Genomic DNA, 56,557 nt, shown 5'->3' on the forward strand with positions numbered 1-56,557 from the left:
ACCAGGTGCCGGGCCGGGCCGGTGTCAGCTGGGCTGGGCCGTCGGCATGACGAAGACCTGCGGGAGGTTGACGCGCAACGGCAGGGAGGCGATGAAGCCGACCGTCCGCGCGATGTCGTCCGGTATCAGCCAGTCGATGGTCTCCTTCGCCCCCTCGAGCCAGGCGAGCGCGCCGGGGTCCGTGACGTGGTCCTGCAGCTCCGTGCCGACGATCCCGGGTTCGATCGCCGAGACCCGCACGTTCTTCGGGCCGAGCTCCATACGGAGGTGCTTCGACAGATGCGAGACGAAGGCCTTGGTGCCGGCGTAGACGGCGAACGTCGGGTAGAGGTTCCGCGCGGCGCTCGACGACGTGTTGATCAGATCGGCCACGCCGCGCTCGGCGCCGGCCCGCACCAGCTGCGGGGTGAATGCGCCGATGACGTTCATCAGCCCGGAGATGTTCAGGTCGATCTGCTGCTGCCACTGGTCGGCGCGCAGCTCCTCGATCGGCGCGGGCAGCATGACGCCGGCGTTGTTGAAGAGCAGGTCGGCGCCGCCCAGCTCGGTCTCCACGCGGTCGGCGGCGGCCCGCACCGCGGCGGCGTCGGTCACGTCGACGGCGATCGCCACGGCGGTGCCGCCGTTCTTGCCGATACGCGCGACCAGGTCGTCCAGCCGCTCCGCGCGCCGCGCCAGCACGGCGACCTTGGCGCCGAGCGACGCGAGGTGTTCGGCCGACGCCTCGCCGATGCCGCTGGACGCGCCGGTGACGACGGCGACCCGGCCGTCCAGGGGCCTGGTGGAGGCCGTGCCAGAGGTCTTGGTGGTCATGAGGTGACACCTTCCGAAAAACGAGTGGGTACGGGCGGGGCCTCGGACGTCCGCCGTCGCGGCCCCTGTCATCAAGCAGACCACCGCGTCACCCGCCCGGACGGCCCGGAGGTGACCTTGGCGAGGCAGGTACTGACAGGGCCACCCACGCGGGCGCACGCCGAGTGCGAGCAGGCCAGACTGGGGGTATGGACCGCAGCAGCGAGATCGCCGACTTCCTGCGCACCCGTCGCGGGCGGGTCAGCCCCGAGTCGGCGGGGCTGCCCGCGGACGGGCGCCCCCGCCGGGTCCCCGGGCTGCGCCGGGAGGAGGTCGCCCGCCTGGCGGGCGTGAGCACCGAGTACTACACCCGGCTGGAGCAGGGCAGGGCCGCACACCCCTCACCCGAGGTGGTGGACGCCCTGGCCCGCGCCCTGCGCCTGGACGCCGCCGAGCGCGAGCACCTCACCAACCTCCTCGCCCGCCCGGGCGCGCGGCGGGCGCCGGTCGCGCCGCAGCGGGTTCGCCAGGGTCTGCACCTGATGCTCCAGACCCTGGACCACGTGCCCGCGTTCGTCATCGGCCGGCGCACCGACGTGCTCGCCTCCAACCACCTGGCCCGCGCCGTCCTCACCGACTTCGAGGCACTGCCCGTCCAGCGGCGCAACCTCGCCCGCTACTACCTGCTCGACCCCGAGGCCCGCGAGCGCACCGGTGACTGGGAGCAGATCGCGGCCGAGACCGTGGCCATGCTGCGGCTCGAAGCCGGCCGCTGCCCGCAGGACCGCCGGCTGGCCGACCTGATCGGCGAACTGACGCTCAAGTCACCGGAGTTCAGCACCTGGTGGAACGATCACCGTGTGCTGCGCCGCACCCACGGGAGCAAGCACTACCGGCACCCCCTCGTCGGCGACCTGCACTTCTCGTACGAGTCGCTGCAGCCACCCGGCGACGAGAACCAGACGCTGTGCGTCTACGTCCCGGAGCCGGGCACCACCACGGCCGAGTCCCTGCGCATTCTCAGCAGCTGGGCCCCGTACGCCGCACCGGAGGTCCATCCGGCCGGTCCCGGGATCTGAGCCCCCGGGATGCCGAACGGTGCGCCTTCGGCCGGGTGGCCGACGCGAGCGGGGCCGCCGGTGACGCCCGCCCAGGATGCGGCCGCGGGTGACCGGGCCGGACGTCTCGTGCGGCAGCCGTCGGACGGCGGGTCAGTCGGCGGCGAGCAGGTGGGCGGGGGCGATCCGGGACAGCCCCCGGATCGGCACGGTCAGAGCCGCGCTCACCAGGACGGTCGCGGCCAGCGTGGCCAGCAGCGCGGCGCCGGTGATCGCGAGGAGGTGTCCGTGCAGCAGGCCCTGGCCGAGCGACAGCACCACGAGCAGTCCGGCGACCGCGCCGGTCAGGCCGCCCAGCAGAGCCAGTCCGATCCCCTCGTAGAGGGTCAGCATGCCCAGTTGGCGGTTGGTCCAGCCGGTCGCCCGCAGCACCGCGAGATCGGCGGCGCGCTCGCGCTGCGAGATGATCAGTACGTCGATGGCGCCGGCGGCACCCAGCAGCAGGGAGAGAGCGACGCTGAGGTAGTCGGCCCCACGCGCCTGCGCGACCACGGCGTTGCCGAGCAGCGATCCGGCCGCCTCGCCGCGGAAGGCCAGGGTCAGGGCGAGCAGCACGGTGAACGCGGCCACTGCGAGCGCCAGCCCGGCGGCACCCAGCAGGGTGCGGCCCCTGACCCGCAGCAGGTTGAGCACGGCGAGTCCGGCCACCGAACCCACCGGGCGGGCGCGGCGGGCCGCGGTCACGGGGGGCCTGACGGCTTCCATCGGTCCCAGCCGGGTGGCGAGCCAGGCGGGGATGAGGCCCGCGGCCAGGGCCACGAGGAGTGCCACCGGCAGCACGAGGAGTGACTTGGCACCGGCATCGGGCTGCCCCAGCAAGCGGCCCAGCGCGTACGTGAGGACTGTGCCCACGGCCCCTGAGGCGAGGCCGATGACGGCCAGTTCGCCGAGGATGAGGCGGAGTACCTCGCCGCCGCTCCAGCCCAGGCAGCGCAGTGTGCCGATCTCGGCGCGGCGCGAGCGCACCGAGGCCAGTGCCGCCTGCCCGAGGAAGAGCGCGCACACGACGAGGACCAGGACGAAGAGCACCGCGCTCTTGGTGTCCACCGCCCGGAGGATGCGCAGTGCGACGCCCTTGGCGACCCAGCGCTCCGTCACGTGCGCCGAGGCATTCAGCGCCACCGTCTGCGGGGCGGGCGAGCTGCCGACGGTGACGTCGACCTGGAGCCGGGGGTAGGCGGCCCGGATCGCTCCGGCCACGGCGTTCACCCGCGCACGGGAGGCGGTGTCGACGCCGCTCACGCCGGCCACCCGGATCCTGATCGCGCTCACCGGCGCCTTGTCCTGAAGGCTCGCGACCCGGCGGCTCTTGGTGAGCGCGGTGATGGAGTCCATCGTCGTCAGCATGGTCGGCGGCGGGCTGACGTAACCGCCCAGGTTGCGGTCGGGCCGCAGCGGTCTGTCGTGGAGCGCCGCGCGCGTGGCCCGGTCCGCGCCGGTCACCTGGGGCGACTGGTAGGTCTCCAGCGGGACGCCGGACAGCGGTGAGAAGCCGCGCAGTTTGCCGGTGTCGTAGCGGCCGACCAGGTGGACGAAGGGATTGGGCAGACGCCCGGAGTCGGCGCGGTCGCAGTATCCCAGGCCGAGGCAGTCCGTGGAGGCGTGACTGATGACCTTGCGGTACTGCTCGCCCTGGTTCTCCTCGGGGACGAACGGGACCGGCTGCTCTCCCTGGTTGGTCACCCACAGGCCGGGCTTCTGCCGCGCCTGCGGCTGTACGGCGAGGTCGCCGTCGGGGGTACGGCGGTAGGTGACGGGACCGACCGTCCAGTAGGCGCCGGTGTCGAAGGAATCCTCCTGCAGCGCCTTCTTGTAGCCCTTGCTCAGATCGACGCCGACCTTGCCCACGCGGGTGCCGTGCAGGGAGCGGACGAAGCTCGCGGCGGCCGGGTTGCCGAGTTTCGACGGCAGCTTCGCCGGGTCGCCGACGTCGAGCCGCTCGACGGTGGCGTTGAGCGTTCCGGTGGTCAGTGGGCTGCTGCTGAGCATCGCGGGGATGTACGAGTCGCGCTGTCCGTGGATGCTCTTCGAGCGGGGCAGCACCCACGGCTTGTCGTGCTCGCTGAGCATCCGGCCCGAGGTGATCGTCGTGCCCAGGCCCACGAGCCGGTCCTCGGCCCTGGGGTCGATGGCGGACAGCAGGACGGGGTAACTGACCGGAACGTCGATGGTGGCCTTGTCCTGCCCGGACTGGCAGTTCATCCACGAGTTCAGGTCCGGGTCGAACGGCGACATCTTGCTGCGGTCCTCGGCGATGAGGTTCGGCCTCATCGGCAGTTCGAGGTTGAAGCGCGTTCGCTCGGTCTTGTCCCGGTTGAAGTAGAAGCAGACGTCGTACTTTCCCTTCAGCAGATAGCGCCGGGTGCTCTTGTCGACGGCGCCCTTTTCCAGGGTGTCGGACAGGAAGACGTGGTCCGACGAGGACCCCGATGTCAGCGGGCTGCGGGTGAGGTAGACGTACTCGTCGGAGGTGCGGTAGGTGCCCAGTCCGGCCGTGAGCGTCGGGCTGATCCGCAGGATCTGACGGGACGCCTTGCCGTCCAGGAAGCGGGAGACGTCCACGGTGACGGTGCTCATCACCATGAGGTAGCCGATGTTGGCGACGGGCGCGGCCACGTCGACTCCGGCCATGCCGCGGATGCGCCGGTACTGGTCCATGGTGATGCCGCCGAACGTGCCGGACAGGAAGTTCGGCACGACCAGTCCGCTCTGCCGTTCCACGTCCGTCTGCGAGTTCGGCGGCCGCACCAGGACGTCGTACGCGGAGCGTGCGTTCCTGCCCACCGTGCCCACGGTGGTCGCCCTGCTGGTGCTCACCGTCGCGGTCAGCAGGGTGAAACTGGTCGCCGCCACCAGGATGCCGGCGGCCAGCGCCAGCGCTCGCCCGCGCCGCCGACGGAGCTGCTCGAGAACGATCGTCATCACGGGCGCAGGCCCCCCAGCCGGTCCAGCACGTCGCCGGACGGCGTGACCCGCTGGTCGGAGGTGATCCTGCCGTCCTGCAGGCGCACCACCCGGTCGCCGCCCGCGGCGACCTCCATGTCGTGGGTGGCGATCAGCATCGTCATCCCGTACCGCTCGCGCAGCGTCATCAGCAGGTCGATGATCTCCCGGCCGATGACACTGTCCAGGTTGCCCGTCGGCTCGTCGGCCAGCAGCAGCCCCGGCCGGTTGACCAACGCGCGTGCGACGGCGACGCGTTGCTGCTGGCCGCCCGACAGCTGCGAGGGCAGGGCGCCGGCCCGGTCTCCCAGGCCGACCGCTTCGAGCAGTTCCATGCCGCGTTCACGCCGGTCGAAGTCCACTCTGCGCGGCAGTACGGGGGCGAGTACGTTGTCCAGCACGGTCAGCGCGGGCAGCAGGTGGAAACGCTGGAAGACGAAGCCCACACGTCGCCGGTGTTCGTCCAGGTTCCGCGGCGCCAGCTTTTTGCCGTCGATCTCGACGTGCCCCTCGTCGGGACGGTCCATGCCGCCCGTCACGTGCAGCACGGTGGACTTGCCGGCACCAGAGGGCCCGGTCAGCATCACCACCTCGCCGGCCGGAACCTCCAGGTCGACCCCGTCCAGGGCGGTCAGCCCCGGGTACCGGCGGCTCACCCCGCGCAACGCCACGCTCACAGCCATAGATGCAGCCTCGTCTCGCCCATACATTGCCACAATGCACGGGTATATTGTCACAATGCAGAAGGGAGGTACATGCCACTCCATCACGCCGTGCTCGCACTGCTGACCCAGCGGCCCAGCCACGGGTACGAACTCAAGGCCCGGTTCGAGGAGGCCATCGGGCCGCAGTGGGGTGGCCTGAACATCGGGCACCTCTACCAGATCCTCGAACGGCTGGTCCGTGACGGCTACGTCTCACGTGCCCAGGTCACTCAGGCCGACCGACCCGACAAGAACCTCTACACACTCACCGACGCCGGCAGGACCGAACTGGACACGTGGGCGACGACCGCCTGGGTGCGCGTCGGCGGATTCCGCGACGAACTGTTCCTCAAACTCTTCGGCGCCGTCGCCCTGGGCCCACAGGCCCTGACCACACTGCTCGAAGCCCAGCGGCAGACGTACCTGTCCGAACTCGCCGGCCTGGCACAGCAACGCCGGGCTCACGCCGCCGAGCCGCTGGTCGCCGTCCTCATCGACGCCGCCATCGCGCACACCAAGGCCGACCTCGCACTGCTGGACAGCGCCGCGCAGCATCTGGCGCCGCTCGCCGAGGCTCACGGCGCACAGGCCTCGCAGCGTTCGCAGCCGCCCGGGCACGGCGACGCGGACGCCACCAGGGGCGACGGCGGCCACGACGGTGCGGAGGGGCCCCGGGCGGAGTCCGCATAGCCGACGGGAGAAGACCGTCCACCCCGCCGGCCGAACGGCGCGTGCCGCAACTCCGCACGAACAGACGCTCCCGCGCATCGACCAGAACCGCCGAAAGGCATCGAGCAGCACCCTGCAAGCCGACATCTGCAACACCCGCGAGCCGCCCAGGGTTCGACGCCAGAGCCGGCACACACCGATGACCGTGCCAGGTGATCCCGCGGCCGGGCAGCCGTAAGCCCGGGTCGGCTCAGCCGATCCAGCGTGCCCTGTCTCCGACATGGACCTGGCCCGGTGTCTCGACCGCCACGTACACCCCCAGGACGTTGCCCAACTCGCGGGCGACCCAGCGCAGCACGGAGCGGTCGTGCGGAACGGACGGAGTCTTCCTTGGTGATCATCACGCAGCGCTCACAGCCCTCGGTGAAACGCAACCGCAGCGAGCCGATGGCCATCCGGCGGCCGATCCAGCCATTTTCGGGGTATCTGCCCCCCTGGCCTCCGCCCGCCTCTGCGACCCGCATCCATCGCACCCCTCGTCACGGCTTCCCAACGACCACAGCGATCGCTGCAGCCGACAGACCAACGACATGAACGCCGGTGGAACTCCGGCACACCCCCCGATACGACGGCGTTCGTGCCGTCGTCCGACCGGGCCGGTGCCGGTTCGGTCCATGGCCCCTGGGTCAGGCCGTGGCCTCGACCAGCCGCTTCATGCCGGGCTGGTCGGTCACACAGCCGACCAGCCCGAGCGCTCGGGCCAGCGCCAGGTCGCGCTCGTCGTTGACGGTCCAGGCCATCACGTCGATGCCGGCGGCGGCGCACTTCTCCACGATGGCCTGGTTCAGCTGGCGCAGCTCCACGCTGACCAGAGTGGATCCGACCTTCCGGGCGCGGCCGACGAAGGTGTCGCGGTGTGCGCTGGGGCCCGCCACCAGCACGGTGCGGGCCTGGGGCAGCAGGTTGCGGATCTCGATCAGCGCCGCGTCGTGGAACGACAGCACGGAGACCCGGTCCAGCAGGCGGCGGTCGGTGAGCGCCTTGGCCAGCGACCGGGCGGCGGCCGTGTCCTTGATCTCCGCCTGGATCGGCAGTGTCGGCCCGACGGCGTCCACTACCTCGCCGAACGTGGGGATGCGCTCACCGCGGCCGGCGTCGAGCTTCTTGAGGTCGAGCAGGTCCTGGTCGGCGATGGGACCGGTGCCGTCCGTCGTGCGGTCCAGTGTCTCGTCGTGCATGACGACCAGCTCGCCGTCCTTGCTCAGGTGCAGGTCCAGTTCGATGCCGTCCAGCCCTTCGCGTTCGGCCCGCAGGAAGGAGCGCAGGGTGTTCTCCGGCTCGGCGGCCATGACACCGCGGTGACCGATGGTGAAGAAAGACACTCGGTAGCCGTCCTTGGGTGAGGTGGTCCGGGGCAGCGGCCTACGGCCGCAGGGTGCCGTACCCCGCCGGACAGCGGGCGGACCACCCGTCGCAGCGCCCCAGCCTAATGAGCCTTTCAGGCCGCGCAACTCCGGCACGCTGCGGGAAGCGGCCCGGCGGCCGTCGTCACCGTGGAAGAAGACCACGGTCGCGCCCGCAGGGCCTGCCCCCACCGGGCCCGGCGGGTCGTACTCGCCCGATGGCAGGGCCGACGGCCGGCCTGGCCCCGTGCCGCCGCGGCCCGGGCGGGTCACCGAACTGCTTCCTGGTCAGCGTCGGCCGGGACAGCGTCGTCGCCGCCCTGAGTCAGCGGGGTGTCTCTCGGGTCGTCCCAGGTGTCCGGGACCAAGGCCATGCGGGTTCCCATCTCCAGCTCCTGGACGGCGTGTAATGGTGGGGGTCGGGTATGGGAACTGTCCGCATGCCTGGCCGGCTCGCCCTTGGGGCGGGTCAGTTTGGGCCGTCTTGAGCTGCGGACAGGTCGTGAGCTTCACGGAGGGTCTCACCTGCAGTCGAGTTCGCGCCGGCGCACATCTGACCGATTGCTTGGTCAGTCAGCGATCGGATCAAGCGTCCCGGACCGTTGTTCGGGCAAGCAGCGAGAAGCTGACGTTCGAGGGCCACGCTTTCAGCCAGGGCCGGAATGGCCTTCTCGGTGAACTGCTGCGGGATGCAGTCGAAGGCGACCGATTGGCGGATGTTGCGGCGGCGCAGGAGGGTCCCGACCTCGGCCAACTGTGCGGGATCGAGCGCGGACCGGTCTCCGGCCGCCGAGATCGCGTCGTCGATGGCCTCGCGTCCAGCGCGGTAGGCCTGCCGGACACTGAAGGACCACCTGTGAAAGCTCACCCCGAGTACCGGCTGGAGGGCCCGGGGATCTGGACTGACGCCGATCGGGGTCGTCCGACCGCCGCTGATGCGCTCGTCCCGGGCCCCAGACCGGGCGAACAATGCGGCCTGGACGGCCTGATGGAATCCGGAGTTCCCACGGTCGCCTTCGGGCGGAAGCAGGTCGCAGGCGGCGATGGCTTCGTCCAGGAGCTTGCCGGCTTCCTGGCGACGTCCGGTGTCGGCGAACCGGAGTGAGACCCCCGCGAGCCAGATCGCCAGTCCGGGCAGACGCCGGGGATCGGCTGCGGCCATGCGGCGCTTGAACTGGAGCGCGTTGCGTTCGATCTCCAGGCTCGCGTCGGTCTGCCCGGCCAGATCGAGGTAGATCGCCAGATCGAGCAGCGACCACACGACGCCATCGGGTGAGGGGCAGCCTCCAGGGCCGCCCGCCGCGCGGTGAATGTCAACCACCTCGCGTTGTACGGTAACGGCCCGCTCGAACTGGCCGGCCTCGGCAAGGCCGTGAGCGAACGCGCCGAGGATCTGCAGCTCTTTGTCTCCGTCCTCGCGTGGCACCCGGGTTGTCCGGCGGACCAGCGAGCCATCGTTCCCAGATGGACTGCGCGTATTGCGGAACGGGCGTGAAGAACTCTTCGTCGAGCTCCAGGTCGATCAGATCCGTTCCGTAGGAGGATGGGCGCCAGGCGCTGACTCGGCTCGCGCCCCGGAAGTGGCACGGGGCGGCCGCGGTTCAGCCGAGGTCGAGCTGGATCACTTCGTTCGTCACCGGAACGAGGCACCGGGTCGCACTGCACGCCCCATAGCTGACGATCACGTCAGCCTGGTGGGAGCCGGTCCTGCGGACCGGCAAGGTGAACGTCACGGGACCGTCAGGGTAGACGGGAAGCTCGGTCGAGAGTCCTCTGAGCCGAAGGTGACGGATCGCCTGATGCGCGGTCGGTTTGCCCATGGCGCCGAGACCTCCCGCCACGGAGAGTCTGGTCGGGACCCCCAATCCATCGACGCCCTGAGGGGGAAGATCGATGCTGTAGAGGTGGAACCCGGTCTGCCGCGGACTGAAGGTCGCTCTGATCTCGTCCCCGCCGCCGGACGCAGGGAGGAGGGTGACCTTGACGGTGACCCCGTTCGCGGTGGCGTGTGCGGTAGGCGCTGGTGACGGGGCTGCCCCACAGCCGCCGAGCACAAGGGTCCCCACCGCGGCCACGGCCACGGCGGCGCCGCGCCACGACGAGGCCCTCACCGGTTCTCGGTGTGCGCCCACTGGGCCAGGAATGCCCTGACCTGGCCCGGGTTCATGGAGCGGGCGTTGGCGAAGGCCCCGTCATTGGTCGCGGTTCGCACGACGCCGTTCGGCTTCAGGACCGCCAGAGCCGGGATTCCGCTGGTCTGCAGGTCGACGTACCGGCCGGCGAGGCCGAGGTTGTGGTTGAACTGGCCCACGTCGACGGCGACCACGATGTAGTCCTTCTTCAGCAGCGGTTCGACCTGCGCCGAGCGGAACATCGTGTCCAGCACGCGGCAGTCCGGGCACCAGTTGGCACCGAAGTCGAGGAGAACTTCCCGGTGGTCCTTCGCCGCTTCGGCAAGCCCGGCGCGGATGTCGGCCTTCGCGTTGCGCGTGGCGTCGTATCCGTCGGGGATGGCCTGAGCGGCCGCCGAAGTCGTCACGCTGGTGGGGCTGCTGCCGGCCGAGGCAGTCGTGGAGGGCGCTGCGGTCGTGGTGGAGTGCGGCGTTGCAGGAGAGTGCGATGCCTGCGCCTTCGGACTGGTCGCAGCGCACCCTGCGGTGAACGCCACGGCTGCCATGGCTGTTGTCATCCCGAAACATATGCGGCGCATGGGTGCCCTCTCCTGAGTGATCAGCCGCAGGAGCATAGCGTGCCGTCACGAAGGATGCGGTTCTGGCCGTACAGGAGCGGCATGAGTGCTCGGGAGGGAATGTCATGTCGTAGCGCTGGGCAGGTAGGTGTCCGGCACCGGCTGTGAGCAGTTCCGCAGACCGTGCGGCGGGCGGCCTTGCGCTCCCGGTTCCTCAGTCGGCTGCGGCGCTCAGGCGTTCATCCGGCGCCCGCTCCACCGGAAGGTGACTGTGGCAGGCCGTTGAACCGGTCGGCCAGGATCATCGCCACATCGTCCGCCAGATCGCCGCCGGTGTGGCGGATCAATGCCTGGTGCAGTTGCTGCAGGAAGTCCGAAGGGGCGGGGCCGGCGCCTATCGCCTCCATGGCCTTCGGCAGAGCGAAGAAGTCGCCGTCGCCATCGCGGGCCTCGATCACACCGTCGGTGTACAGCAGCAGACGGTCACCGGGGATGAACGCACGGCTCTCGGGCTTCTCGGGGAGACTGGGGATGAGGTCTTCCAGGCCCAGAGGCGGCGACGGCACGCTCGGCATCAGCGGCGCGGCACTGCCCCGGTGCAGCAGCAGCGGTGGCGGATGTCCGCGGTTGACCAGTTGCACCACGGGCTCGTCCGGCACCTGCGCGATGAGGGCCGTGGTGAACCCTTCCAGCACCACCTCCTGGCCATACGCACCCGGAACGGCGAGTTCCCGGCGCAGCGCGGCCGAGCAGCGGTTCATCACCTCCACGAGGTCATCCTCGTAGTGCACGGCCTCGCGGAACGCGCCCAGCGCCACCGCGACGGCCCGCACCGCGGTCAGCCCCTTGCCCCGGACGTCCCCGACGATCATCCGGACGCCGTAGCGCGTCTGCACGGCCTCGTACAGATCACCGCCCACCCGCGCCCCCGTCCCCGCCGCGAGGCACAGGCTGCCGGTCCGCAGCGGACCCAAGCGCGCCGGCACGGGTCGCAGCACAACCTCCTGCGCCGCCACGGCGATGCGGCGCACCTGGTCCAGCTCTCTCTGCCGGCGCAGCTGCACAGCGCGGCTGGCGATGAAGCCGGCCACGGAGACCAGGGCCAGAGCCAGGAAGTTGGTGTAGACCTGCAGGGTGCCCCAGGCGCCGTTCCACACCGCGGTGGTCACACTGACCGCCAGCGCCAGCGCCGCCGCCGCGGTGGTGCCCCGGGGCCCCAAGGTCACTGCCGCCAGCGCCGGGATCGCGGTGAGGAAGGGCCCGGTATAGATGAAGTGCGCGGGCGTGAGCTCCACGACCAGCACGGCCAGCGCGATCAGAAAGGGCACGCCCTGCATCAGCACGAGGAAGGCCCGGCCATGACCGCCTGCTCCCGGCAGCCGCCAGAGACGCCGAAGCACCTGCATGCACCAAGCTTGCCTCGCCGAAACCGACCACTCCACCCGGCAGTGCGGCTGATGGTTGCCAACGGTGATCTCGCCGGGTGGGACGGGGTGGGACGGCGAGGCACGGGTGAGTGGGGCCATGGATCACTCCCGGCAGCCCCTGTGCAACTGCTGCACGATCCAGAGGACGGGCCCTGCGGTCTGCCGGCCGATGTCAGAGTCCGAACGCTCTGGTCACCTGCTCTTCGAGGTCCTCTTCGGTCATCGTCGTGGCTACCGGGATGGTGCGCAGTTGGAGACGCTCGGCTTCCTTCCGTACGCGCTGGGTGAACATGTGGTCACGCTCTACGAGATTTCGAGCGGCCTTTGCCGGATCGCTGGTCCGCCATACAAACCCCTCCCCCGGTGCGGCCCGGGTCTGGAAGGCGTCCTGACGGAAATCAGGTGTGGGAAGGAGCCAGACGGCGTGCTCAGGAGCAGCGAGCAGCGGCTTCACGAGGTGCGGCAGCAGCCGGAAGCCCTCGACGATGACGCACGGTTCCCGGGGCAGGCGAAGAAGGTCTTCGATGATCAATTCGAAGCCCTCGCCCCGGAACCAATGGAATGTCTCCAGCATGGTGTCCGGCGACCGGTTCACCCATCGCTCGTCCATGTCCATGGCGATGAACTCGTGCAGGAGGGGGGCCTGTTCGGGCGTGGTCCGTCCGGCGTGGTCCTGCATCACGTCGTCGGTCGCGTAGCGGCGCCAACCGTAACGGTCGGCGAGCCGGCCGGCGATCGTCGACTTGCCCGCCCCGCTCCCGCCGCCAATCCAGTACACGTGTCGCAGCCGCGCAGGAAGCTCTGCGGCATCGGCGACCTCTTCGTACCGTCCGGGCTGCATTCCTCTCCCATCGTCCGCCTTCTGTCCGCCTTCTGTCCGACAGAACGACCAAGGCAAGCTCATTGTGATCACCGTTGTCCATCCCGACGGCCCGCGCCGCCGCGGCCGCGCTGCCGGCTGCGGGTGGGCGTGCCGTGGTGGACCTGCTGCGACGGTGGGACGGAGGTGGGGAGTCCCGGCCACTCGCGCTGAGGCTTCGGCAGCCGGCTCCCGGTGTTGAGTGCAGGCCCCGAAAGGGGCTTGGCACGCGACCCCCCACCATTTATCGTCATGCTGACACTTACTGGGCAAGGAGCTCTGCATGGCTGTCAGCGACGTCCTGGGCGATATCGTCGCGCCTTTGAACACCGTGTTGTTCGACTTCGGCCGCGATGCGGTGACCTGGGCGGAGCTGCTCGGCTTCGCCACGGGAGCGGCCTGCGTCTGGCTGACCGTCAGGGCGAGGATCGCCAACTTCCCTGTCGGCATCGCCAACAACCTTTTCTTCCTGGTCCTGTTCTGGAGCGCCCGACTGTATGCCGACGCCGTACTGCAGGTCGTGTACCTGGTGCTGGCCGCCGTCGGCTGGTGGACCTGGCTGCGCGGCGGCGAGAGCCGCTCCGCCCGCCGGATGGGCCACGCCTCAGCGCGTACGGTCGTCGTCCTGTTGCTGCTCGTCGTGCCCGTGACCTGGAACCTGACCGCAATACTGACCCGCGCCCACGACATGGCGCCGTTCTGGGACGCCCTGACCACCGCGCTGTCGCTGGCCGCCCAGTGGCTGCTCAACACCAAGTCCTATGAGACCTGGTACTTCTGGATCGCCGCGGACGTGGTCTACATCCCGCTGTACTTCGCCAAGGTGCTCTACCTGACGGGCGTCGTCTACGTGCTCTTCCTGACGATGTGCCTCCTCGGAGCCCGCAGTTGGCGCCAGGTGCTGGCCGCCGGCCGGACGGCCGCCGCAACGGACCTGGTGCGAGCATGACGGCCCCCTTCGGCCACGGTCTGGTCATCGGCAAGTTCTACCCTCCGCATGCCGGTCACCACTTCCTGGTGCGCACCGCGGCGAGCAGTTGCCGTCGCGTCACCGTCGTGGTGATGGCAGCCGACGTGGAGTCGATACCGCTGGCCGACCGGGTCGGCTGGCTGCGCGAGGAGTACGCGGACCGTCCCCATGTGGCCATCACCGGGATCGCCGACAACATCCCGGTGGACTACGACAGCGACAGCGTCTGGGCCGGGCACGTGGCCCTGATGCGCGAGGCGGTGGCCGGGGCGCCGCACGCGGCCGTCGGGGTGGACGCGGTGTTCACCTCGGAACCCTACGGCGCCGAACTGGCACGCCGGTTCGGCGCGGCGGACGTACGCCTGGACGGTGCGCGAGAGACTTTCGCCATCTCCGCGACCGCCATCCGCAGCGACCCGGTGGGCCACTGGGACCAACTGCAGCCGCCGGTGCGGGCCTGGTTCGCCCGGCGGGTGGTGGTCCTCGGCGCCGAGTCCACCGGCACCACCACCCTCTCCCGCGACCTGGCCGAGGCACTGCGCACCTGCGGCGGTCCGCATGCGCTCACCCGGTGGGTCCCCGAATACGGACGCGAACTGACCGTCGCCAAGCTCGCGGTGGCCCGTGCGCTGGCCGCCCGCCGCGGTCGTGCGGAGCCCACAGTCTGCGACCTGGAGTGGAGCGACGCCGACTTCGAGGCCGTCGCCGCCCGCCAATCGGCCGAGGAGGAACAAGCGGCAAGAACCGGCGGGCCCGTGCTGGTCTGCGACACCGACGCGCTGGCCACCACCGTCTGGCAGGAGCGCTACGTCGGCCGCACCACCGAAGCGGTGCGGGCACTGGCCAACGCCATGCCCTCCAGAGCGCTGTATCTGCTCACCGACCACGAGGACGTGCCCTTCGACGACGACGGCCTGCGCGACGGCGAGGCGCTGCGGCCCTGGATGACCGAGCGGTTCCGCAAGGTGCTCTCCGATCGAGGTGCGCCCTGGCAGGAGGTGCGCGGCGACCGCCCGACCCGGCTGCGACTCGCCCTGGAGGCAGTCGACCGGCTGCTCGAACACGGCTGGCGACTGGCCGACCCGCTCGGCTGAGGCCGGCAGCACGGTGATGGGGCTCAGTGGTGCCCGTGGGCCGCACGCCGTCGTAGCGGCCTGCCGGCCCGTCGTGGCCTCGCTCCCGTCGGGGGACGCTGCCCTTCAGCGCGCCGCCTGGTCCGGAGGGTGGGGCATCGGCGGAGTGCAGACGGTTCGGCTGGGCAGGGAGGTGTGGGTGATGGCGAGCAGGGCCACGTCGTCGGTGACCTGACCGCGAGTGTGACGGTCGACGTCGGCGACGACGATGGCGAGGAGCTCGTCCGGGCTGCGGAGGCATTGGCCGCTGAGCCGCTCGGCGGGATCGTAGAACGTACCGTTCATGTCCCGGGCCTCGGTGACCCCGTCGGTGTACAGCAGCAGGGTGGCTCCCGGGGGGAATGCCACGGTGTCGGTGGGGGCGGCCTCGGCGCCCAGCGGTGCCAGGCCCAGGGGCAGGGCGGGCCGGGAGGGCTCCAGCAGGCGCACGGAGCCCTGCAGCAGGAGCAGCGGGGCCGGATGCCCGCGGTTGACCAGCCGTACCCGATCACCCGACCGTGGGATCTCGGTCAGCACGGCGGTGGTGAAGTCCTCGACCTGGTCCAGCCCCTCCCGATGTGCGGCTTCGCGGAGCAACGTCTGCTCGATCCACTCCGCGAGCCCGGTCAGTGTGGGCTCCCGCTGGGCCCCTTCCCGGAAGGCGCCCAGCACCACGGTGACCGCCTCGACCGCGCCCATTCCCTTGCCGCGGACGTCACCGATCAGACAGCGCACCCCGTACGGAGTGTCCTGCACCGCATACAGGTCGCCACCGAGTTGCGCGTCGGTCTGGGCGGCCTCGTAGCGTGCGGCGATGCGCAGCGGCCCGATCTGCGAAGGCGGCTGCGGCAGCACCGCGCGCTGCACGGCGGCAGCGATGCCTCGCACCGACCGCAGCCGCATCTCCCGGCGGTGCAGCAGACGGTTCAGGAAGACGGCGAGAACCGACATCGTGGCGACCGAGATCCAGTCGCTGAAGGCACCCCAGTCGCCGAGCAGGCCGAAATGCGCGAGCACCGCCAGGTCGGCGGCGGACGCGGCCAGACCGACCAGCACGGTCCCCCACAGCGACACCAGCGGCGCGGCGACAACCGGGGCCGCCGAGAAGCACGCCGCGGCGCTGACATCCTCGGGCGTGGCCAGGTCCAAGGCCACACCGAGGACGAGCAGGAGCAGGGGCAGCAGGCGGATTCCCCTCGGAAATTCGCCTGGGCGGCTCCGGCCCTCGCCCGGCTCCGTCACCTGCTGCTCCCTGGGTTGATGTGGGCTTGTCCTTCCACGTTCCCCGATGCCGGTCGGAGCCTGCCAGCCGAGCACGAGGCCATCCGGGACGGCGCTGGAGGCCACGGGCGCACTTCAGGGATCCGGGGGCCGAGGGCCTCCGGGCCGGCAGAGCGGGGAAACTCCGCAGCCGCCCGCGGCCGGTCCCTGGTCCCGACCTTGCCAGACCTATCGAGAATCGATAGATTCTCATCGCAATTCGATAGACTCGGTCGACTCGACGGACTCGACGGAGGGATGGTCATGGGAAAGCTGACAGTGCGTGCGCTGCGTGCCGTGCTCGCGGTGGTGCTCGCCGGCACGGTGTTCGTGCAGGCAGGGATGGTATGGGCACTGGCCACCGACCCGGAGGACGGGTCGCTCCCCCTGACCCCGCTGCGCGTGATCACGATCCTGGGCATGGTGTCGGCCCAGGTCGCGCTGGTCTGCGTCTGGCGGCTGGTGTCGATGGTGCGACGCGGAACGGTGTTCTCCCACGCCGCCTTCCGATACGTCGACGGCGTGATCGGCGCGATCGTGGCGGCTGCCCTCATGTGGTTCGCGGTGACGGCCCTCAACGCGCCGGGCCAACGGGACGACCCCGGCGTCACCCTCATCATGGGCGGGATCGGCGTGGCCATCCTGGGGGTCGCGCTCATCGTGCTCGTGCTGCGGATGCTGCTCGCCCAGGCCGTCGCGCGGGACGTCGAAGCGGCCCAGCTGCAGGCCGAGTTGGACGAGGTGATCTGATGCCGATCGTCGTCGACATCGACGTGATGCTGGCCCGGCGGAAGATGTCCGTGGGTGAACTCGCGGACCGCGTAGGGATCACGCCCGCCAATCTGGCAGTCCTCAAGAACGGCCGCGCCAAGGCGGTGCGCTTCGCGACGCTCGCCGCGCTCTGCGAGGTGCTCGAGTGTCAGCCGGGCGACCTGTTGCGCTGGGAAGCCGAGGACGCCGCGGGCGAATGTCGTACCCCGGCGAGAACCTGACAACGCCTGGCACCACCGGCGCGCGATTCGGCTCCGCACGCGCCTGGGGCCCGGCCGTGTCCGGCCGGGCCCCACCCCTTCGGGCCACCACGCTCCTCGCGTTCAGGTGCCTTCGGTCACCAGCGGTACCAGCGCCCCCTTCGACCGCCGCCGTCCGCGGAGCGGACGACGAAGCCGAGCAGCCACACGATGAGCACGACCACCGCGATCCACCACAGTGCCTTCAGCGCGAAGCCCGCACCGAAGAGGATCAGAGCCAGCAGAAGAACCAGAAGCAGGGGAACCATCGTTATCAACCTCCTGGCCACCAGATGCCCTTGCTTCGGCCCTGCAAGCACGCAAAACATGCGTTAGTTTCCCGCGGTGGAGGGCATACGCCCGCGGTCACCGATGCCCCCTTCGTGCGCCGCGGCCACGCTCGACTGTGCGGGCGGCGCATACGTTGCCCCCGGCGCCGCCGGTTCACTCAGGCCTCTCCCCCGGCGGTACCCGCGCCGGCACCCGCGATCGCCACCGCCTGCCCGCTCACCCGCACGCGCGAGTCCGTGGTGGATGCCTCGACCCGGAGCAGGCTGGGCCGACCGAGATCCTCCCCCTGACGGATGGTGAAGGCACCGGAGGGCGGGAGGGCGCCGAGGACGCGCAGGTAGCCGCCGAAGGCGGCGGCCGCGGCGCCGGTCGCCGGGTCCTCGACGACACCGCCGATCGGGAAGGGGTCGCGGGCGTGGAAGAGCTCCTGGGTCTCACGCCAGACCAACTGGAGCGTGGTCCAGCCGTGACGGTGCATCACCTGGGCCAGCGCGTCGAAGTCGTAGTCGAGGGCCGCCAGACGCTCGCGGGTGGCCACGGCCAGGACCAGGTGCTCGTTCCCGCCGAAGGCGACGTGCGGCGGCAGTGCCGGGTCCAGGTCTTCGACGGACCAGCGCAGGGCCTCGAGGGAGGCGTGCGCCTCCGCGTCGCTCGCGGGTCGGGAGCGGGTGGGGACGCTGGTGAGCGTCGCCGTCACGGAGCCTCGGGGCGCCGCCGAGGTGTCCACGGGGATCTCACCCGCCGGGGTGTCGAAGACGAGCGGGCCGGGGCCGATCCTCTCGGCCAGTGCCACCGCGGTGGCGACGGTCGCGTGGCCGCAGAAGGCAACTTCCGCAAGCGGGCTGAAATAGCGCAGCCGGAACCGGCGCGCCGCCGGGTCCGCGGCCGTGACGAACGCGGTCTCCGAGTAACCGACTTCGGCGGCAGTGGCCAGCATGACGGCGGCGTCCAGCACGGCCGCGTCGAGTACGACTCCGGCCGGGTTGCCGCCGGCCGGGTCGGTGGTGAAGGCCGCGTATCGCAGGGCTTCGGGGCGTGTCTTCAGGCTCATACGCCTACCGTGGCACTGCACAGGCATGCGGACAAACGATTGATCTCGATGTTCTGCATCGGTTTCTACGATGGCTGGGCGCTATCGTCGGCGGCATGGACACCCGGCTGCTGCGCACCTTCGCCACCGTCGCCCAGACCCAGAACCTCACCGCCGCCGCGGAGCGCCTGCACCTCGTCCAGTCCACCGTGACCGCCCACGTGCAGGCGCTGGAGAGGGAGCTCGACCTGCGCCTGTTCGACCGGCTGCCACGCGGGGTGGTGCTCACCGCCGCCGGACGCGTGGTCCTCGCGCAGGCCGAGGCGGTGCTGGAGGCCGAGTCACGGCTGAGGACGGTCGCCGCCTCGGCCGGCGGCACGGGTGGTGCGGTGACCGGGCGCGTGGTGCTCGCGGCGGGCGAGACACTGGTGTCCGCGCGGCTGCCGGGAGTCATCGCCGCGCTGCGGCGCAGCCATCCCGGAATCGAGGTGGACCTGCGCACGACGGGAACCGCAGCCGCCGTAACCGCGCTGCGTACCGGCGAGCTGGACCTCGCCCTGCTGCTGGAGGACAGCGCGACTTTCCCCGACATCGAGTGCACGCCGCTGGCCCGCGAGCCTCTGGTGCTCGTCTGCTCTCCCGAGCACCCCCTCGCCCGCCGCGCACCGGACTCACCCACCGACTGGACCGAACTGGCCCGCGAGGACTACTTCCTGCACGAGCAGGGCTGCTCCTACAGCGACCACTTCATCGAGCGGCTGCTCACCGCCGCCCAGGGCGCGCCGCCCCGGATCACGCGCTTCGGCAGCCTGGAGGCCGCCAGATCCTGTGTGTCCGCGGGCCTCGGCCTCAGCCTGCTGGCTCGCGCCAACGTCGAGGACGCGCTCGCCGCCGGGCGCCTGACCCGGGTACCCGGCCCACAGCTCCGCGACGTCACGGTCCAACTGGCCCGGCACCGCCGACGTTGGCGCTCCCCCGCAGCGGCCGCTCTCATCGCGGAGCTGCCTCACCATTTCCCGAACTGAGCTCAGCCCGAACGGGCAAGGCGGGAGGACGCACCGGACGTGCAACTGTTCGGGCCCGTCGGGAGTCTAGCGAGCAAGGGAATGTTCACCTGGGAAAACCGTCCGTTTTTCCGCGTTCCGACAGAGGTTCTCTCCATGCCGACGCCCCCGCACAACCGTCACGCCCTCCGTGCCGCTGTCGCCGCCCTCGGCGCTGCCGGCCTGATCGGGCTGGCCGCGGCCCCCGCAGCCTTCGCCGATGAAACCGCGCCCGAACTGGTCGTCGGAGGCATGGAGCCGATTCACGGGCTGAAACCGGGAAACACCTTCGGTCTGCCGGTCACAGTGGCGAACAAGGGCACCGGGGCCGCCGAGAAGGTGTGGGTCTCTTACGCCGTCACCCGGGGACTCGACTTTACGGAGGTACCCTCCAACTGCCGTGCACAGTACGTCCGGTCCTACGACGAGATGCCCGAGTTGTGGACCGTGACGTGCGAGTTCGACCAGGCGGTGGAGCCGGGAGGCGTCTACACACCCGACAGGCCTCTCCATGTCAAGGCACTGGACCGCGCGCTCGACGACGAACTGTGGCTGCGTGTCGAGGAAAACGATCCGGGGCCGGACGAGAACGGCACTGCGCCGGTGGCGGGAACCGCACCGGCGGTGAAACTGGTCGAGAGCCAGGCCGGGCGCGAGGGGTCCGCGCGAGTCGTCCATCTGCCCGTCACCTCCGTCAACACGGCCGACTTCCAGGTGACGGGTGCCGCTTTGAAGGGGCGCGTGGGTGAAACGGTGCCGATGAAGGTGGAGTTCACCAACGCCGGACCCGCCTGGGTGCGGATCACGTCTGTCAGCGTCATCGTCACCCCGCCCGCCGGAACGTCGGTCGTCAAGCCCGCCATGTTCTGCAAGGCCAAGGGTGAGGTGTACCGGTGCGGCATGCTTGCGGGGGCTCTCAACGAGGGTGGCCAACAGGCCTACACCTTCAAGCTGAAGATCGACAAGCGCGTGGCGCACGCCAAGGGCACGGTGGCGCTGAGCAACGAGGCGCGGCCGTTCGACCCCCACAAGGCCAACGACAAGGCCGGCATCACGCTGGACGTCACCGGTGGGGGGCCGACCGGCTCCACGGGCGGCTCGACCAGCGGCGGCTCGGGCGGATCGGCCGACGGCTCGTCGCCGACCGGCAACCACGGGACCACGGCGAGTGGCGGCCACCTGGCGGAGACCGGTTCCTCGGCGCTGCCGATCACGGGCGTGGCTGCCGCGGCGGTGGTCACGGGTGCGGGAACGCTCGTCATCGTGCGCCGCCGCCGGGCCCAGAGCCTGAGCTGACGAGCGTCCGACGCGAGCGGTGGTACCTGGAGAGCGAGCGCACTCCGGCGCTCGCCTCCGCGGCTCAGCCGGTGTGCCGGTCCCTGGAGATCAGCCATTGCCAGCGTGGACGTTCCGTGACGAGGGTGGCGGCCACGAGGAGAGACACGAGGACTGCCGCATATGTGGGCCACGCCGCCCACGCGGCGATCGCGGCAGCAGCGAGTTGGAGCAGCACGAGCAGGATCGTGACCGTACCCGGGACAGGGATGATCACCTGAGCCTTGTCTCCTGGAGTGGAGAAGACGGTCGGGAGGCCGATCAGTACCACCACCGCCAAGACGGCGAGCAGCCACGAGTACGTGGCCAAGGCCCAGGGAGTGGCCACCCAGGCGACGAGTTCCACAGCGAAGCGCAGGACGGATGCCATGCGATCGTCCGGTCTCTCCACGTTCGCCCCCCACAAGCTGTGCCGACCACCAACGAAGAATTTTACGACGGGCTGCGCCGGCCCTGCTGGCGGGAGGAGGCACATGCCCTGGCTCCCAGCAGGGAATCACGGTGTTTCCCTTCCTGTGGTCCGAGGAGGCCCCTGCGGATCTCGCGGCCACGAGTCGGCGGGCGGTGCCGATGCGTGAGGTCCTCGGGATGGCAGCCGACTTCGCCAGACAGAGTGGGCTACGACCCCGGGTTCCTCGGTCGGGTGTGAGACCGGCCCGGCGATCAACGAAGCGTGCCGTGAGTGCTGGGGCCTGCGAGTTGATCACTTCCCGGTCCGGCGGAAGGCAGGCGCGGCGAGGCCGATCCGCGCACGCCCGATCAGCCGATACGGCGCGACCCGTGATACGTCTGCGGCAGACTCGGACCGAGCCTTTGACACGGGAGGACTGTTTCATGAGTGACCGGCCCTTGACGCTGATGGCGGTGCATGCCCACCCGGACGACGAAGCCACCGGAACGGGAGGCGTCCTTGCGCGGTATGCGGCGGAAGGCATCCGAACGGTCCTCGTGACCTGCACCGACGGGCGGTGCGGTGACGGGCCGGGGGGTGTCAAGCCGGGCGATCCCGGGCATGATCCGGCAGCCGTCGCCGTGATGCGGCGTCAGGAACTCGAGTCCAGCTGTCATGTTCTGAAGGTCGGTCACCTGGAGATGCTGGGCTACGCCGACTCCGGGATGATGGGCTGGCCGAGCAACGACGCGCCTGGAGCCTTCTGGCGGACCCCCGTGGAGGAGGGCGCCGCCCGACTCGCGGAACTCCTGCGCCGCTACCGGCCCGACGTGGTCGTCACCTACGACGAGAACGGCTTCTACGGACACCCCGACCACATCCAGGCGAACCGCATCACGATGAGGGCGCTGGCGATGACCGCGCCGACGCCGAAGGTGTACTGGACGACGGCGCCCCGATCGATGATGCGGCGGTTCGGGGAGGCCATGCGCGAATTCGATTCGGACTGGCAGGAGCCGGATCCCGCCGAGGCCGCCGCGCTGGCCGAGATCGGACTCCCCGACGAGGAGATCACCACCTGGGTGGACACCACGGCCTTCGGCGGGCAGAAGTTCGACGCGCTGGCCGCGCACGCCAGCCAGGGCGAGAACATCTTCTTCCTCAAGATGGGCCAGAAGAGGTTCACCGAATTGATGGGCGTCGAGACCTTCGTACGTGTCCAGGACACCACCGGCGCGGCCCTGCCCGAGAACGACCTCTTCGCCGGACTGCGCTGAACCGACCGCCACGCCTGGGGCGCGAGAAGGCTCCTTCGGGATCTCGATGTCAGCAAGCAGAGAGACGGAGCCTACGTGGTCTTGATCCCGTGGGAGTCGGGACGCCGTCCCCCGTCATGGCACCGCTCGCGATGTCCGAGCGTGTCGCCGAGCTTGTCGGCCGGTGCCGGGCGGGGGCGCACCCAACCGGAAGCCGGCCGATTCACCGCCCCATCGGCGACCGCTCTTACGAGGACTACCAGGTGGGCACGACATACGAGTACGGCAGCGTTCCGGTCACCCAGGAGGAAATCATCGGCTCCGCCTCCCAGTACGCCCCCCAGTCCTTGCACGTCGATCCCGTGGCGGCGGAGCAGGGCCCGTTCGGCGGGCTGGTCCCCAGCCCGTGGCACACCGTGGCCCTGACGATGCACTTGTTCGCCAGGCATTACCTGTCCACGGTCACCGGCCTCGACGGTCCGGACGAGGTGCGCCGGCTCACACCCGTTCGCCGCGCCACGCTGGGCCTGAGCACCCGCGGTGACGCATGACCGGCGGCACGGCGGCACTGCTCCTCGGGGGCATCGTCATGCTGGGCGCCAGCGTGCAGTGGCTGACGGGGATGGGCTTCGCGCTCGTCGCCGTACCCGAGCTCGTACTGCTGCTCGGTCCGTCCCAGGGCGTCGCGCTGGCCAACTGCGCGGGCTGCGTCATCAGCGCTGTCGGGCTCGTCGGCAGGTGGCGGCGAGTGCGGCTCGCGGCGATGGTGCCCCTGGTGATCGCCTCCGCCTGCGCCGTCCCGGCCGGGACGTGGGTGGCTCACCGATTGCCGCGCCATGTCCTGTTCGTCGGGATGGGCCTGCTGGTGACCCTGGCCGTGCTGCTGGTCATGCGCGGCCTGCATGTGTCCGCCCTGACCGGTACCCACGGGGCGGTGGCCGCCGGCGCGGTGGGCGGTTTCATGAATGCCTCCGCCGGGCTGGGCGGCCCGCCGCTCTCCCTCTACGCGATGAACGCCGGCTGGACCGTCAGCGAGTTCGTGCCCAACGCCCGGTTCTACAGCATCGTCGTGAACGCCTTTTCCATAGCGGCCAACGGCGTGCCGCGGCTGGGCCCGACGGGTTGGACGACGGCCCTGGCCGCCATGACGGTGGGCGCGTTCCTCGGCATGGTGCTCGCCCAGCGCGTCCCGGACGGCCGGGCCCGGCAGTTCGTCCTGCTGCTCGCGCTGGCCGGCGGCCTGTCGAGCCTTGCCAAGGGGCTGGGAGCGCTGTGAACCGGGCCTCACTGGGGGATCCGGGCGAGGGAGCGCCACGGGCGGACAGTGGCACGCGTTCGGCGGTTCCATCCGTGGCTGGTGGGCGAAGTGTGCGTTCGGTGACTGGTGACGGCTGGTGCCGGGCCTGTCGGCGAACCTGGCGAGCCGCTGGTCGTGGCCATGCCCCCACGCCGGCGAGACCCGTCTACTGTGCCGGTTCGGGTAGGAGCCAGACGGCTGTGTCTGGTGGAATCACCCGCCTGCCCGACGGGTCCCTCTCCAGACAGCCGCTGGTCAAGAGGACGTTGCCCGTCGGCAGCCGCACGGACTCGGTGCCCGGATTCAAGGCGCACACCAGGCCGGCATCCCGCCGGAAGGCGAGGACCGCGGCCGGGGAGCCCGACTCCAGCCAGGTCAGACCGCCGTCGCCACCGTGGCGTCGGCGCAGGCGCAGAGCCGCTCGGTAGAGGCTGAGGACTGAATCGGGGTCACCGCTCTGCGCGGCCACTGACCGCGGAGACCAGTCCGCGGGCTGCGGCAGCCACGGCGCGGCGGAGCCGAAGCCCAGCGAGGGGCCGGACCGCTGCCATGGGATGGGCACGCGACAGCCGTCCCTTCCCTTTCTGGCCCCCCGTGAGCGCACCCACACCGGGTCCCGCAGCACGTTCTCGGGCAGATCGGCGACCTCGGGCAGGCCCAACTCCTCCCCCTGGTACAGGTAGGCGGCGCCGGGGAGCGCCAGCAGCAGCAGCGCCGCCGCACATGCCCGGCGCTGTGCGAGGGCCGGGTCCAGCGGGGGCTGGATGCCGCCGCTGAGCAGCCAGGCGTTCAGGTCGGTGTCGGGTGGCAGGGCCAGCCGGGAGGCGTGGCGGACCACGTCGTGGTTGGAGAGCACCCACGTCGGCTCCGCACCCACGGCGTGGGCGGCGGCGAGGGAGCTGTCAATGACCCGGCGCAGAGCGGGCGCCTCCCAGGGAGCCTGCAGGAAGTCGAAGTTGAAGGCCTGATGGAGTTCGTCGGGCCTGGTGTAGAGGGCCCGGCGGGGACCTTCGGCCCAGGATTCGGCGACTGCCGCGCGGGGCGGCTCGTACGTGTCGAGCAGCGCTCGCCAGCTACGCAGGATGGCGTGCACCTCGTCTCGGTCCCACAGAGGGTGGCCGCCGTTCGCGCCCGCGCCCACGATGCCGTGGTGCACCTGGTCGGGACCGAGGTCGCGCAGGGGCTCGACGAGGTCCTTGGCCATGCCGTGCGCGACGTCGATGCGGAAGCCGTCGACCCCGCGGTCGAGCCAGAAGCGCAGCGTCGACGCGAAGTCGGCGCGGACCTCGGGGTGGCTCCAGTCGAGGTCGGGCTGCTCGGGCGCGAACAGGTGCAGGTACCACTGGCCGTCGGCCGTGCGCTGCCAGGCGCTGCCGCCGAAGACGGACTGCCAGTCGCTCGGGGGCAGGGAGCCGTCGGGCCCGGTGCCGTCGCGGAAGATGTAGCGGCCGCGTTGCGGGGAGCCGGGTGCCGAGGCCAGCGCCTCACGGAACCAGGGGTGCTGATCGGAGGTGTGGTTGGGGACGATGTCCACGATGACCCGCAGGCCGAGCCGGTGGGCCTCGGTGACCAGTTCCTCCGCGTCGGAGAGGGTGCCCAGGGCCGGGTCCACGGCGCGGTGGTCGGCGATGTCGTAGCCGCCGTCGGCCATCGGAGAGCGGTAGAAGGGCGTCAGCCACACGGCGTCGGCCCCCAGGTCGGCAATGTGCGCCAGCCTGGACGTGGCGCCGGGCAGGTCACCGACGCCGTCGCCGTCGGAGTCGGCGAAACTGCGGATGTAGATCTGGTAGATGACGGCGTCTCGCCACCAGGGTGCGCCCTCGGGGCCGGGGGGCGTGACAGGCGGGGGCGCGGGAGCCGCAGAGGTGTCCATGCGGTGGTCGTACCTTCGTGAGTCGGCGGATTCGGGACGGTCGTTCACGTCAACGTGGCGGCCCTGGACTGGCGTTGGGCGCCGAGGAGGGATGTGCCCAGGGCTTCTCCGGCCGCCGGGGTGCCGGCACCGTTCGGCGTCGCGTCAGCGGCCTGCCACAGGTGCGGCGGGCCAGTGCGCGCCGTGGCGTCGAGCCAGGTCGGCGATCTGTGCCGGATTCAGGGGGCGGGCTCGGTGGCCCTGGAGCAGCAGGTGGAGGCGGGCGGTCTCCTCCACCTCGATCGCCGACCGGACGGCCTGCTCCATGTCGCCACCGGTGACGACGGGTCCGTGGTTGGCCAGCAGTGCCGCGCGGAAGGGGAAGGGCACGGCCCGGACGTGGGCGGCCAGGGCCTCGTCGCCGGGAGCCGCGTAGGGGATCAGCGGGGTGCGGCCCACGCTCATCACGAAGTAGGCGGTGAGCGGCGGGAGGCAGTTGTACGGGTCGTCGGTCTTCAGGCAGGAGACGGCGACGGCGTGGGCGGAGTGGAGGTGGACGACCGCCCGTGCCGACGGGTCCCGGGCGTACAGGGCGAGGTGCAGGGGCACCTCCTTGGTGGGAGGCGGACCGGCCCGGTGCGTCCCGTCGGTGTCGAGTGCGGCCAGTTCTTCCGGGGTCAGCCCGTCCAGCCCGCGGCCCGTCGGGGTGACCAGGACGCCGTCGGGGGTGCGCACGCTGATGTTGCCCGAGTTGCCGGGGCTCAGGCCCAGCGCGTGCAGGCGGCGGCCGGCCTCGGTGACGGCACGTCGCGGGTCGTTCACTTCAGGGCCTCCTGGGCGGTGGTGAAGAAGTCCGGGGCGCCGAAGTTCCCGGATTTCAGTGCCAGGTTGACGGTGCGACCCGCGTAGGTGGCGGAAGTCCAGGGAACGCCGGGGGCGGCGGCGGGGCCGATGCGCAGACTTCGCAGGCCCAGGGCGGAAACGACGGCGCCGGAAGTCTCCCCGCCGGCGACGACGAGCCGCCGTACGCCGGCGTCGAGCAGCCCGCGGGCGCACTGTGCGAGTGCGCGTTCGACGAGGGCGGCGGCCTCGGTGGCGCCCAGGGCCTTCTGGGCCTGCTCCACGTCGGCGCGGTCGTCGGCGCTGTGCAGCAGGACGGGCACGGTCGGGTCCAGGTGGTCGCGGGCCCAGGCCAATGTCTCGGCGACGGTGGCCGCGGGGTCCTCGTGGAGGTCCCGCAGCCGGAGCTTGCGGTGGGGAAGATGCCGACGGGCGTGGGCCGTCTGGTCGAGGGTGGCCGCGGAGACGCTGCCGGCGAGGACTGCCGCGGGGCCGGGGGCGATCTCGATGCGGTCGGCCGGGGCGCACGGTCCGGCCGCCCGGGGCGGGGGAAGGACGTGGGCGAGGCCGGATCCGCCGGTGAGCAGGCGCAGGTGGCGGGTGGCGCGTTCGATGACGGGCAGGTCCTCGTTGCCGGTGGTGTCGGCGATGACCATGCGTATGCCCTGTGCCGTCAGCCGGTCCAGATGGGCGCGGGCGGCTCCTTCGGGGGCGCGCAGCACGGCGTGCGGAAGCAGCCCGACCGGCTGGGTGCTCTGGGCGGCGAGGATGCGGCGCAGGTCGGAGTCGGTCATCGGGGTGAGCGGGTGGTGCCGCATGGCCGACTCCGACAGCAGCGTGTCGCCGACGAACAGGTGGCCCTGGTAGACGGTGCGCCCGTTGTCCGGGTAGGCCGGGCACAGCACGGTGCACTGTTCTCCGAGGGCGTCCAGCAGTGCCTCGGTGACCGGCCCGATGTTGCCCTGGGCGGTGGAGTCGAAGGTGGAGCAGTACTTGAACCACAGGCGCTCGCAGCCGAGGGCGGTCAGGTGGTACAGGGCTGCGAGGGAGGCGGTGACGGCCTCCTGCCGGGGCGCGGTGCGGGACTTGAGGGCCACCACGACGGCGTCGGCGTCGTGCTCGTGCGGGAGGGGCCGCTCGGGCACGCCGACGGTGAGGGTGGTGCGGAAACCGGAGGCGACCAGGGCGGCGGCGATGTCGGTGCCGCCGGTGAAGTCGTCGGCGATGCACCCCCACACGGGGTGGCCGCGGTGCCCGCTCACCGGGCGGCTGCCTGCGCGGCGGGCAGGGCGGCGAGTTGGGCGGCGCCCGACCGCGGGGAGGTGAGCACGGGGACGGTGCGGCGGTCGGCGGGCAGACTGCCGACCGCCTGGGCCATGGAGGCCTGCGCGAGGACCAGGACGTCGGCGCGGGCGGCGAGCCGTTCCGCCTCGGCGGCGATCAGGCGGTCGTGCTCCGCCGCGTCGCCCGCGCTGCGCGCTTCGTACGCGCCGGGGCATATGGAGGTGATCAGTTCGACGTCGGCGCCTTCCTGGGCGGCTGTGCGCCGGATCAGGTCCTCGGTCGGGCCGAGTGTGGAGGACAGGGTGGCGAGGACGGCGATGCGGCGGCCGGTGTGCACGGCCTGCCCCGCCATGGGCTCGTCCACGCGCAGGACGGGGATGCCGACGTGCGGGCGGACGAGTTCGGCGGCGCCTCCGATGGAGGAGCAGGTCACCAGGACGGCGCTCGCGCCCGCGTCCTCGGCGAGGGCGGCGTAGGCGGCAAGGCGGCGCACCGTGCGGGGCAGCATGCCGTGGGCGACGGTGTCGGCGAGCAGGCTCTCGTCCACCATGTGGTAGGCGTCGACGCCGGGGGCTTCCTGGGGCAGGAGTGCGGCGAAGACGGCCGGCAGGGTGGTGACGGTGTGCAGCACGCACACCCGGGGCCGGCGGGTGGCGGCCGTCATGCCGCACCTCCCGGCACCGTGGCGGCCCGCGCCTGCTGCCAGGGGCGGCCGTAGCGGTCGACGATGTCGCCGAGCTCGCGCAGCCGAGCGGCGGAAGCGCCGCGCAGCACGGGCAGCGGGTCGGCGCCGGCGAGGGCGTCGGTCCACAGGGCCCTGCCCGCCAGGAACCCGGAGGCCCCGGCCCGGCAGACGGCCTCCACGGCCTGCGGGAACGCCTGCGGGTCGACGCCCTGGGAGAGCACCACCCAGGGGCAGTCGACCACCGCGTCGATGCGTTCTGCCTGCCGGGCGAGGTGGGAGATCGAGCCGATGCCGCGGTCGGGTACCTGGCACTTGTACAGCGACGGTCCCAGGGGGGCGAGTTCGCCGGCCGCCTCGACGATGGAGTCGTTCAGGTCGAAGGTGCCTGCGGCTTCCTCCTCGGGAGTGGGGCGGGTCACGGGTTCGAGTACGGACGCCAGTCCTGCCTCGCGGCACCGGTCGATGAACCGGGCGGCCAGTTCGACGCGCTGCTCCCGGCGCGCGTCCCGCCGCCATACGACGAGCAGCTTGAGGGCGGCGACTCCGTCGGCGCGGGCCTGCCGCGGGTCGACCTGCTCGTCCAGGTCGGTGTCGGCGACGACGCCGCCCGGCTGGTCGAGCGCGTCCGCGGCGAGGACGAGGGCGCAGTCCGTGGGAAGCAGCCGGTCGACCACGACCCGGTCGTAGCCGTAGTGGCGGTCGATGAGGAACGCGGAGGCGAGCGGGGCGAGTTCGCGGGCGACGGCCAGTTTGAAGGCGACCATGGCCTGGTCGCTCACGCCGTCACCGGCCGCGTGCCGGCTCATCATGGCGCGCAGGGACTCGCGCTGGTCCATGGCGACCATGGCGAAGGTGCCGGACGGCCGGGCGAGAGCGGCCGGCGCTCGCGATCCCGAGGCGAGCAGGGGGCCGGGCTGGACGATGGTCACGGTGAGTACTCCATGGGGTGGGCCGGGGCAGAGGGGCGGATGCCTGGGGCGGAGGGATCAGGAGCCCGCGCCGGACGCCGGATCGTTGTCGGGCCGGGGCGCGGTGGCGGGGGCGGTGACGGTGGGCAGGAAAACGGTTCGATAGGCGCGCTGGTAGGCGTCGGCTGCCGCAGGCGGGGCGTCGACCGGGCGGCGAGCGGCGGCCGGCGCGGCGGGATCGAGACCGAGGGCGGCGCCGGCCCAGGTGGCGGCGCCCAGGCAGGCGGCGTCGGGCGCACTGCACACCAGGGTGCGCCACGGTGAGACGGCGGCCTTGATCGCCACCCAGGTGCGCTGGCGCACGGAGCCACCGAGCAGGGTGACGGTGTGCGGTGGCCCGGCGGCGAGTTCCCCTTGTACCTCGGTCATCCAGCGGGCCTGGTAGGAGGCGCCTTCGAGGAGCGCCCTGGCCAGGTCGGGCAGCCCGTGCCGGGGCTGAAGGCCGTGCAGGGCAAGTCGCCGGGCGGGGTCCGGGTGCGGGGCGGAGCGGCCGTAGAGGTACGGCTCGACGCACACCCCGGTCGGCCCCTGGCCCGCCTGCTCGACGAGCGCGGCAAAGCGGCGGTAGCGCTCCTCCGGGGGGACGTGGGCAAGGCCGAGCAGCCGGTTGCAGAACCATTCCACCAGGGCTCCGGAGCTGGACATGCCGGCGACGGTGCACCAGTGGACGCCGTCCACGTGCCGCCCGTACGACATGCCCTGGCGGCCGGTGGTCCGGGCGTCGGGCGCGGCGTCGGCGAGGGTCACCACGGCTTCCGCCGTGCCCATGGAGTCGGCCGCCTCGCCCGCCTCCCGTACGCCCGCCGCCCAGGCGCCGACCAGGTGGTCGTGACCGGCGACGACGACGGGCGCGCCCGGCGCCACCCCCAGGGCGGCGGCCGCGGCGGTATGGATGCGGCCGACCGGCACCCCCGGGGGGGTGCACGGCCGGCATCCGGTCGGCGTCGAGGCCGGCGAGCGCGAGCAGGTCGGCACGCCAGGAACCGGTGTGCACGTCCCACGCCATGGTGCGCTGGGCGAACGTGGCGTGCGTGCCGACGGCCCCGGTGAGGGCGTGGGCCACCAGGTCCGCCGCGCCGGCCCAGGTCCGCATGCGGCGCAGCGCTTCGGGGTGTTCCTCGCCCAGCCACAGCCATTTGGCCAGCGGCACCTTGGGGCTGGGCAGTACGCCGGTGGCCGCGTGCAGTTCGGCGGCGCCGTGCTCGCGGCGCAGGCGCTGGGCGTGCGTGGCCGGTCGTGGATCCGACCAGGACAGCGCGGGCAGCAGCGGGGCGCCGTCGGCGTCCAGCGGTGCCCCGGTCTCGGCCATGCCGGTGATCCCCACGGCGTCCAGACCGCACCCGGCGGCGGCCGTGCAGTCGGCGAGCGCGTCCAGGGCGGCGCGGCACAGTCGGGCCACGTCGTGGGCGTGGCCGGAGGCGTCGACGGGCGTGCGCCGCTGGGCCTGGGCGAGGACGGTGCCGTCCGCCGTGCACAGTACGGCCTTGCAGTGCGTGGTGCCGACATCCACGCCGGCCAGCACCGGGTCGCGCCGCCCGCCGCTCATGGCGTCGGCCCGCCTTCCGGCCGGTCCGCGAGCTCGGGCAGCCCCAGTGCCGCCTCGGCCGCGTACAGCAGCAGTCCGGCGCACCAGGCGTGCGAGAGGGTGAGCAGCATGCCTTTCGCCTGGAAGCAGGAAGTCTGGTAGAAGCGCTCGCTGACCATGCCGCGGTAGGCGTCGAAGTCGCCGTCCTCGCGGGCGACGAACTGCCGGAAGCAGTCGAGGTTCTCCCGGGTGGACTCCAGGTAGTAGCGGTCGCCGGTGCGTCGGGCCAGGCGTGCCATCTCGGGCAGGCACACCAGGCCGTAGGAGTGCAGATGCTGGTTGGAGGGGGAGGCCTGGTCGCCGCCACGGGTGCGGAAACCGTAGCGGCCCAGCAGGGTGCGCGGGGAGAATTCCACGTCGTACGTGTAACGGAAGGTCAGCATCCAGTCGGCGCTGCGCCGCGCCAGGTCGAGCCATTCGGGTGTGCCGTCGGCCTCCAGGAGCGCGGTGTAGGCCATGACGGCGGTGTACCCGTCCTCGGACGTGGGGGCGAGGTCGACGTCCTCGGGCGCCCCGCACAGGAACTCCGAGCGCACGTCACGGGCGTAGCGGCGCCCGGCGCGGCGGGCCGCCTCCAGGTGGCCGGGCAGGCCGAACGCCTCGGCGGCCTCGACCAGGGCCGGCACCCAGGTCAGCCCGGCGGCCCCGGCCCGGGAGAGGACGGCGCCGGTGGCCTGGTGGTAGGCGGAGCCGAGGTGGCCGTCGCCGTCCTGCGCGGCGATCGCGACGGCGAGGTTGCTGCGCACCGCGTGCTCCCAGGCGTGGTGGTCGCTGCCGTGCCGGCGCTCCTCCACGAGGGCGCGGAGCATGAACAGGGTGGCCTCGGCGAGGGTGCGGGCGTGCAGCCGGTCCCGGTCGGGGTGCCAGCCGGTGGTCCAGCCGCGCGTGGCCGTCCACTGGCCCCAGAAGGTGCCGCCGGGGGCCAGATTGCCGGCGATGTGGTCCAGCACCGCCTCCGCCGCCTCGCGGTAGTCGGCGCGGCCGGTGCGCCGGGCGTGGCGCAGCAGGGCGTACGCGTACGGCACTCCGCTGACCCAGCCGACGTGCATGGCCTGCCGGTCGCCGCGTTCGCCCAGCGCCTCGCGGTCGAAGGCGGCGGTCTCCAGCAGCACTGGCGGGTCGGGGCGGTAGTGCCAGCGGTACAGGCCCCAGGCGGCCAGGTCGGCGGCCTCCCCCAGGCCCACCCAGGCCGCCGGGCCGCGCTCGGGACGGTCGCGCTCGTGCACCTCGCGCAGCACCGCAGCGTAGGCGTGCGGGTCGGTGTCGAGCAGGCCGATGCGGAAGGTGACGGTGCGGCTCTCCCCCGGTTGCCAGGTGTGCAGCCGGGCCTCGGCGGGCAGCGGCTGCGCGGAGCCGTAGTAGACGACCGGCTCTTCGCGGTAGGGGAAGTGCAGGCGCAGGGCGGGACGCGAGGTGTCCGGGTCCAAAGACAGGCCCACGCCGGACAGGCCGAGTTCACTGCGTTCACCGGTCATCAGCACCGCCCCGCCGTGGGTGTCGCGGGCGAAGACGGCGGGGGTGGCGCAGCGGTCGGCGCGGAAGGCCCAGGTGTGGCTGACCATGGCGTCGGGGTCGTCGGCGCCGGCCTCGAAGCGGGGGAAGACCCGGTCGCAGTCGGGTACCCGGTTCTCGCCGTAGAACAGGCCCGGTATCAGCCAGCCGGGGTCGTCGGTGGTTCCCAGCTGGACCTCGACGCGCAGGCCGGCGGTGGCGGGCTGCTCGCCGGTCCGCGTGACGGTGAGTGCCGTCTCGCGCAGCCCGGCCGGTCCGGCGGGTGGGGCGAGCACGGCACGGGCGTGGAAGCCCGCGGCCTCGCCGGTCAGCACCATGGAGCCGTCGGCGGTGATGCTGCTCTCCTCGACGGCTACGGGCACGGCGGTGCCGTTGGCGTCCAGGAGGGCCACGAGACAGGGAAGCCGGACGCATCCGCCGCCGGCCTGCGTGCGCAGCTCCACTGCGGCGGCTCGGCCGGAGGTCACGTCAACGGACATGGTGTTCTCCCGTGTTCCAGCCCGATACGCGCACGACCCGGTCGTCGACAGGCGCCTCGCGCCACACCACGTCCACGGATGTCTCCTCTCCGGGCAGCAGGTCGATCACGTTGTCGCCGAACACCGCCCAGCCGGGGCGGTCGTAGGGCCGTGCGTCCTCGAGTATCAGGCCGGGCGCTGCGGGGCCGCCCACATGCCGCAGCCGGATTCTGCCGCGATCGTCGCTCTCCTCGTGTGCTTCGGCGACGGCTTCGATGCGTGCGGGTGGCAGATCGAGCAGCGGGGCCAGGTCGGTCGTACGACTGCACAGGTAGCGGTTGCCGGCCAGAGGCGTCCCTGCGCCGTCGTACAGGGCCAGGTCGAGGAAGAAGACGTCGGTGGCGACGGCTTCGAGGGGGGCGGCGAGGGTGCCCAGGTGCAGCGGGCGGCCGGGCTCCCCGGCTGCCGTCGGGGTCAGCGGCCACGTGCGGCGGGCGGCCTCGGCGCCGTAGGCGTCCACGATCCGGGCCACGGCCGGGCCGGCCGGCAGCGATTCGGTCGCCCACGCCCACACCTCGGCCGTGACCGTCTCGCGTCCGCCCCAGGCGGGTCCGGTGAAGGCGGCGCACACGTGCAGCGGGCGGTAGGCGCGGCGTACGCCGTGGTAGGCGGGTTTGGGATCGCCGCGGTGGTCGACGGCCGCCGTGCACCAGGCGTTGGGGACGGGCTCGTTGAACTGCCAGGGAAGGGTGCCGCTGCTTCGGAAGGCGCGGCGCCGGTTGGCTTCCAGGGCGTAGCGCAGCCCGTCGTACTGCAGATGCTGGCTGGCGCGCCGCATGGTGTCGACGTCGTCGATCCGTGCGCCGAAGGAGTCCTGGACCAGCGGGGCGTTGTTCCACCAGGCGCCGAGGTGGGCGTAGAGCGGGTTGTCGCGGCCGGCGGGCCAGCGGTCCGCCCGGTCGGGGAGAAGGTGTTCGAGGGTGCGGCGGTTGGCCATGCCCTCGACGCCGAACTCGCTGTGCAGCAGGCAGGTTCCGGAGTCGTACAGGCGGTTGTGCTCCGCGATGCCCTGGTGTTCCCAGGGTCCGTGGACGTCGTGCAGGCCGTCCGGGTTGCGGGCGATGTTGTCGGCCCGGTTGAGGAACTCCACGCCGGAGGGCGAGCTGGGCAGCCAGGCCCGCTCGGGGTCGAGCCGGCCGAGCGCGTCGCGAAGGGCGTGCAGCACGGGGGCGGACTCGTCCAGGGGGTTGCCCTTCTCGTCCTGCAGTTCGTTGCCTCCGCACCACAGCACGAGTGAGGGGTGGTGGCGGCGCGGCGGTACGACGGCGTGCGCCTCGCGCACCATCAGGTCGACGAACTCCGGGTCCGAGGCCGGGGTGGAGGCCATGCCGGAGCTGGACATGCTGAACTCCTGCCAGACCATCAGTCCCAGCCGGTCGCAGAGGGTGTAGAACTCCTCGGTCTCCAGCAGTCCCCCGCCCCATACGCGCAGCAGGTTGACGTGCGCGTTACGGGCCAGGTCCAGCAGGTGGGCGAGCTTGGCCGGGCGCGGGACGCCGTACTGGGCGTCGAGGGGCACCCAGTTCCAGCCGTTGGCGTACAGGCGGCGGCCGTTGACGGTGAGGGTGTAGGGCAGCGCGTCCTTCGGGGCACCGTCGTTGGGGACCAGTTCGACGCGCCGGAAGCCGACCTGGAACCGGCGCGTGGTCGTGTGCGGCCCGGAGGTGAAGGTGACCTCCACCTCGTGGAGGTGTTGCTCGCCCGCGCCGTTGGGCCACCACAGCCGTGGCCGCGGCACGCTCAGTTCGATGTGCGCGCCGGTGTCCGCGGTCATGCCCGTGAGGTCGCGTTCCGTCTCGGCGACGACCCGGTCCTGCTCGCGCACCCGTACGGCCAGCCGGGTGCCGTCGGGTGCGCGCTGCCCTTCGGCGAGGGCGAGGTCGGCCTCGATGCGCACGGTGCCCTCGCGCAGCCCTTCGGTTCCGGGCCCGAGCGCGGCGCTGGCGGTGACGCCGCGCAGCCGCGCCGGCCCGCTCACCACCAGCCGGACACCGCGCCAGATGCCCTGGTGGACCATGGGCGGGCAGAAGTCCCACCCGTAGCCCATGCGCGCCTTGTGCACCCGGACCCGGTCGGTGCGGCCGACCTGCGGCTCGCTCTGAGGCGCGGGGTGCACGACCACGGCCAGCAGGTGCTCTCCCCCGCCGCGGACCAGGTGGGTGACGTCGGCCTCGAAGGGACGGAACATGCCTTCGTGGCGGACGACGACGGTGTCGTCGACGAGCACGGTGGCCTCGTGGTCGACACCGTCGAAGCAGAGCACCGCCCGTTCGTGCGCCTGGAGCGGGGGCAGCGTGAAGGTGCGGCGGTAGGCCCAGTTGCGGTTGGGCACCCACTCGCTCAGCAGGCTGTTGCGGCCGACGTACGGGTCGGGGACCTCGCCGGCGCGGTGCAGGTCGTCCAGGACGCTCCCGGGGACGCGGGCCGGGAGCCAGCCGGCCGTCGTGAACGGCTTGTGCGGGCCGATGTGCCACTGCCACTCGTCCCCGACGAAGCCGCGCAGCTGCCAGGCGCCGTCGGCGTCGTCCAGCACTGTCTCGGTCATCCGGCGGCCTTCCCCGCCGTGGCGCCCGCGCCGCCGGATTCCTGGCCGGCCGCGGCGGGGGCCGGCCCGACGGGCTCGTCCAGCGGCCATTCCAGCAAGTCGGTCTCGGTGACCGGCTGTTCGGCGTCGAGCGGCACCCGGAAGGTCTTGATCTCCGCCGGGCCGAAGTCGGCCTCGACCGAACGGGAGAGCAGCGGCAGGTCGATCGTCGTGCGCACCGGCTGCCCTGCCGTCTCCACGGCCCTGACGACGAGGGCGTCGCTGTCGTCCTCGTCCCCCTTGACCACGCTGACGACGACCGAGTCCGCCGCCACCTCCAGGTATCCGCTCCTGCTGGGCAGCGGGCCGGGGTGGTAGGTCTCCAGGAGCGGGAAGGCGGGCTGGTTGAGCTGGGCGGCCAGCCGTACCGTGCCGGCGGCGCGCCAGTCCCCGGTGTGGGGCACCAGGCGGTAGCGGAACTCCTGGCGGCCCTGGTCGAGGTATTCGTAGACGCCGTCCTCGGCCAGTCCCATCGGCTCGTGCCAGGCGTAGGCGGGGCTGCGCAGCGCGGTCATGCCGATGGTGCCGCCGCGCGCGTCGTGGCCGTACTTGCCGTCGTTGAGCACAGAGAGTCCGGCGCGGCGCCCGTCGGGCAGGGTGCCGCTGACGTCCACCCACGCCTGTGCGGACTCCTCGGCGCCGTCGGCGGGGCGTTCGATGTGGCCGTAGGGGATCTCGAAGGTCGCCGACGCGGTGTCGATCGCGGTCGGGAAGCGCAGCTTGAGCAGGCGCAGCCGCTCGTGCCAGTCGACGACCGTGCGCACCTCCAGGGCGCGGGCGCCGGCGGACAGGACCAGTTCCTCGGCCAGGGTGGAGTTGCCGTATGTGCTCTCCACCCGCAGCACCGCGCGCACGGGGCCGTGCTCGACGAGGCGCACGCGGGTGCACCGGAAGGAGCCGAGCTCCTTGTCGTAGGCGTCGATGCGGTGGCCCCAGGTGTCGGAGGGGTCGTCCACGACGACGGCGTGCGGCCCGGGGGCCTCGGGCAGCAGCTCGGCGTCGTTGTCCTTGTCGTACAGGCGGCGCAGCCAGCCCGTCGACGGATCAACCTCGACCAGGAGGTGCTCGTTCTCCAGGACGGTGTCCGTGGCCCGTACGGCGGTGCCGGGTGCGGACTCGCCGGGCAGCAGCCGGTAGACGCGGTAGCCCAGCGGCGGGATCTCGGCGCGGAACGCCAGGCGTCTGCGGCTGCCGGCCATGGTGGCGTACGAGCGTGTGCGCTGCACGGGCACGTCGGTGCCCTCGTCGTCCACCATGCGGGCGGGGGCGTTGCCGGGGAAGCCGGTGAACTCGAACTCGACGTCCTCGCTGAGCGTCCAGGGGTGCGGGTTGAAGACGACCAGCGGGTACATGTCCGCTTCGGCCGGGATGTCGATGAGCCGGCTGATCGACTGGACGGCGCGGTTGAAGGCGGTCGCGGCGATCGAGCAGGCGTGGCCGTACTGGTCTCGGCTGTCCTCGTAGGCCGGGGCGATGGACGTGCCGGCGAGGATGTCGTGGAACTGGTTGAACAGCACCAGCTGCCAGGCCTCGGTCAACTCGGCGCGCGGGTAGGGGACTCCGGCGACGACGCGGGCGACGGCCGACCACTTCTCGGCCCGCTGCAGCAGGTTCTCGGCGCGGCGGTTCCACTTCTTGACACCGGAGTGCGCCGAGTAGCAGCCGACGCCGTGGTGCTGAAGCTCGCCGGTGTGGACGGGGATGTCGGCGCGGTCGCGGACGGCGTCGAAGAAGGCCTGGGGGTGGCTGAGCGGCAGGCGGGGCAGTCCGCCGAGCTCGTCGAGCCGGCGGATGCTGTCGAGATTGGCCTTGGTGGGGCCGCCGCCGTGGTTGCCGACGCCGTAGAAGATCATCAGCTCGGGTTCGTCCGGCGGCATCATGGCGAGGGACTTGTCGATGTGGTTGCCGATGTCCGAGCCGGGCGAACAGTACTCGTGGGGGATGCGGTAGGCCAGGACCCGCGAGCCGTCGGCGGACTCCCACCAGAAGTGCTGGCCGGGCAGCGGCAGTTCGTGGGGGCCGGGGCGCAGGAACGTGTAGGAGTCGATGCGGCTCTTGCGCAGCAGCTGCGGCAGCGCGGCGTTGTGTCCGAACGGGTCGACGTTGCAGCCCACCGTGGCCACGATGCCGAAGCGCTCGTGCAGGTAGCGCTGCGCGTACAGGGCCTGGCGTACGAAGGACTCGCCGCCGGGGATGTTGCAGTCGGGTTCGATCCACCAGCCGCCGACGATCTTCCAGCGTCCTTCGGCGACCCGCTTGCGGATGGCCTCGAACAGCGTGGGGTCGCATTCCTCGACCCACTTCAGGTACAGCACGGAGTCGCAGGTGAAGACGAAGTCCGGGTACTCGTCCATGCGGTCGACGGCGGACTGGAACGTGGCCCGCACCTCCTGGTAGCCCTCGGGCCACTGCCAGAGCCAGACGGGGTCTATGTGTGCGTTGCCGACCATGTGCATGGTGCGCTGACGGGGTCGCATGGGTGTTCCTCTGCTGGGGCGTGCGGCGGTGATCAGGGGTGGGCGGTGGACTGGGACACCGGGTCAGGCGGGGGTCGTTTCCGCTGCCCAGGCGTCGATCTGTTCGCTGAGCAGGTGCAGGAGCAGCAGGTGCATCTCCTGGGTGCGGGCGGTGGTGGTGGAGGGGACCAGCAGCGTCAGGTCGGCGTGTTCGGCGGCCGGTCCTCCGTCGCCGCCGCCGAACAGGACGGTCAGGGCCCCGCGGTCGCGAGCGGTCTTCAGCCCGCGCACCACGTTCTCGGAGCGGCCGGAAGTGGTGAACGCCAGGACCATGTCCCTGGGGCCGGCGAACGCCTCGATCTGCCGCGAGAAGAGGTCGTCGAAGTCGTAGTCGTTGCCGATGCAGGTGGTCACGGACGGGTCGACGGACAGGGCGAGCGCGGGAAGCGGGCGGCGCTCGCGCAGGTAGCGGCCGACGAGCTCCGCGGCCAGGTGCTGAGCGTCGGCCGCGCTGCCGCCGTTGCCGAAGGTGTACAGGCGCCCGCCGGCCTCGTAGACCGCCACCAGGCGCCGGGAGACCTCGAGCAGCTGCGGCAGGAGTTGCTCGACGCGGCGTGCCAGCTCGACGTGGTCGGTCAGTTGCTGCCCGGGATCCTTAGCCATGGAGGCGGTTTCCTTCCGGTCCTTGGGTGGGGGTGACGACTCGTTCGAAGGCCACGGCTGCCGCCCCGACGACGCCGACCCGGTCGCCGCCGTGGGCCTCTTCGATGCGCACCGCACGCGCGGCGGGACCCATCGCCCGCTCGCGCACGATGCGGCGGACGGGAGAGAGGAGTTGCTCGCCGGCGCGCGTGACGCCGCCGCCGAGGACGACGAGTTCGGGTTCGAAGACGTTCACGAGGGAGGTGACTCCACAGGCCAGGGCCTGGGTGGTGGCGACCCACACCTGCGTGGCGACGGCATCCTGCGCGGCGGCCTCACGCGAGACGTCCTCCGCTGTGAGGGGTGAGCATGCCGAGAGCGTGGTCGGCCGGCCGGCGGCCTCGGCCTCGGCGACCGCCTCGCGGGCCCGTTCGGCGATGGACGTGCCGGAGACGTAGGCCTCCAGGCAGCCCGTGCGCCCGCAGCCCCGGCAGTGCCGGCCGTTCCGGTCGACCGTCACGTGCCCCAGTTCTCCTCCGTTGCCGGCGGCCCCCCGGTACGTGCATCCGTCGACGACGACGCCGCCGCCGACTCCGGTGGAGACGGTCAGGTAGATCATGTGGCGGGTGCCGCGGCCGGCCCCGAAGCGGTGCTCCCCCGCCGCCGCCGCCGTGGCGTCGTTGTCGAGGACGGCCGGGAGCCCGTAGCGGTCCTCGGTCAACCGGGTGATCGGTACGTCGATCCAGCCGGGCAGGTGCGGGGGGCAGAGCAGCACGCCCGCCTCCGGGTCGAGCGGGCCGCCGCAGCCGATGCCGACGGCGGCGATCCGCTGCGGGGCCAGCCGGGACTCGTCCACCGCCTTGTCCCCCAGGTCGAACAGGCGGGCCAGGACCGCCTGGACGCCTTCCTGGACCAGGGTGGGCGTGACGAGGAAGGAGTGGACCGTTCCGTCGGCGCCGACGACTCCGGCCGCCAGTTTGGTGCCGCCGATGTCCAGGCCCAGGACCGCCGAGGTGGCCTCCGCGGCTTCGGAGTTGTGTTTCGCTGCCACAAATCTTCCGTCCGTTGTCGTTGTGCCCGTGTGGTGCTCGGTGCTGACCGGATGTGGCATCGTTCCCACATGAGAACGTACCCATAGCGATCAGGCCCGTCAACCAGCGAGCGGCAAGTGATCAGGAATCCAACTGGCGTGGGCGGCTCCGGGATTCGGCGGCCGTCGTGCCGGCAGCCGCCGCCGGATCGGTCCACATCTCCGCCTCCCGCGAGGCGTGCACGATCGTCGCGGGCCAGTCGGGCTCCCACCGCCTGGCGGCCCGCACGCGCGCGACGCTCTTCGCCTTGTCCGCCCCGGTCGCCACGAGCCGTACCCGCCTCGACAGCCCGGCGATCGTCGCCGGTCCCACGCTGACTCCCCGGCGCGGCACCTGATCCAGGGTGCCGAAGTGCGGGAAGGTGACCAGGTTGTCGCGGCGGGTGGACTCGGCGAGCCGGACGACACGGGTGCCTTCGGCCAGGCCGCAACCGGGCGGGTTGAACGCGACGTGGCCGTCGGAGGCGCCGGTGGCCAGCAGGAACAGGTCGATGCCGCCGGCTGCCGCGATCCGCTCGTCGAAGCGCGGCGGGTCGCCGGGATCAGGAACCCACACGTGGTCCTCCCGGATGCCGCGCCCCGGGCCCACGGCCCTGCTCCACGGCTCGGCGATCCGCAGGCGGGCGAAGCGCTCGCAGCTGTGCAGCGCGTCGGCCGGCACCCGGCGCGCCGGTCCGGGCACGTCGTCCAGGTAGTCGTCGAGGTAGTCGTCCATCATCACGATCACGACGTGAGCCAGGTCCATGGGTGCGGACCGCAGCCGGCCGGCGACGGCCTCGTACGTCCCGATCAGGCTGCGGCCGCCGGGGCAGCCGAGCAGATACCTGCGGCCTCGTACCGCGGCGTCGGCCATGCCGGTGACGATCTCGGCGGCCAGGGCCGCCCCGAGCGCTTCGGCGTCGGGGAACACCTTGTGCAGGCTCATCGCGTCACGTCCTGCGCCGCGACCCTGCGCGGCCTCTCCCGCGGCCCGGCCATGGGCGGCACGCCCTCCGGCGTGGTCATGCGCGGTTCGGCGTCCCGGAAGGCACGGCACACGCTCCCCACGGACGCGTCCGTTGCCACCTGGTCCAGCCCGAGCAGCGCGGCACCGGCCACGGGCGGCGCGTCCGGAACGGCGATCCGGAACTCGTCCTCCAAGCCGGGCGCGGCCGCGCGGACCGCGGCGAGCAGTCGGCCGTCCGGTTCCCGGAACAGCCCGCCTCCCAGGACCAGGGTCCAGGCGGCCGAGGCCGGCGCGAACCGCCTGCGCGCGCTGCGCGCCAGGGTGGCGACCTCCACGGCCAGGCCGTCCACGAGGGTGAAGGCCACCGGATCGCCCGCGTCGGCCAGGGAGAGCACCACCGGGACCAGCACGCCCAACTGACGCTCGGTCAGCTCCTTGGCCAGGAGCCGCTCGGCAACCTCCCGGACGGACGCGACGGCCAGACGGTCGCAGACCGCCTGCCGCAGAGCGGTGGCCGGGCCGCGACCGTCCTCGTCGCGCGCGGCGGCCCGGACCGCCTCCCGGGCCAGGAGGTCGCCCGCACCGCTGAGATCGCCGCTCTGCCAGCCCAGCCCGGGGAACTCGAAGCGGCGGTCTTCGGCATGCGCGACGCATTTCAGTCCCGCCCCGCACACGACGCCCACCGCGGGCGCGCCCGGCGCGGCACCGGTGCGCAGCAGTGCCCAGGCGTCGTTGCGCACCTCCACCGAGCCCCAGACCCGTTCGGCCGTCAGGGCCGTGCGCAGGGCCTCGACCTGTACGGGCAGATCGGCCCCGGCCAGGCAGCAGCTGGCGTGCACGCCGGCGAGTTCGTCCGGATCCAGTCCGGCCTCGTGTGCGGCGAGGGCGGCCAACCGTGCGACGACGGCGGCGGTCTGCCGCGGTCCGAGGGCGCTGCCCGGCCCACGCACCCAGGACAGCAGCGATCCCTCCTCGTTCAGCAGCGCCACGTCCGTCTTGGAGTTGCCGCCGTCGACCGCGAGGACGAGGGCCATCACGCCGCCCACGGCAGGTGGTCGCGGTTGGCGGCGAGGATCAGGTCGGTCAGCCGGTCGGCGACGGCGTGCTGGCCGATCAGCGGGTGCGCCAGCAGGGCGCGGAACACCCGGTCGCGGCCGCCGTGCACGGCGGCGTCCAGTGCCAGGTGCTCGTAGGCCGTGACATGGGCGACGAGCCCGGCGATCAGCGGTTCGAGCGGCTCCACCGGCAGGGCCACCGCCTCGTCCTCGCCGACCGTCGCGGGCACCTCGATGACGGCGTCGGCCGGCAGGAACGGCAGCGTCGTGCCGTTGCGCAGGTTGACGACGTGGGTGCGGCCGTCTCCGCCGTGCAGCGAGGCCATCAGGTCCAGCGCGGCGTCCGCGTAGAAGGCGCCACCGCGCCGGGTCAGCAGCTCGGGCTTGGTCTCCACTCGCTCGTCGGCGTACCGCGCCAGCAACTCGTCCTCGATCTCCATGACTTCCTGGGCGCGGACGCCGTCCTTCTGCTGACGCGCGACGACCTCGTCGTGGCTGTAGTAGTAGTGCAGGTAGTACGACGGCACCGTGCCGAGTCGCCGGACGAGGCCGGCGGGGAGCCCCGTGGCCGGAGCCACCCGGTCGGCGTACTCCGCGAGCAGGCGCGGCAGCACGTCGGTGCCGTCGAGCAGGACCCGCCGCTCCCACGTCAGGTGGTTGAGACCCACGTGGTCGAGCGCGACGCGGTCGGGGGCCACGCCGAGCACCTTGGCGAAGTGCCGCTGGAAGACCGCAGCTGCGCTGCACAGTCCGACGACGCGGCGGTGTCCGGCCTGCAACAGGGCACGGGTGACGATGCCCACCGGGTTGGTGAAGTCGATGAGCCACGCGGTCGGGTTGACCGCCCGTACCCGCTCGGCGATGTCGAGCATCACCGGCACCGTCCGCAGTGCCTTGGCCAGCCCGCCCGCGCCCGTGGTCTCCTGCCCCAGGCAGTCGCACCGCAGCGGCAGGGTCTCGTCCCGCAGGCGCGCGGTCTGGCCGCCGACGCGCAGTTGCACCAGGACGATGTCGGCGCCCTCCGCCGCCGGTCCGACGTCGGTGTGCGTGGTGACGGTGGCCGGATGACCGCCGGCGGACAGCATCCGCCGGCTCATCCCCGCGAGCACGCCGAGCCGGTCCTCCGAGACGTCCTGCAGGGCCAGTTCCGTCACCGCCAGGCTGCCTTGCAGCCGTATCAGGCCGTCGACGATTTCCGGGGTGTACGTCGAGCCGCCCCCGATGATGGTCAGCTTCACGATCTGCCTTTCGGGCCGCCGGCGGCGGCCGTTCTCGTCATGCCCTCATGTCCGGAGCGCCGTCCGGACCCGGGCCTTCAGCCCTTGCGGCCCTGGGTGGCGATGCCGTCGATGATGTGCCGTTGCGCAAAGGCGAAAATGATGATCATGGGGATGGTGGCGATCAGGCTGGCCGTCGCGATGATCTCCCAGTGCTGCTCGCCGCCGTTGCCGAACGTGTCGATGATCGACTTCAGGCCGCGCGGGATCGTGAACAGCGAGGTGTCCTGCAGGTAGACCAGCGGCTTGAGCAGATCGCTCCAACTGGCCTGGATCTCGAAGACGAAGACGATCGCCAGGGCGGGCCGGGACAGCGGCAGGGCGATGCGCCAGAACAGCCCGAAGAAGCTGCAGCCGTCCACACGTGCGGCCTCGAACACCTCCCGGGGCAGCGACAGGAAGAACTGGCGCAGCAGGAAGATGTAGAACGACGAGCCGAAGATGTTCTGCGCCCACAGCGGCACCTGGGTTCCGGTCAGACCCAGGTGGTCCCAGATCAGGTAGACCGGGATCAGGGTGACCGCCTGGGGCAGCATCATCGTGCCGAGCACCAGCCCGAACAGCACGTTGCGCCCCGGGAACCGGAAGTACGCGAAGCCGAACGCCACCAGCGCGCTGCTGATCGTCACCGTCGTGGCCGCCGCCAGTGCCACCACGACGCTGTTGCCCAGCCACGTGAGTATCGGCGCGTAGTTCCACACCTCGGAGAAGTTCGACGCCTGGACGTGCTGAGGGACCAGGAGGTTGTCGAAGACCTCGGTGCGCGGCTTGAGGGAGGCGCTGACGAGCCAGATGAACGGGTAGGTGAACACGACGGCCGCGAGGGCCAGGACGACGAGGTAGGGGCCGCGCCTGAGCAGGGGCCGCAGGTCCCGCCTGCGGGCCGCCGCGGGGCCGGCGGTGCCGGCCTCGTCCGGGACGCCGGCCCTGCCGCCGTCGGTGCCGGGAGCGGGTGCCACCGCGGTGCGTGGGATGCCCATCAGTGCTTCTCGCCTTCGTAGTAGACGTACCGGCGCGAGACGCGTACTTGTACGGCGGTGATGACCATGGTGATGAGGAACAGCAGCCAGGCCAGCGCGGACGCGTACCCCATGTGCAGGAACTGGAACGCCTGCTGGAACAGGTAGATGACGTAGAACAGGGCCGCCTCGTTGGAGTACGTGCTGTTCTGCTGGGCACCGAAGAACATCGTGTAGGCCTGGTCGAACATCTGGAGCGCCGCGATGGTCTGGACGATCATGGTGAAGAACAGCGAGCCGCTGATCATCGGGATGGTGACGTGCCGAAACCTGGTCCACGGCCCGGCGCCGTCGAGTTCGGCGGCCTCGTAGAGCTCCTTGGGCACCTGCCGGAGGGCCGCCAGGTAGATGACGACCATTCCACCGACGCCCCAGAGCATGGTGATGGCGAGTCCGGGCTTGACCCAGTGGGTGTCGGTCGTCCAGTTGGGGCCGCTGATGCCGACCAGGGCGAGGGTGCGGTTGAGCAGTCCCTGCTGGCCGTTGAGCAGCAGCAGGAACAGCGCGCCCGCGGCCACGGTCGGCGTCATGACCGGCAGGTAGAAGACGGTGCGGAAGAAGCCCGCCGCCCGGCCCACCCGGTTGAGCACCATCGCCAGGCCCAGGGCCACGGCCATGGCGGTCGGCACGTAGATGGCCACGTACACGAGCGTGTTGCTCAGGGCGTGGGCCACCTTGGGGTCCTGGAACAGCTCGCGGTAGTTCGCGAAGCCCACGTTCTTCGCGGTGCCGATCGAGTTGTAGTCGGTGAACGACATCACCAGGCTGGCGATCATCGGGCCGAGCGTGAAGACGAGGAAGCCGACGATCCACAGGGAGATGAAGCCGTAGGCGGCGCGGATCTGCCGCCAGTCCCTGGTGCGGGAGCGGGGTGCGGCCGGGGCCGGCTGCGGGAGGGTGGCCTGCGTGGCCATCACTTCGCCGCCTCGAACGCCTTGCCCGCCTCGGCCTGGGCCTGCTTCATGGCCGCGCCCGGCTTCTGCTGACCGGACAGGGCCCGGTTGACCGCCTCCTGCCAGGCCGTCTTGATCTCGCTGCCGGCCTTGGAGCCCTGGATGGCGAAGGCGTAGTCGGTGGACGCGTAGTAGTGCTCGATGGCCTGGTGGAAACCGGTCCGGCCGCCCTTGACGTACTTCGCCTTGACCTTCTGGTCGGCCTCCTGGTTCGCGGTCCACAGCCCGGTGAACATGGTCTTGTTCTTCTCCACGGTGGCCTGCCGGGCCGCGCCCGCCCGGAGCCAGGTGTCGGTGCTCGTCATGACCTTCATCCAGTCGACGGCCGCTTCGGGGTTGCCGGAGCCCTTCGGCAGACACCACGCGCTGCCGTTCTCGAAGCTGATCGGCTTGCCGTGCCGGTCGGTGAAGGGGATCGACCGGAGGTCCACCTTGGGCGAGGCCTGCACCAGGACGTTGACGTACCAGCCCTCCCAGGGGAACGCTCCGGCCTGGTCCTTGACGAACTGGTTGCCGGAGCCGAAGAGGTCCCAGGTGTCGCGGAACGCCTTGAAACGCGACCAGCCGCCCTGCTCGTCGATCAGGCTCAGGGCGTAGGTCAGCGCCTCGACGATCCGCGGGTCGTCCAGGTTCGGGGAGCCGTCCGGATGGACCAGGTCCGCGCCGTTGGCCTTCGCCCAGAGCGGCAGGAACTCGGGGAGCTTGGGGTCGAATCCGATGCGGGAGATCCGGTGCCCGGCGGCCTTGTACAACTTCGCGGCCGTGGTGTGCAGCCGGTTCCAGTCGCTGGTGCTCACGTCGGACAGCGACAGCCCTGCCTCGTCGAGCGCCTTGCCGTTCACCAGGATGTTGCGGGTGTTGTAGAACTCGGGGACGCCGTAGACCTTCCCGTCGATCGTCACCTCGTCGAGCGCGGCCTTGCGGTAGGCGCCGGTGTCGATGCCCGCGGCGGCGATCCGGTCGTCCAAGGGCTGGATCACTCCCTGGGCGGCGTAGCTGCCGACGAGGTCGCGGTCCAGGTAGACCAGGTCCGGCGCGTTGCCGCTGGACACCGCGGACAGGAACTGCTGCGGGTCGAAGTCGCCCTCGTTGATGTGGAGCTTGACCTTGGGGTAGGCGCTCTTGAACGCGTTGATGCGGGCCTGCCCGACGTCGTCGGGCTTGCCGAAGCCCTGGGTCGACAACGCTCCCGCGCCGGCCTTGCCGCCCCCGGTGCCGCTCTTGGCGCCGACACCGCCGCAGGCGCTGGCCGAAGCGAGGGCGAGCGCTCCTATCGAGCCGGCCAGAAAGCGTCGTCGAGTGACCATGTCGAACTCCTCATTGAGTGGCGGATCTTCTCGGAAAGGCGGTTTTCGAAGGGGGCGCGGACGGTCGTCGCGCCCCACGGCGGATCGGTCGCGCTCACGCGGTCACGGCGGCCGGTACCGCGTTGCCGCGTGCGACCCGGGCGTACCAGTGGCCGCTGTCCTTGACGGTGCGGCGCTGTGTCGCGTAGTCGACGTGCACCAGGCCCATCCGGGGCCGGTAGCCCATCGCCCACTCGAAGTTGTCCATCAAGGACCAGTGGAAGTAGCCGCGGACCGGGCAGCCCTGCTGGATCGCGCGGTGCACGGCGATGAGGTGGCGGTGCAGGAAGTCGGTGCGCCGCGTGTCGTGCACGGCGCCGTCCTCGCCGGGCCCGTCGTTGAAGACGGCGCCGTTCTCCGTGATGAGAACCGGTACGTCCCCGTAGCTGTCGCGGAGTTGGACCAGCAGGTCGGTGAGGGCTTCCGGCACGATCTCCCAGTCGAGATCGGTGCGCGCCACATCGGGTTGGCCGGGCTCCACTTGCCAGGGGAAGGGGCCGTCCGTGGGCTGTAGGCGGGCGCTGACGATCCGGCGCGTGTAGTAGTTGACCCCGATGAAGTCGCTGCCGGCGCCGATCACGGGCAGGTCGCCGTCGCGGACGAAGTCCAGCGGGCCGGCAGCGCGTTCCCAGTGCTCGCGCATGTCCTCGGGATAGCGGCCGTTCAGCACGGCGTCGAGGAACCAGCGGTTGACGTAGCCGTCGGAGGCGTGGGCCGCCAGCCGGTCCTCCTCGCCGGCGGTGGCCGGCACGTGCGGGAAGAGGCTGAACGCCACGCCTGCCCTGCCCTGCGGACGGCTCGCCCGCAGGGCCTGGACGGCCTTGCCGTGGCCCAGCAGGAGGTGGTGCATCGCGCGCACCGACCCCGCGATGTCCCGCTCGCCGGGTGCGTGCAGACCCAGCTGATGTCCGAGGAGACCCACGATCCAGGGTTCGTTGATCGTCACCCAGTCCTGCACCCGGTCGCCGTAGGCCTCGAAGCAGACGGCCGCGTACTCGGCGAACCGCTCCGCCGTCTCGCGTGCCCGCCAGCCGCCGCGCTCCTGCAGCACCTGCGGAAGGTCCCAGTGGTAGAGGGTGACGAGCGGGCTGATGCCACGGGCGAGCAACTGGTCGATCAGGCGGTCGTAGTGGTCGACGCCCCGCTTGTTCACCTCGCCGTGCCCGTCGGGGACGATCCGGGGCCAGGACAGCGAGAACCGGTAGGCGTTGACGCCGAGGCCCGCCATCAGCTCGATGTCCTCGGCCGCCCGGTGGTAGTGGTCGCAGGCGACCTCGCCGCTCTCCGCGCGCTCCACGGCCCCGGGGACGCGGCAGAAGCGGTCCCACACGGACTCGCCGCGTCCGTCGCTGTCCGTGGCGCCCTCCACCTGGTAGGCGGAGGTGGACGTGCCCCAGAGGAAGCCGTCGGGGAAATTCAGCACACGGCTTGGTTCGGTGCTCACCTGTGGTGTCAGTCCTTCGATCCGTTCGTGGCAGTGCCGGAAAGGCCCGGCGGGCCGTGGTCCTGCGGACGGGACGAGCCTCCTCGGCTACTGCGGACAGGTCGGGCGGGGTCGCCGAGGGTGGCGGCAGCGGGTGCTGTCCGGCCGTGAGGCGGTGTGGCATCGTTCCCACATGGGAACGTACTCAGGTCGTTGAAGGCCCGTCAATACTCCGGCAGCACTTGATGTGGGACCGGGTGCGTCAGCGCACGTCACACGCCCAGGGGCGGACGGGACGCACGGGGACAGCGGCCCGGACGGCCGTGGTTCAGGCTCCAGCCGAACCGGCCGGCGCCGCGGTCGAACCGCGCAGCACCAGCGTCGGTTCCAGCGTCTCCTGGATGCGGCGCCCCGCCCGGCCCCTCTTGGGCTCCACGGCGGCTTCCCGCTCGGCGATCCGCCGGAGCAGCAACTCGGCCGCCCTGCGCCCCATCTCGTAGGTCGGCTGCGCCACGGCCGTGAGACCGGGCTCCACCATCCGCATCCACGCCAGGTCGTCGAACGACACCAGCGACACGTCGCGGGGCACGGCGAGACCGCGTCGGCGCAGCTCCAGCCAGACCGTCTCGGCCATCAGGTTGTTGACGGCGAAGATCGCGGTGACGTCCGGGTGCCGGTCCAGCAGCTCCGCCACCCGGGACCTGGCGTCCGCGGCGTGGAACTCCAGGTCGAGCACCAGCCGCCGGTCGACGGGCACGCCGGCGGCGCGGTGGGCGGCGCGGTAGCCGCGCAGCCGCTCGGCACCGGTGGCCCACTTCGTCTCGTCGATCAGCAACGCGATGCGCCGGTGGCCGAGTTGCAGCAGGTGCTCGGTGGCCTCCCGGGCACCCAGCTCGCTGTCGATGACCACCGAGTCGCACCCGCGGGCCCCGGAGCGCCGGTCCGCCTCCACCACGCTCACGCCCCGCTCGACGAGCAGTTCGGTGGCTGCCGCGGCAGCTGGAGTGAGCACGACGCCCGTGGCCCGCATCGCGACGAACGCCTTGGCTCCGTCGAGTTCCTGTTCGGGGTCGCCGTGGTCGTCCACCAGCACCATCTGGTACCCGGCCGCGCGCAGGGCGTGCTCCACGCCCGCGGCGAGCTCCGCGTAGAACTGGTTGCGCAGATCGGAGACGAGCAGCCCGACGACATTGCTGCGCTGCCCCTTCAGCGTGCGCGCCAGAGCGTCAGGAACGTAGCCGATGCGCTGGGCGGCCGCGAGCACGTCCGCTCGGATGTGCGCGGCCACATAGCCCTGTCCGCTGAGCGCCCGCGAGGCGGTGGAGCGGGACGTCCCCGCCTCCCTGGCCACGTCGTGCAGGGTGGGACGCCGTCGCCCGACCGCGGGCGTGCTCCTGTCACCTTCGCCGTCGGCGACCGGTACGCCACTTTCGCGATCAGCCATCCGCCGCTGCCCCCTCGCCCCGATGTCCGCCCTGCCTCCACACCGTCCGGCTGCCGTGTCCGCGCACGGTGAAAGGCGCTGCTGGCACAATAACGTGATCGCCGCGCCGCACTGCAGTTGAACGCCTCCTCCGGTGGCCTCGGCTCACACTCCCGCTCCCCCGGGCGCGTCGCCGTCCTCCCGCGGCCACCGCGACGCCACGGTGACCAGGGCCTCGGCCTGCTGTCCGAACCGCATCCCACCGACGGTGAGGTCCGCGGCCACCCGCCGCCGGACACCGCGCTCCCCCGGGGGAACGGTCACCTCGAACACCAAGGTGGCCTCGCCGCCCCCCTGCGGCTTCACCTCCCGCGCGGCGGGCCGGGCCGCCCAGCCCGGCGGGACCACCATCCGCACCCGGGCGGTGCGCGCCGCCGGGAAGGGATTGCGCACGCAGACCCGAAGCACCAGGGTCCGGCCCGGTTCCACCGCCGAACGGTAGGGAGTGATCCGGGCACCGAAGCCCTCGGCGTCGAAGTCGATGTCCGAGGGCAGCAGTTCGCGGTGCAGCCGCGCCACCCGCTCGCCCTCCTCCAGGAGCATGTCCAGGTAGGCCGGGGTGACCTTGCGAGGCGTCCAGTGGCCGCTGATCATCAGTTCGGGGTTCAGGGCGCGGTACAGCTCGGCGCTGCGCCGGAAGTCGTCGATCCGGAAACGATTGCGGTACTGGTAGTTGAGCACTTCGGGCTGCTCCCCCGGCCGCCACTCGGTGGTCTGCTGGTCTCCGGTCGCCACGACACGGCGCCCGTCCGCCTCGAAGGAGTACGCGGCCGCATACAGGGTGTGGCCTGGCAGTGCGTGCACACCGATCTCGTACTCGCGCCAGGTGACGGGCGCGCCGAGCGGGAGATCGCGGTCCACCGGGATGGGGTCGAACCACAGACAGGGCAGGTCCCAGCGTGTGGGGTCCTCGAGCACCGGGGTCACGTTGGAGGGCGACCAGACGGCGGTGCCCTCCACCTCGCGCAGCAGGTTGAATCCGGCGACGTGGTCGTCGTGGTAGTGGGTGGGCAGCGCCACCTCGACCCGGTCGATGCCGTGAACGCGCCGCAGCGACTGCAGGCACGCCAGCAGTGGCCGGCGGCTGGAGCGGTCGTGCCCGCCGGGCAGGCCGGTGGTCAGGTCGTATCCGAAGTCCAGCAGCAGGGCCGTGCCGTGGTCGGAGAGCAGCGCGTACGTCTGCGCGTTGCTGGTGCGGTTGCGCAGCAGGTGGGGCGTCACCTGTTCCCAGGGGTCGTCCAGCATGGCGTCCAGATCCCAGGGGCGTCTGCGGCGTGAGTCCAGCAGTTCCTGGAGTCTCGACCGCAGCCGGGCCACTGCGGCACGCGGATGTGTCACCGGCTCCCCGTGCGAGGGAAGCAGCATGGCGGGCGCGTGGTCGAGCAGTTGCCGGCAGGACAGGGCCGTGGCGGCGACGCCCTCCATGCCGGCGCTCTCGCCGCCCGTGTACGCCCACTGGGTGGCCGCCAGCGACCACACCCGGCCCTCACCGTGGATCAGGTCGCCGACGAAGGCGAGGCGCTTGCCGCCGACCTCCACCAGGTAGCTGACGGAGCCGACGGTATGGCCGGGCGTGGGGAGGGTGAACACCTCGAACGGCCCGTAGGAGCGGGTGCGGTACTCGGCCGCGCTGCCGGTCACCGGCACCTGTTCCAGCAGGGAGAACCGGTCCTGGCGCACGTCGTAGTCGTTGTCGAGCGGCCGGGTACGCCAGTGCTCGTCGACGTTCTCGACGAGGTCCCGCTCCACCGGCGGGACCCAGATCCTGATGCCGGCGCGCGCGGCCCGTGCCAGACCCTGCACCTGGTCGCGGTGGTGATGGGTGATCAGCACGTCGGTGACCCGGTCGACTCCGTAGTCGCCGAGGCGGTCGAGGACCTCGCCGCTGCCGAAGTCGATGAGCACCGCCTCCCGCCCACGGCGCAGCACGTACACGTGGCAGGTGTCCTGGAAGCGGAAAACGTCCGTGCCGATGAGCATGGTTCTCCCGTGGTCCCGGTCGGATGAAGGGTGTCAGGCGTGCATGCGGCGGCGCTGGTCCCAGGCGTGCCACGCGGACCGTACGGCGGCGTAGTCCTCGGGACCGAGCGGTTCCCCGGTGCGGTCGATGTGGGTGCTGTAGTACAGCGCGGGCACGCCCAGGTCGGGCTTGGCGGCCAGGTAGGCCCGCCACTGCTCCCGGTCGGGCACGCACCAGTCGTCGGTGTCGACGAGCAGGTCGGGGCAGGCCGCGGTGACCACGGCGGCCCGGTGGCGCATCTGCGGCACGATCGGGGCGTCGGGTTCGGGGTCGTCCAGGCGCAGCATGTCGTTGAGCCGCACCATGTCGGTGACGTCGGCGAAGCCCGGGTGGGGGGTGTGCGTGACGACGAGCGCGTCCGGCTTCACGCGCTTGGCCGCGTCGTACACCGTGGACAGCAGCTGGTGCAGCAGGGCGATCCCCCAGCGCGGACCGTGGTGGGCCAGTGCGGCTCCGCTGGGCGTACGGGCGGTGAAGTCGATCTTCAGCCCGTCCGCTCCCAGGCCGCCCGGCCCGTCGCCGAGCATGCGGGTCACGCCGTCTTCGAGCGCCTTGCGAGCGGCAGGGCTGCCCGGGTCGAGTGCGACGGGCACGCCCTCGGGGTTGCGGACGCACACCTCGTCGGCGAGGCCCTCCCACAGCCAGGCGGGCCACCACAGCAGGACGCGCTGCCCGCGTTCGCGCCGGGCCGCGATCCACCCCCGCAGGTCGGGCCACTTGTCCGGGTCCGGCTCGCAGGTGCCGTACTGGAGCTGCCACTTGTCGTCGATGACGATCGTGCCCGGCTCGATGCCCTGGCCGGCGAGATGCCCGAGGTAGCGGTCGTACGCGGCTTGGCCGGCGAGGTCCTGGGCGGGCCGGCCGGTGACGCGGCCCTCGTGGTTCTGCGCTCCCCAGCCGCAGAACATCGGCGCCGACCACCAGTCGGGGCGCCGGGACCTCGGCACGGCCGGGGCCGAGCCGCGGGAGACGAGCCGGGCCCGGTAACGGCGCAGCGCCTCGTACGGGTCGGGGCTGCCCGGCGTGAACACCACAGTGGGTGTGCGGAATTCGCCGTCCACCCTGGTGTGGCCCTCGTAGTCCAGACGCAGGGCGAACCCGCCGTCCGCCGGGACGTAGGCGAGCTGTGTGAACGTCATGTCCCGGATGGGGGCGTCGACGGCGAGCGTCCACCACCCGTCGGGAACGGGGTGCGCGGGGTCCTCCACTGCCGGCGTGGTGGTCAGCGCCAGGCACAGCGGAGCGGGGGTGAAGAACCAGTGGCCGCGCCCCGGCCGGGCGTCGCCCACCACGCCCACGACCGCGCTCTCGCCGGCGGCACGCACCAGGCGGCGGGGGTCGCCGGGGTTCGGCGAGAACAGCGTGCGGAAGGAACTGCCGCTCGGCAGGTACCCGCCGGCACCGGGCAGCACGGAACGCCCGGCCAGCAGGTGCACCTCCGTCAGTGTCCCGCTGCCACGCACCGACCAGGACAGTTCCACCCCTTCCGGGCGGCACTCGATGCGTACGGCGGCCCGCTCCCAGCGGGTGCTGCGCCGTCCGGCCTCGATGACCGGGTACGGATCCTCCCGCAGGAGCACCGGTGGGGCCGTTGCGGCGGTCTCGTCCGGCCCGTCCAACGTGTCCAGCGCCCCGAGCAGTTGGAGGACGGCCACCTGGGGGCCCCGGGCATCGGCGTCCGGGTCCGCGCCGGGGGCGAAGACGCCGGCCGTGCGGCCATCAGCGGCCACGCTCATGCCGTAGGCCTTGGTCCGTATCTCGATCCGCCCCTCGTGCCGGCCCAGCCGCACCTCGCCCGACGCTCTCGCCACCACGCCCCGCCCCTCGTGTCCGCACGGCGCCCCAGGGCGCCCGCGACTGGAATCGTTCCCACATGAGAACGTACCCAGCCCACCTCGGTGTGGTCAACAGACAGGCACCCAGCCCCCCGGTACGGTCAACCGGCAGGCGCGGCAACGGCCGTGTTCTGTCGCAGCTCACCGGCCTGTCTGCCGCGCCGTCCCGATCCGGCGCGCACGCGGGACCCCGATCCGGAGAAGGTCCGCCTGTCGGCCCTAGAAGAAGACCCCGCAGCGCAGCAGCACGTTCGCGTACGGGCGGGCCTCGCCCGTGCGTACGATCAACTGCGCCCCCGCCGACAGCTCCTTGAGCTGCTCGTGCGGGACCAGTGCCAGGTCGGGAAAGTGCCCGTCCAGCAGTGCGGCCGCCGCGGGATTGGCGGTCCGGATCTCCTCGGCGGCCGTGGCGCCTTCGACGACCAGTTCGTCGAGCAGGCCGTCCAGCACCTCGGCGAACGACGGCACCCCGGCCCGGAAGGCGAGGTCCACGACGCGCGGGCCCCGGGGTATCGGCATGCCCGCGTCGCACACCAGCAGCTGGTGGGTGTGGCCCAACGCGGCCAGCTCGCCCGCGAGATGGCGGTTGAGTATGCCCGACTTCTTCACAGCGCGTCGACCTCCTCGGCGGTGGGGTAGGAGTCCTGGGCCCCACGGCGGGTGACGGCGAGCGCGCCGACGCGTGCCGCGTGGGCGGCGGCCGCCTCCAGCCTCGCCCCGGCGCCGAGGCGGACGGCCAGCGCCGCGGTGAACGCGTCGCCGGCGCCGGTCGTGTCCACCACGTCGACCGTCACCGGCGCGATGCGGGTGGTGGCGTCCCGGGTCGCCACCAGGGCGCCCTCGCCGCCCAGGGTGACGACGACCGAGCGCGGGCCGCGCGCGAGCAGGGCACGCGCCCGGTCCTCCGGGGTCTGTCCCGCGACGGTGCCGCCGAGGATGACCTCGGCCTCGTGCTCGTTCACGATCAGCGGGTCGCACGCAGCGACGACCTCGTCGGGCAGGGGGCGCGGAGGCGAGGGATTGAGCACGAAGCGGCTGCCCGGCGCCAGGCCGCGCACCACCTCCGCCACCGTCTCCAGCGGGACCTCCAACTGCGCGGAGACCACCCGGGAGGCGCGCAGCAGACCGGCCGCGGCCTTGACGTCCTCGGGTGTGAGACGCGCGTTGGCGCCCGGGGAGACCACGATGCTGTTGTCCCCCGACGGATCCACCGTGATCAGCGCGACGCCGGTCGGCGCCCCGCCCGTCAGCACGCCGGCCGTGTCGACGCCGGCGGCTCGCTGCGAGTCGAGCAGCATCCGGCCGTGGGCGTCGTCGCCCACGCGGGCCAGCAGGGCCGTGCGGGCGCCGAGGCGGGCGGCCGCGACCGCCTGGTTGGCGCCCTTGCCGCCCGGATGGACGGCCAGGTCGGAGCCGAGCACCGTCTCCCCGGGGCCCGGGCGCCGCTCGACTCCGACGACCAGGTCGGCGTTGGCGGATCCCACGACCAGCAGGTCGTAGTCGTACATGAGAGGGACCTTCCCGATAGGCGGCCGGGGGCGGGGTGCCACCGTGGTGGCGCCCCGCCCCCGGCCGGAGCGCCGCTGTCAGCCGTGGAAGCCGGCCACGTTCTGCTGCGTGACCACCTTCACCGGGACCTTCACCGCGTCCTGGACCTTCTTGCCCTGCGCGGCCTTGAGCGCGTTGTCGACGGCGATCCGCCCGAGCTGGGTGGGCTGCTGCGCCACCGAGGCGTACAGGGTGCCGTTCTGGACCGCCTTCAGGCCGTCGGGGGTGCCGTCGAAGCCCATGACCTGGACCGACTTGCCGGCCTTGGAGCCGAGCGCCTTGATGGCGCCGAGCGCCATCTCGTCGTTGGCGGCGATGACGCCCTGGACGTCGGGGTGGGCCTGCAGCAGGTTGGACATGACGTCCAGGCCCTTGGTGCGGTCGAAGTCGGCGGGCTGCTGGGCGACGACCTGGATGCCCGGGTATGCCTTCAGCCCCTTGGCGAAGCCTTCCGCGCGCTCGCGGGCGGCCGAGGTGCCGGCCTGGCCCTGCAGGATGACGATCTTGCCGTGGCCGCCGAGCTTCTCGGCCAGCGTCCTGGCGGAGAGTTCACCGCCCGCGACGTTGTCGGAGGCGACGAGGGTGTCCACGGACGCCTTGTTGACGCCGCGGTCGACGGCGACCACCGGGATCTTCGCCTTGTCGGCGGCCTTCACCGAGTTGCTCGCCGCGTCGGAGTCCACGGGGTTGACGATGATCGCGCCGAAGTTGGAGCTGGTGAAGTTCTGCAGCTGGTTGGCCTGCTGCGAGGCGTCGTTCTGCGCGTCCGTGACGGTGAGGTCCACGCCCAGCTTCTTGGCCTCGGCCTGTGCGCCGGAGCGGATCTGCACGAAGAAGGGGTTGTTGAGCGTGGACAGCGACAGGCCCATCTTCGGGGTGGTGCCCGAGGACCCGCTGTGCAGGAAGGAGGTGGCACCCACCAGCGCGACGGTGACCGCCGCCGCAAGGGCGTACGTGCCCGCCTGGCGGCCCTTGTTGCCGCCGGTGCCGGCCGCGACGGGCGTCGCCCCCGCCTTGCGGCGCAGCGTGTCCAGGAGCACCGCGAGCGCGATGACGACCCCGATGACGACCTGCTGCCAGAAGGCGGACACCGACAGGAGGTTGAGGCCGTTGCGCAGCACGGCCAGGATCAGCGCGCCGATCAGGGTGCCCGACGCCTTGCCGGTACCGCCGGCGAGCGAGGCGCCGCCGATGACGACCGCCGCGATCGCGTCGAGCTCGTAGCCGTTGGCCGCCTGGGGCTGGGCGGAGGACAGCCGGGAGGCCAGCACGATGCCCGCCGCCGCGGCGAAGAGGCCGGACAGCGCGTAGATGGCGAGCTTCTGCCGGTTCACCCGCAGGCCCGACAGACGCGCGGCCTCCTCGTTGCCGCCGATCGCGTACATCGAGCGGCCGATGTAGGTGCGGCCGAGCACGAGCGCGGCGATCAGCCCCATCACGACCATGACCAGCACCGGGACGGGCAGCCAGTTGCCGACGGTGTCGCCGAGGTGGGAGATGGAGGACGGGAACGGGATCGGCACGCCTCCGGAGATCACCAGGGACAAGCCGCGGGCCACCGACAGCATGGCGAGCGTCGCGATGAACGGCGGCAGCTTGCCGTAGGCGATGAGGAAGCCGTTGACCAGTCCGGCCGCGATGCCGGTGGCTATGGCCAGCAGGAGGGCCAGGACGACGGGTACGCCGTGCGAGGTGGCGCTCCAGGCGAGCACGGTCGACGACAGCGCGGCCACCGATCCGACCGACAGGTCGATGCCCGCCGCGACGATCACGAAGGTGGAGCCGAAGGCGAGGATCGCCACCACGGCCGCCTGGACACCCACGTTGAGCAGGTTGTCGGTCGTGAGGAAGTCGCCCGACAGCGCCGACAGGGCGATGAAGAGGACGATCAGCGCGGTCAGCGCGCCGTTGTCGAGCAGGACGCGGCGCAGGCCGCTCGTGGCGCCACCGGCGCCCGCCTTGCTCTTGAGCGTGTCAGTGGCCACGGCTGGCCTCCGTTCCGGTAGTGGGGTTGCTGACGGCGAGCGCCATCACGGC

At 71.9% G+C, this 56,557-nt stretch carries 49 protein-coding genes and 1 pseudogene (1 of these 50 cut by a window edge); 11 read left to right on the top strand and 39 right to left on the bottom strand.

All coding sequences use genetic code 11. The features are described 5' to 3' along the window. Nucleotides 1-24: 24 nt before the first annotated feature. Nucleotides 25-813: an SDR family oxidoreductase gene (locus ACLU3S_RS01065; protein WP_413949750.1), complete on the bottom strand. Its 789-nt coding sequence runs from the start codon at nt 811-813 to the stop codon at nt 25-27. Between the two features lie 188 nt (nt 814-1,001). On the opposite strand from ACLU3S_RS01065, the gene ACLU3S_RS01070 reads away from it, so the two are divergent. Further along, complete coding sequence (locus ACLU3S_RS01070) at nt 1,002-1,871, top strand: helix-turn-helix transcriptional regulator (RefSeq protein ID WP_413949751.1); 870 nt, start codon at nt 1,002-1,004, stop codon at nt 1,869-1,871. Nucleotides 1,872-2,003: 132 nt separating this feature from the next. Here the strand turns inward: ACLU3S_RS01070 and ACLU3S_RS01075 are convergent, their stop codons facing one another. Together ACLU3S_RS01075 and ACLU3S_RS01080 are read right to left on the bottom strand one after the other, a co-directional pair. After that, nucleotides 2,004-4,832 carry an FtsX-like permease family protein gene (locus ACLU3S_RS01075; protein ID WP_413949752.1) on the bottom strand — a complete coding sequence of 943 codons (2,829 nt, stop codon included), beginning with the start codon at nt 4,830-4,832 and terminating at the stop codon, nt 2,004-2,006. Further along, nucleotides 4,832-5,536, bottom strand: coding sequence for an ABC transporter ATP-binding protein (locus ACLU3S_RS01080; protein ID WP_413949753.1), 705 nt, complete (start codon nt 5,534-5,536; stop codon nt 4,832-4,834). The genes ACLU3S_RS01075 and ACLU3S_RS01080 overlap by 1 nt, the downstream gene beginning before the upstream one ends. 72 nt (nt 5,537-5,608) lie before the next feature. On the opposite strand from ACLU3S_RS01080, the gene ACLU3S_RS01085 reads away from it, so the two are divergent. After that, on the top strand, nt 5,609-6,247 hold the full coding sequence (locus tag ACLU3S_RS01085; RefSeq protein ID WP_413949754.1) for a PadR family transcriptional regulator: 639 nt from the start codon (nt 5,609-5,611) through the stop codon (nt 6,245-6,247). 665 nt (nt 6,248-6,912) lie between these two features. On the opposite strand, the gene ACLU3S_RS01090 is transcribed toward ACLU3S_RS01085, so the two are convergent. The 6 genes from ACLU3S_RS01090 to ACLU3S_RS01115 form a co-directional block, all read right to left on the bottom strand. Beyond that, on the bottom strand, nt 6,913-7,608 hold the full coding sequence (locus ACLU3S_RS01090) for a glycerophosphodiester phosphodiesterase (RefSeq protein ID WP_413949755.1): 696 nt from the start codon (nt 7,606-7,608) through the stop codon (nt 6,913-6,915). A 490-nt stretch (nt 7,609-8,098) separates the two neighbouring features. Beyond that, nucleotides 8,099-9,055 carry a tetratricopeptide repeat protein gene (locus tag ACLU3S_RS01095; protein WP_413949756.1) on the bottom strand — a complete coding sequence of 319 codons (957 nt, stop codon included), beginning with the start codon at nt 9,053-9,055 and terminating at the stop codon, nt 8,099-8,101. 175 nt (nt 9,056-9,230) lie between these two features. Continuing rightward, nucleotides 9,231-9,449: a hypothetical protein gene (locus tag ACLU3S_RS01100; RefSeq protein WP_413949757.1), complete on the bottom strand. Its 219-nt coding sequence runs from the start codon at nt 9,447-9,449 to the stop codon at nt 9,231-9,233. Between the two features lie 287 nt (nt 9,450-9,736). Beyond that, nucleotides 9,737-10,168, bottom strand: coding sequence for a thioredoxin family protein (locus ACLU3S_RS01105; RefSeq protein WP_413949758.1), 432 nt, complete (start codon nt 10,166-10,168; stop codon nt 9,737-9,739). A 389-nt stretch (nt 10,169-10,557) separates the two neighbouring features. Next, a complete protein-coding gene (locus ACLU3S_RS01110) occupies nt 10,558-11,844 on the bottom strand; it encodes a PP2C family protein-serine/threonine phosphatase (protein WP_413949759.1) in 1,287 nt (428 codons plus the stop codon). 73 nt (nt 11,845-11,917) lie between these two features. Further along, on the bottom strand, nt 11,918-12,586 hold the full coding sequence (locus ACLU3S_RS01115; RefSeq protein ID WP_413949760.1) for a hypothetical protein: 669 nt from the start codon (nt 12,584-12,586) through the stop codon (nt 11,918-11,920). 301 nt (nt 12,587-12,887) lie between these two features. Between ACLU3S_RS01115 and pnuC the strand changes: the two genes are divergently transcribed. Both pnuC and ACLU3S_RS01125 read left to right on the top strand, forming a co-directional pair. Further along, nucleotides 12,888-13,553 (top strand): nicotinamide riboside transporter PnuC, encoded by a 666-nt coding sequence (gene pnuC / locus ACLU3S_RS01120; RefSeq protein WP_413949761.1) that lies wholly within the window; start codon nt 12,888-12,890, stop codon nt 13,551-13,553. Then, on the top strand, nt 13,550-14,668 hold the full coding sequence (locus ACLU3S_RS01125; RefSeq protein ID WP_413949762.1) for an AAA family ATPase: 1,119 nt from the start codon (nt 13,550-13,552) through the stop codon (nt 14,666-14,668). Before pnuC ends, ACLU3S_RS01125 begins: the two co-directional genes overlap by 4 nt. A gap of 105 nt (nt 14,669-14,773) precedes the next feature. Here the strand turns inward: ACLU3S_RS01125 and ACLU3S_RS01130 are convergent, their stop codons facing one another. Next, the gene (locus tag ACLU3S_RS01130; RefSeq protein ID WP_413949763.1) at nt 14,774-15,928 is read right to left on the bottom strand and encodes a PP2C family protein-serine/threonine phosphatase; all 1,155 of its coding nucleotides are present in this window, start codon (nt 15,926-15,928) and stop codon (nt 14,774-14,776) included. 282 nt (nt 15,929-16,210) lie between these two features. Here ACLU3S_RS01130 and ACLU3S_RS01135 point away from each other — a divergent pair, with 282 nt between their 5' ends. Both ACLU3S_RS01135 and ACLU3S_RS01140 read left to right on the top strand, forming a co-directional pair. Beyond that, nucleotides 16,211-16,696, top strand: a complete 486-nt coding sequence (locus ACLU3S_RS01135) for a DUF2975 domain-containing protein (RefSeq protein WP_413949764.1) — start codon at nt 16,211-16,213, stop codon at nt 16,694-16,696. Continuing rightward, on the top strand, nt 16,696-16,938 hold the full coding sequence (locus ACLU3S_RS01140; RefSeq protein ID WP_413949765.1) for a helix-turn-helix domain-containing protein: 243 nt from the start codon (nt 16,696-16,698) through the stop codon (nt 16,936-16,938). The genes ACLU3S_RS01135 and ACLU3S_RS01140 overlap by 1 nt, the downstream gene beginning before the upstream one ends. Nucleotides 16,939-17,054: 116 nt before the next feature. Here the strand turns inward: ACLU3S_RS01140 and ACLU3S_RS01145 are convergent, their stop codons facing one another. Next, nucleotides 17,055-17,225, bottom strand: coding sequence for a hydrophobic protein (locus ACLU3S_RS01145; RefSeq protein WP_413949766.1), 171 nt, complete (start codon nt 17,223-17,225; stop codon nt 17,055-17,057). A 179-nt stretch (nt 17,226-17,404) separates the two neighbouring features. After that, on the bottom strand, nt 17,405-18,298 hold the full coding sequence (locus ACLU3S_RS01150) for a PhzF family phenazine biosynthesis isomerase (protein ID WP_413949767.1): 894 nt from the start codon (nt 18,296-18,298) through the stop codon (nt 17,405-17,407). A 95-nt stretch (nt 18,299-18,393) separates the two neighbouring features. Here ACLU3S_RS01150 and ACLU3S_RS01155 point away from each other — a divergent pair, with 95 nt between their 5' ends. Continuing rightward, complete coding sequence (locus ACLU3S_RS01155; protein ID WP_413949768.1) at nt 18,394-19,302, top strand: LysR family transcriptional regulator; 909 nt, start codon at nt 18,394-18,396, stop codon at nt 19,300-19,302. An 81-nt stretch (nt 19,303-19,383) separates the two neighbouring features. Continuing rightward, complete coding sequence (locus ACLU3S_RS01160; protein WP_413949769.1) at nt 19,384-20,616, top strand: hypothetical protein; 1,233 nt, start codon at nt 19,384-19,386, stop codon at nt 20,614-20,616. A 64-nt stretch (nt 20,617-20,680) separates the two neighbouring features. On the opposite strand, the gene ACLU3S_RS01165 is transcribed toward ACLU3S_RS01160, so the two are convergent. Beyond that, complete coding sequence (locus ACLU3S_RS01165) at nt 20,681-21,025, bottom strand: hypothetical protein (protein ID WP_413949770.1); 345 nt, start codon at nt 21,023-21,025, stop codon at nt 20,681-20,683. A gap of 464 nt (nt 21,026-21,489) precedes the next feature. Here ACLU3S_RS01165 and ACLU3S_RS01170 point away from each other — a divergent pair, with 464 nt between their 5' ends. From ACLU3S_RS01170 to ACLU3S_RS01180, 3 genes are all read left to right on the top strand, one after another. After that, nucleotides 21,490-22,323, top strand: a complete 834-nt coding sequence (locus ACLU3S_RS01170) for a PIG-L family deacetylase (protein ID WP_413949771.1) — start codon at nt 21,490-21,492, stop codon at nt 22,321-22,323. Nucleotides 22,324-22,565: 242 nt separating this feature from the next. Then, nucleotides 22,566-22,853: a MaoC/PaaZ C-terminal domain-containing protein gene (locus tag ACLU3S_RS01175; RefSeq protein ID WP_413949772.1), complete on the top strand. Its 288-nt coding sequence runs from the start codon at nt 22,566-22,568 to the stop codon at nt 22,851-22,853. Further along, complete coding sequence (locus ACLU3S_RS01180) at nt 22,850-23,578, top strand: TSUP family transporter (RefSeq protein ID WP_413949773.1); 729 nt, start codon at nt 22,850-22,852, stop codon at nt 23,576-23,578. Before ACLU3S_RS01175 ends, ACLU3S_RS01180 begins: the two co-directional genes overlap by 4 nt. Nucleotides 23,579-23,765: 187 nt before the next feature. Here ACLU3S_RS01180 and ACLU3S_RS01185 read toward each other — a convergent pair whose 3' ends face one another. From ACLU3S_RS01185 to ACLU3S_RS01310, 26 genes and pseudogenes are all read right to left on the bottom strand, one after another. Continuing rightward, entirely contained in the window at nt 23,766-25,472 is a 1,707-nt protein-coding gene (locus ACLU3S_RS01185) for a glycoside hydrolase family 13 protein (RefSeq protein ID WP_413949774.1), read from the bottom strand. Between the two features lie 144 nt (nt 25,473-25,616). Continuing rightward, entirely contained in the window at nt 25,617-26,273 is a 657-nt protein-coding gene (locus ACLU3S_RS01190) for an aldolase (protein ID WP_413949775.1), read from the bottom strand. Continuing rightward, nucleotides 26,270-27,553 carry a 3-oxo-tetronate kinase gene (gene otnK / locus ACLU3S_RS01195; protein WP_413949776.1) on the bottom strand — a complete coding sequence of 428 codons (1,284 nt, stop codon included), beginning with the start codon at nt 27,551-27,553 and terminating at the stop codon, nt 26,270-26,272. The genes ACLU3S_RS01190 and otnK overlap by 4 nt, the downstream gene beginning before the upstream one ends. Next, nucleotides 27,550-28,239 carry an aspartate/glutamate racemase family protein gene (locus ACLU3S_RS01200; RefSeq protein ID WP_413949777.1) on the bottom strand — a complete coding sequence of 230 codons (690 nt, stop codon included), beginning with the start codon at nt 28,237-28,239 and terminating at the stop codon, nt 27,550-27,552. The genes otnK and ACLU3S_RS01200 overlap by 4 nt, the downstream gene beginning before the upstream one ends. Beyond that, the gene (locus tag ACLU3S_RS01205; RefSeq protein ID WP_413949778.1) at nt 28,236-29,189 is read right to left on the bottom strand and encodes a hypothetical protein; all 954 of its coding nucleotides are present in this window, start codon (nt 29,187-29,189) and stop codon (nt 28,236-28,238) included. Before ACLU3S_RS01205 ends, ACLU3S_RS01200 begins: the two co-directional genes overlap by 4 nt. A gap of 57 nt (nt 29,190-29,246) precedes the next feature. After that, complete coding sequence (locus ACLU3S_RS01210) at nt 29,247-30,137, bottom strand: FGGY-family carbohydrate kinase (RefSeq protein WP_413949779.1); 891 nt, start codon at nt 30,135-30,137, stop codon at nt 29,247-29,249. A gap of 22 nt (nt 30,138-30,159) precedes the next feature. Then, nucleotides 30,160-30,774, bottom strand: a pseudogene (locus ACLU3S_RS01215) (FGGY family carbohydrate kinase); the annotation flags it as partial. Continuing rightward, entirely contained in the window at nt 30,771-32,804 is a 2,034-nt protein-coding gene (locus tag ACLU3S_RS01220) for a hypothetical protein (protein WP_413949780.1), read from the bottom strand. The gene ACLU3S_RS01220 and the pseudogene ACLU3S_RS01215, both read right to left, overlap by 4 nt. Beyond that, the gene (locus ACLU3S_RS01225; RefSeq protein ID WP_413949781.1) at nt 32,794-35,388 is read right to left on the bottom strand and encodes a glycoside hydrolase family 2 protein; all 2,595 of its coding nucleotides are present in this window, start codon (nt 35,386-35,388) and stop codon (nt 32,794-32,796) included. The genes ACLU3S_RS01220 and ACLU3S_RS01225 overlap by 11 nt, the downstream gene beginning before the upstream one ends. Next, the gene (locus tag ACLU3S_RS01230) at nt 35,385-37,904 is read right to left on the bottom strand and encodes an alpha-mannosidase (RefSeq protein ID WP_413949782.1); all 2,520 of its coding nucleotides are present in this window, start codon (nt 37,902-37,904) and stop codon (nt 35,385-35,387) included. Before ACLU3S_RS01230 ends, ACLU3S_RS01225 begins: the two co-directional genes overlap by 4 nt. Nucleotides 37,905-37,967: 63 nt before the next feature. Beyond that, nucleotides 37,968-38,546: an SIS domain-containing protein gene (locus ACLU3S_RS01235; RefSeq protein WP_413949783.1), complete on the bottom strand. Its 579-nt coding sequence runs from the start codon at nt 38,544-38,546 to the stop codon at nt 37,968-37,970. Further along, the gene (locus ACLU3S_RS01240; RefSeq protein WP_413949784.1) at nt 38,539-39,576 is read right to left on the bottom strand and encodes an ROK family protein; all 1,038 of its coding nucleotides are present in this window, start codon (nt 39,574-39,576) and stop codon (nt 38,539-38,541) included. Before ACLU3S_RS01240 ends, ACLU3S_RS01235 begins: the two co-directional genes overlap by 8 nt. A gap of 121 nt (nt 39,577-39,697) precedes the next feature. Further along, on the bottom strand, nt 39,698-40,540 hold the full coding sequence (locus ACLU3S_RS01245) for a hypothetical protein (RefSeq protein ID WP_413949785.1): 843 nt from the start codon (nt 40,538-40,540) through the stop codon (nt 39,698-39,700). Beyond that, nucleotides 40,537-41,595, bottom strand: coding sequence for an N-acetylglucosamine kinase (locus ACLU3S_RS01250; protein ID WP_413949862.1), 1,059 nt, complete (start codon nt 41,593-41,595; stop codon nt 40,537-40,539). Before ACLU3S_RS01250 ends, ACLU3S_RS01245 begins: the two co-directional genes overlap by 4 nt. Continuing rightward, nucleotides 41,595-42,854 (bottom strand): 6-phospho-beta-glucosidase, encoded by a 1,260-nt coding sequence (locus tag ACLU3S_RS01255; RefSeq protein WP_413949786.1) that lies wholly within the window; start codon nt 42,852-42,854, stop codon nt 41,595-41,597. The genes ACLU3S_RS01250 and ACLU3S_RS01255 overlap by 1 nt, the downstream gene beginning before the upstream one ends. 77 nt (nt 42,855-42,931) lie before the next feature. Then, on the bottom strand, nt 42,932-43,873 hold the full coding sequence (locus ACLU3S_RS01260; protein WP_413949787.1) for a carbohydrate ABC transporter permease: 942 nt from the start codon (nt 43,871-43,873) through the stop codon (nt 42,932-42,934). Next, nucleotides 43,873-44,826, bottom strand: a complete 954-nt coding sequence (locus ACLU3S_RS01265) for a carbohydrate ABC transporter permease (RefSeq protein ID WP_413949788.1) — start codon at nt 44,824-44,826, stop codon at nt 43,873-43,875. Before ACLU3S_RS01265 ends, ACLU3S_RS01260 begins: the two co-directional genes overlap by 1 nt. After that, complete coding sequence (locus ACLU3S_RS01270; protein WP_413949789.1) at nt 44,826-46,172, bottom strand: extracellular solute-binding protein; 1,347 nt, start codon at nt 46,170-46,172, stop codon at nt 44,826-44,828. The genes ACLU3S_RS01265 and ACLU3S_RS01270 overlap by 1 nt, the downstream gene beginning before the upstream one ends. Nucleotides 46,173-46,266: 94 nt before the next feature. Further along, the gene (locus ACLU3S_RS01275; protein ID WP_413949790.1) at nt 46,267-47,655 is read right to left on the bottom strand and encodes a GH1 family beta-glucosidase; all 1,389 of its coding nucleotides are present in this window, start codon (nt 47,653-47,655) and stop codon (nt 46,267-46,269) included. Nucleotides 47,656-47,962: 307 nt separating this feature from the next. Continuing rightward, nucleotides 47,963-48,985, bottom strand: a complete 1,023-nt coding sequence (locus tag ACLU3S_RS01280; protein ID WP_413949791.1) for a LacI family DNA-binding transcriptional regulator — start codon at nt 48,983-48,985, stop codon at nt 47,963-47,965. A gap of 237 nt (nt 48,986-49,222) precedes the next feature. Further along, nucleotides 49,223-51,097 (bottom strand): MBL fold metallo-hydrolase, encoded by a 1,875-nt coding sequence (locus tag ACLU3S_RS01285; RefSeq protein ID WP_413949792.1) that lies wholly within the window; start codon nt 51,095-51,097, stop codon nt 49,223-49,225. Nucleotides 51,098-51,130: 33 nt separating this feature from the next. Next, complete coding sequence (locus ACLU3S_RS01290) at nt 51,131-52,951, bottom strand: hypothetical protein (RefSeq protein ID WP_413949793.1); 1,821 nt, start codon at nt 52,949-52,951, stop codon at nt 51,131-51,133. A 240-nt stretch (nt 52,952-53,191) separates the two neighbouring features. After that, a complete protein-coding gene (rbsD, locus tag ACLU3S_RS01295; protein ID WP_413949794.1) occupies nt 53,192-53,581 on the bottom strand; it encodes a D-ribose pyranase in 390 nt (129 codons plus the stop codon). Next, a complete protein-coding gene (locus ACLU3S_RS01300) occupies nt 53,578-54,480 on the bottom strand; it encodes a ribokinase (protein WP_413949795.1) in 903 nt (300 codons plus the stop codon). The genes rbsD and ACLU3S_RS01300 overlap by 4 nt, the downstream gene beginning before the upstream one ends. Before the next feature lie 78 nt (nt 54,481-54,558). Continuing rightward, the gene (locus ACLU3S_RS01305; RefSeq protein WP_413949796.1) at nt 54,559-56,505 is read right to left on the bottom strand and encodes a substrate-binding domain-containing protein; all 1,947 of its coding nucleotides are present in this window, start codon (nt 56,503-56,505) and stop codon (nt 54,559-54,561) included. Then, nucleotides 56,495-56,557, bottom strand: partial view of a sugar ABC transporter ATP-binding protein gene (locus tag ACLU3S_RS01310; RefSeq protein WP_413949797.1) — the end only. The gene runs 1,458 nt beyond the window's last position; the window shows 63 of its 1,521 coding nt (coding positions 1,459-1,521); its start codon lies off the right edge, out of view — the gene reads right to left on this strand; the stop codon is at nt 56,495-56,497. The genes ACLU3S_RS01305 and ACLU3S_RS01310 overlap by 11 nt, the downstream gene beginning before the upstream one ends.

The organism is Streptomyces sp. AF1A, assembly GCF_047340315.1.
GTDB lineage: Bacteria > Actinomycetota > Actinomycetes > Streptomycetales > Streptomycetaceae > Streptomyces.

What these genes read in the sequence shown, in the direction of transcription:
- ACLU3S_RS01230 (WP_413949782.1), bottom strand. Translation starts at nt 37,904, where the DNA reads ATGCGACCCCGTCAGCGCACCATGCACATGGTCGGCAACGCACACATA.
- ACLU3S_RS01125 (WP_413949762.1), top strand. Translation starts at nt 13,550, where the DNA reads ATGACGGCCCCCTTCGGCCACGGTCTGGTCATCGGCAAGTTCTACCCT.
- ACLU3S_RS01270 (WP_413949789.1), bottom strand. Translation starts at nt 46,172, where the DNA reads ATGGTCACTCGACGACGCTTTCTGGCCGGCTCGATAGGAGCGCTCGCC.
- ACLU3S_RS01165 (WP_413949770.1), bottom strand. Translation starts at nt 21,025, where the DNA reads ATGGCATCCGTCCTGCGCTTCGCTGTGGAACTCGTCGCCTGGGTGGCC.
- ACLU3S_RS01300 (WP_413949795.1), bottom strand. Translation starts at nt 54,480, where the DNA reads ATGTACGACTACGACCTGCTGGTCGTGGGATCCGCCAACGCCGACCTG.
- ACLU3S_RS01225 (WP_413949781.1), bottom strand. Translation starts at nt 35,388, where the DNA reads ATGACCGAGACAGTGCTGGACGACGCCGACGGCGCCTGGCAGCTGCGC.
- ACLU3S_RS01100 (WP_413949757.1), bottom strand. Translation starts at nt 9,449, where the DNA reads ATGGGCAAACCGACCGCGCATCAGGCGATCCGTCACCTTCGGCTCAGA.
- ACLU3S_RS01155 (WP_413949768.1), top strand. Translation starts at nt 18,394, where the DNA reads ATGGACACCCGGCTGCTGCGCACCTTCGCCACCGTCGCCCAGACCCAG.
- ACLU3S_RS01110 (WP_413949759.1), bottom strand. Translation starts at nt 11,844, where the DNA reads ATGGCCCCACTCACCCGTGCCTCGCCGTCCCACCCCGTCCCACCCGGC.
- ACLU3S_RS01085 (WP_413949754.1), top strand. Translation starts at nt 5,609, where the DNA reads ATGCCACTCCATCACGCCGTGCTCGCACTGCTGACCCAGCGGCCCAGC.
- ACLU3S_RS01160 (WP_413949769.1), top strand. Translation starts at nt 19,384, where the DNA reads ATGTTCACCTGGGAAAACCGTCCGTTTTTCCGCGTTCCGACAGAGGTT.
- ACLU3S_RS01145 (WP_413949766.1), bottom strand. Translation starts at nt 17,225, where the DNA reads ATGGTTCCCCTGCTTCTGGTTCTTCTGCTGGCTCTGATCCTCTTCGGT.
- ACLU3S_RS01170 (WP_413949771.1), top strand. Translation starts at nt 21,490, where the DNA reads ATGAGTGACCGGCCCTTGACGCTGATGGCGGTGCATGCCCACCCGGAC.
- ACLU3S_RS01065 (WP_413949750.1), bottom strand. Translation starts at nt 813, where the DNA reads ATGACCACCAAGACCTCTGGCACGGCCTCCACCAGGCCCCTGGACGGC.
- ACLU3S_RS01220 (WP_413949780.1), bottom strand. Translation starts at nt 32,804, where the DNA reads ATGTCCGTTGACGTGACCTCCGGCCGAGCCGCCGCAGTGGAGCTGCGC.
- ACLU3S_RS01250 (WP_413949862.1), bottom strand. Translation starts at nt 41,595, where the DNA reads ATGGCCCTCGTCCTCGCGGTCGACGGCGGCAACTCCAAGACGGACGTG.
- ACLU3S_RS01080 (WP_413949753.1), bottom strand. Translation starts at nt 5,536, where the DNA reads ATGGCTGTGAGCGTGGCGTTGCGCGGGGTGAGCCGCCGGTACCCGGGG.
- ACLU3S_RS01140 (WP_413949765.1), top strand. Translation starts at nt 16,696, where the DNA reads ATGCCGATCGTCGTCGACATCGACGTGATGCTGGCCCGGCGGAAGATG.
- ACLU3S_RS01285 (WP_413949792.1), bottom strand. Translation starts at nt 51,097, where the DNA reads ATGCTCATCGGCACGGACGTTTTCCGCTTCCAGGACACCTGCCACGTG.
- ACLU3S_RS01150 (WP_413949767.1), bottom strand. Translation starts at nt 18,298, where the DNA reads ATGAGCCTGAAGACACGCCCCGAAGCCCTGCGATACGCGGCCTTCACC.
- ACLU3S_RS01070 (WP_413949751.1), top strand. Translation starts at nt 1,002, where the DNA reads ATGGACCGCAGCAGCGAGATCGCCGACTTCCTGCGCACCCGTCGCGGG.
- ACLU3S_RS01245 (WP_413949785.1), bottom strand. Translation starts at nt 40,540, where the DNA reads ATGAGCCTGCACAAGGTGTTCCCCGACGCCGAAGCGCTCGGGGCGGCC.
- ACLU3S_RS01265 (WP_413949788.1), bottom strand. Translation starts at nt 44,826, where the DNA reads ATGGCCACGCAGGCCACCCTCCCGCAGCCGGCCCCGGCCGCACCCCGC.
- ACLU3S_RS01075 (WP_413949752.1), bottom strand. Translation starts at nt 4,832, where the DNA reads ATGACGATCGTTCTCGAGCAGCTCCGTCGGCGGCGCGGGCGAGCGCTG.
- ACLU3S_RS01200 (WP_413949777.1), bottom strand. Translation starts at nt 28,239, where the DNA reads ATGACGGCCGCCACCCGCCGGCCCCGGGTGTGCGTGCTGCACACCGTC.
- pnuC (WP_413949761.1), top strand. Translation starts at nt 12,888, where the DNA reads ATGGCTGTCAGCGACGTCCTGGGCGATATCGTCGCGCCTTTGAACACC.
- ACLU3S_RS01115 (WP_413949760.1), bottom strand. Translation starts at nt 12,586, where the DNA reads ATGCAGCCCGGACGGTACGAAGAGGTCGCCGATGCCGCAGAGCTTCCT.
- ACLU3S_RS01235 (WP_413949783.1), bottom strand. Translation starts at nt 38,546, where the DNA reads ATGGCTAAGGATCCCGGGCAGCAACTGACCGACCACGTCGAGCTGGCA.
- ACLU3S_RS01260 (WP_413949787.1), bottom strand. Translation starts at nt 43,873, where the DNA reads ATGGGCATCCCACGCACCGCGGTGGCACCCGCTCCCGGCACCGACGGC.
- ACLU3S_RS01185 (WP_413949774.1), bottom strand. Translation starts at nt 25,472, where the DNA reads ATGGACACCTCTGCGGCTCCCGCGCCCCCGCCTGTCACGCCCCCCGGC.
- ACLU3S_RS01135 (WP_413949764.1), top strand. Translation starts at nt 16,211, where the DNA reads ATGGGAAAGCTGACAGTGCGTGCGCTGCGTGCCGTGCTCGCGGTGGTG.
- ACLU3S_RS01180 (WP_413949773.1), top strand. Translation starts at nt 22,850, where the DNA reads ATGACCGGCGGCACGGCGGCACTGCTCCTCGGGGGCATCGTCATGCTG.